Source organism: Crocosphaera chwakensis CCY0110 (genome assembly GCF_000169335.1).
Taxonomy (GTDB): domain Bacteria; phylum Cyanobacteriota; class Cyanobacteriia; order Cyanobacteriales; family Microcystaceae; genus Crocosphaera; species Crocosphaera chwakensis.
Genome location: NZ_AAXW01000034.1, coordinates 1 through 55,005 on the forward strand (window position 1 = coordinate 1; position 55,005 = coordinate 55,005).

The 55,005-nt window shown below is 35.3% G+C and carries 47 protein-coding genes and 1 tRNA gene; 21 read left to right on the forward strand and 27 right to left on the reverse strand.

Annotated features, from left to right (window positions below; translation table 11 throughout):
* Positions 1-936: glycosyltransferase (locus CY0110_RS18100; RefSeq protein ID WP_008276965.1), on the forward strand; the 936-nt coding region annotated here is incomplete at its 5' end.
* An 8-nt stretch (positions 937-944) separates the two neighbouring features.
* On the opposite strand, the gene CY0110_RS18105 is transcribed toward CY0110_RS18100, so the two are convergent.
* From CY0110_RS18105 to CY0110_RS30020, 3 genes are all read right to left on the reverse strand, one after another.
* Entirely contained in the window at positions 945-1,547 is a 603-nt protein-coding gene (locus CY0110_RS18105; protein ID WP_008276966.1) for a hypothetical protein, read from the reverse strand.
* Between the two features lie 89 nt (positions 1,548-1,636).
* Positions 1,637-2,623 carry a ribonuclease III domain-containing protein gene (locus tag CY0110_RS18110; RefSeq protein WP_008276967.1) on the reverse strand — a complete coding sequence of 329 codons (987 nt, stop codon included), beginning with the start codon at positions 2,621-2,623 and terminating at the stop codon, positions 1,637-1,639.
* A gap of 29 nt (positions 2,624-2,652) precedes the next feature.
* Positions 2,653-2,823 carry a hypothetical protein gene (locus CY0110_RS30020; RefSeq protein ID WP_157464612.1) on the reverse strand — a complete coding sequence of 57 codons (171 nt, stop codon included), beginning with the start codon at positions 2,821-2,823 and terminating at the stop codon, positions 2,653-2,655.
* A 195-nt stretch (positions 2,824-3,018) separates the two neighbouring features.
* On the opposite strand from CY0110_RS30020, the gene CY0110_RS18115 reads away from it, so the two are divergent.
* A complete protein-coding gene (locus tag CY0110_RS18115) occupies positions 3,019-3,552 on the forward strand; it encodes an NYN domain-containing protein (protein ID WP_008276968.1) in 534 nt (177 codons plus the stop codon).
* A 54-nt stretch (positions 3,553-3,606) separates the two neighbouring features.
* Here the strand turns inward: CY0110_RS18115 and CY0110_RS18120 are convergent, their stop codons facing one another.
* The 4 genes from CY0110_RS18120 to CY0110_RS18135 form a co-directional block, all read right to left on the reverse strand.
* Complete coding sequence (locus CY0110_RS18120) at positions 3,607-4,620, reverse strand: 2-hydroxyacid dehydrogenase (RefSeq protein ID WP_008276969.1); 1,014 nt, start codon at positions 4,618-4,620, stop codon at positions 3,607-3,609.
* Between the two features lie 138 nt (positions 4,621-4,758).
* The gene (locus CY0110_RS18125) at positions 4,759-5,331 is read right to left on the reverse strand and encodes a sugar O-acetyltransferase (RefSeq protein ID WP_008276970.1); all 573 of its coding nucleotides are present in this window, start codon (positions 5,329-5,331) and stop codon (positions 4,759-4,761) included.
* Between the two features lie 83 nt (positions 5,332-5,414).
* The gene (locus tag CY0110_RS18130; protein ID WP_008276971.1) at positions 5,415-7,823 is read right to left on the reverse strand and encodes a phosphoketolase family protein; all 2,409 of its coding nucleotides are present in this window, start codon (positions 7,821-7,823) and stop codon (positions 5,415-5,417) included.
* 258 nt (positions 7,824-8,081) lie between these two features.
* The gene (locus tag CY0110_RS18135) at positions 8,082-8,696 is read right to left on the reverse strand and encodes a Uma2 family endonuclease (protein ID WP_035799921.1); all 615 of its coding nucleotides are present in this window, start codon (positions 8,694-8,696) and stop codon (positions 8,082-8,084) included.
* 448 nt (positions 8,697-9,144) lie between these two features.
* Here CY0110_RS18135 and gap point away from each other — a divergent pair, with 448 nt between their 5' ends.
* Positions 9,145-10,182, forward strand: coding sequence for a type I glyceraldehyde-3-phosphate dehydrogenase (gene gap, locus CY0110_RS18140; RefSeq protein ID WP_008276973.1), 1,038 nt, complete (start codon positions 9,145-9,147; stop codon positions 10,180-10,182).
* A 110-nt stretch (positions 10,183-10,292) separates the two neighbouring features.
* Here the strand turns inward: gap and CY0110_RS18145 are convergent, their stop codons facing one another.
* Positions 10,293-11,576: a serine/threonine protein kinase gene (locus CY0110_RS18145; RefSeq protein WP_008276974.1), complete on the reverse strand. Its 1,284-nt coding sequence runs from the start codon at positions 11,574-11,576 to the stop codon at positions 10,293-10,295.
* 21 nt (positions 11,577-11,597) lie between these two features.
* Positions 11,598-13,100 (reverse strand): serine/threonine protein kinase, encoded by a 1,503-nt coding sequence (locus CY0110_RS18150; RefSeq protein ID WP_008276975.1) that lies wholly within the window; start codon positions 13,098-13,100, stop codon positions 11,598-11,600.
* A 147-nt stretch (positions 13,101-13,247) separates the two neighbouring features.
* Between CY0110_RS18150 and bioU the strand changes: the two genes are divergently transcribed.
* From bioU to CY0110_RS18165, 3 genes are all read left to right on the forward strand, one after another.
* Positions 13,248-14,240 carry a (S)-8-amino-7-oxononanoate synthase BioU gene (bioU, locus tag CY0110_RS18155; protein WP_008276976.1) on the forward strand — a complete coding sequence of 331 codons (993 nt, stop codon included), beginning with the start codon at positions 13,248-13,250 and terminating at the stop codon, positions 14,238-14,240.
* A gap of 121 nt (positions 14,241-14,361) precedes the next feature.
* A complete protein-coding gene (locus CY0110_RS18160; RefSeq protein ID WP_008276977.1) occupies positions 14,362-14,736 on the forward strand; it encodes a type II toxin-antitoxin system RelE/ParE family toxin in 375 nt (124 codons plus the stop codon).
* Positions 14,733-15,038: a hypothetical protein gene (locus tag CY0110_RS18165; RefSeq protein WP_008276978.1), complete on the forward strand. Its 306-nt coding sequence runs from the start codon at positions 14,733-14,735 to the stop codon at positions 15,036-15,038. Before CY0110_RS18160 ends, CY0110_RS18165 begins: the two co-directional genes overlap by 4 nt.
* Positions 15,039-15,241: 203 nt before the next feature.
* Here CY0110_RS18165 and CY0110_RS18170 read toward each other — a convergent pair.
* Positions 15,242-15,314 (reverse strand) — tRNA-Glu (locus CY0110_RS18170).
* A 254-nt stretch (positions 15,315-15,568) separates the two neighbouring features.
* Here CY0110_RS18170 and CY0110_RS18175 point away from each other — a divergent pair.
* Positions 15,569-16,915 (forward strand): hypothetical protein, encoded by a 1,347-nt coding sequence (locus CY0110_RS18175; protein ID WP_008276979.1) that lies wholly within the window; start codon positions 15,569-15,571, stop codon positions 16,913-16,915.
* 39 nt (positions 16,916-16,954) lie between these two features.
* Here CY0110_RS18175 and CY0110_RS18180 read toward each other — a convergent pair whose 3' ends face one another.
* The 3 genes from CY0110_RS18180 to CY0110_RS18190 all read right to left on the reverse strand — a co-directional run bounded on the left by CY0110_RS18180 (position 16,955) and on the right by CY0110_RS18190 (position 20,358).
* Positions 16,955-18,622, reverse strand: a complete 1,668-nt coding sequence (locus CY0110_RS18180) for a mechanosensitive ion channel family protein (RefSeq protein WP_008276980.1) — start codon at positions 18,620-18,622, stop codon at positions 16,955-16,957.
* Positions 18,623-18,785: 163 nt separating this feature from the next.
* Positions 18,786-19,712, reverse strand: coding sequence for a DUF4351 domain-containing protein (locus CY0110_RS18185; RefSeq protein WP_008276981.1), 927 nt, complete (start codon positions 19,710-19,712; stop codon positions 18,786-18,788).
* 7 nt (positions 19,713-19,719) lie between these two features.
* Positions 19,720-20,358, reverse strand: coding sequence for a histidine phosphatase family protein (locus CY0110_RS18190; RefSeq protein WP_008276982.1), 639 nt, complete (start codon positions 20,356-20,358; stop codon positions 19,720-19,722).
* Between the two features lie 171 nt (positions 20,359-20,529).
* On the opposite strand from CY0110_RS18190, the gene CY0110_RS18195 reads away from it, so the two are divergent.
* The 5 genes from CY0110_RS18195 to CY0110_RS18215 all read left to right on the forward strand — a co-directional run bounded on the left by CY0110_RS18195 (position 20,530) and on the right by CY0110_RS18215 (position 26,266).
* A complete protein-coding gene (locus CY0110_RS18195) occupies positions 20,530-22,032 on the forward strand; it encodes an AAA family ATPase (protein ID WP_008276983.1) in 1,503 nt (500 codons plus the stop codon).
* A gap of 86 nt (positions 22,033-22,118) precedes the next feature.
* Positions 22,119-22,607 carry an SH3 domain-containing protein gene (locus CY0110_RS18200; RefSeq protein WP_008276984.1) on the forward strand — a complete coding sequence of 163 codons (489 nt, stop codon included), beginning with the start codon at positions 22,119-22,121 and terminating at the stop codon, positions 22,605-22,607.
* 460 nt (positions 22,608-23,067) lie between these two features.
* Positions 23,068-25,074 carry a hypothetical protein gene (locus tag CY0110_RS18205; protein ID WP_008276986.1) on the forward strand — a complete coding sequence of 669 codons (2,007 nt, stop codon included), beginning with the start codon at positions 23,068-23,070 and terminating at the stop codon, positions 25,072-25,074.
* A gap of 34 nt (positions 25,075-25,108) precedes the next feature.
* Positions 25,109-25,567 carry a DUF29 domain-containing protein gene (locus CY0110_RS18210; RefSeq protein WP_008276987.1) on the forward strand — a complete coding sequence of 153 codons (459 nt, stop codon included), beginning with the start codon at positions 25,109-25,111 and terminating at the stop codon, positions 25,565-25,567.
* A gap of 150 nt (positions 25,568-25,717) precedes the next feature.
* The gene (locus CY0110_RS18215) at positions 25,718-26,266 is read left to right on the forward strand and encodes a Uma2 family endonuclease (RefSeq protein WP_035799927.1); all 549 of its coding nucleotides are present in this window, start codon (positions 25,718-25,720) and stop codon (positions 26,264-26,266) included.
* 57 nt (positions 26,267-26,323) lie between these two features.
* On the opposite strand, the gene CY0110_RS18220 is transcribed toward CY0110_RS18215, so the two are convergent.
* From CY0110_RS18220 to infC, 3 genes are all read right to left on the reverse strand, one after another.
* The gene (locus CY0110_RS18220) at positions 26,324-28,045 is read right to left on the reverse strand and encodes a diflavin flavoprotein (protein ID WP_035799914.1); all 1,722 of its coding nucleotides are present in this window, start codon (positions 28,043-28,045) and stop codon (positions 26,324-26,326) included.
* Positions 28,046-28,063: 18 nt separating this feature from the next.
* A complete protein-coding gene (locus tag CY0110_RS18225; RefSeq protein ID WP_008276990.1) occupies positions 28,064-28,540 on the reverse strand; it encodes a DUF6174 domain-containing protein in 477 nt (158 codons plus the stop codon).
* 180 nt (positions 28,541-28,720) lie between these two features.
* Positions 28,721-29,260 carry a translation initiation factor IF-3 gene (infC, locus tag CY0110_RS18230; RefSeq protein WP_035799916.1) on the reverse strand — a complete coding sequence of 180 codons (540 nt, stop codon included), beginning with the start codon at positions 29,258-29,260 and terminating at the stop codon, positions 28,721-28,723.
* Between the two features lie 242 nt (positions 29,261-29,502).
* On the opposite strand from infC, the gene CY0110_RS18235 reads away from it, so the two are divergent.
* Entirely contained in the window at positions 29,503-30,450 is a 948-nt protein-coding gene (locus tag CY0110_RS18235; protein ID WP_008276992.1) for an alpha/beta fold hydrolase, read from the forward strand.
* Between the two features lie 289 nt (positions 30,451-30,739).
* Here CY0110_RS18235 and CY0110_RS18240 read toward each other — a convergent pair whose 3' ends face one another.
* From CY0110_RS18240 to psbO, 3 genes are all read right to left on the reverse strand, one after another.
* A complete protein-coding gene (locus CY0110_RS18240) occupies positions 30,740-31,297 on the reverse strand; it encodes a hypothetical protein (protein WP_008276993.1) in 558 nt (185 codons plus the stop codon).
* A gap of 512 nt (positions 31,298-31,809) precedes the next feature.
* Positions 31,810-32,529 (reverse strand): biliverdin-producing heme oxygenase, encoded by a 720-nt coding sequence (locus CY0110_RS18245; RefSeq protein WP_008276995.1) that lies wholly within the window; start codon positions 32,527-32,529, stop codon positions 31,810-31,812.
* Positions 32,530-32,889: 360 nt separating this feature from the next.
* A complete protein-coding gene (gene psbO, locus CY0110_RS18250) occupies positions 32,890-33,717 on the reverse strand; it encodes a photosystem II manganese-stabilizing polypeptide (RefSeq protein WP_035799930.1) in 828 nt (275 codons plus the stop codon).
* A gap of 217 nt (positions 33,718-33,934) precedes the next feature.
* On the opposite strand from psbO, the gene CY0110_RS18255 reads away from it, so the two are divergent.
* The 5 genes from CY0110_RS18255 to ltrA all read left to right on the forward strand — a co-directional run bounded on the left by CY0110_RS18255 (position 33,935) and on the right by ltrA (position 41,178).
* Positions 33,935-34,282 (forward strand): hypothetical protein, encoded by a 348-nt coding sequence (locus tag CY0110_RS18255; protein ID WP_008276997.1) that lies wholly within the window; start codon positions 33,935-33,937, stop codon positions 34,280-34,282.
* 498 nt (positions 34,283-34,780) lie between these two features.
* Positions 34,781-35,512: a bifunctional demethylmenaquinone methyltransferase/2-methoxy-6-polyprenyl-1,4-benzoquinol methylase UbiE gene (ubiE, locus tag CY0110_RS18265; protein ID WP_008276999.1), complete on the forward strand. Its 732-nt coding sequence runs from the start codon at positions 34,781-34,783 to the stop codon at positions 35,510-35,512.
* 80 nt (positions 35,513-35,592) lie between these two features.
* Positions 35,593-36,846, forward strand: coding sequence for a DUF445 domain-containing protein (locus CY0110_RS18270; RefSeq protein ID WP_008277000.1), 1,254 nt, complete (start codon positions 35,593-35,595; stop codon positions 36,844-36,846).
* 400 nt (positions 36,847-37,246) lie between these two features.
* Positions 37,247-38,410 carry a ferrochelatase gene (gene hemH / locus CY0110_RS18275; protein WP_008277001.1) on the forward strand — a complete coding sequence of 388 codons (1,164 nt, stop codon included), beginning with the start codon at positions 37,247-37,249 and terminating at the stop codon, positions 38,408-38,410.
* 857 nt (positions 38,411-39,267) lie between these two features.
* The gene (ltrA, locus tag CY0110_RS18280) at positions 39,268-41,178 is read left to right on the forward strand and encodes a group II intron reverse transcriptase/maturase (RefSeq protein ID WP_008277002.1); all 1,911 of its coding nucleotides are present in this window, start codon (positions 39,268-39,270) and stop codon (positions 41,176-41,178) included.
* Here the strand turns inward: ltrA and CY0110_RS18285 are convergent.
* From CY0110_RS18285 to phnC, 8 genes are all read right to left on the reverse strand, one after another.
* Positions 41,131-44,769: a HEAT repeat domain-containing protein gene (locus tag CY0110_RS18285; protein ID WP_008277003.1), complete on the reverse strand. Its 3,639-nt coding sequence runs from the start codon at positions 44,767-44,769 to the stop codon at positions 41,131-41,133. The genes ltrA and CY0110_RS18285 overlap by 48 nt on opposite strands.
* Before the next feature lie 842 nt (positions 44,770-45,611).
* A complete protein-coding gene (locus tag CY0110_RS18290; RefSeq protein WP_008277004.1) occupies positions 45,612-46,388 on the reverse strand; it encodes an RNA polymerase sigma factor SigF in 777 nt (258 codons plus the stop codon).
* Positions 46,389-46,655: 267 nt separating this feature from the next.
* Complete coding sequence (locus CY0110_RS18295) at positions 46,656-47,408, reverse strand: DUF364 domain-containing protein (RefSeq protein ID WP_008277005.1); 753 nt, start codon at positions 47,406-47,408, stop codon at positions 46,656-46,658.
* Entirely contained in the window at positions 47,405-48,292 is an 888-nt protein-coding gene (locus tag CY0110_RS18300) for a 4-hydroxybenzoate solanesyltransferase (protein ID WP_008277006.1), read from the reverse strand. The genes CY0110_RS18295 and CY0110_RS18300 overlap by 4 nt, the downstream gene beginning before the upstream one ends.
* Before the next feature lie 86 nt (positions 48,293-48,378).
* A complete protein-coding gene (locus CY0110_RS18305) occupies positions 48,379-49,377 on the reverse strand; it encodes a phosphonate dehydrogenase (protein ID WP_008277007.1) in 999 nt (332 codons plus the stop codon).
* 11 nt (positions 49,378-49,388) lie between these two features.
* Positions 49,389-50,195: a phosphonate ABC transporter, permease protein PhnE gene (gene phnE, locus CY0110_RS18310; RefSeq protein WP_008277008.1), complete on the reverse strand. Its 807-nt coding sequence runs from the start codon at positions 50,193-50,195 to the stop codon at positions 49,389-49,391.
* 160 nt (positions 50,196-50,355) lie between these two features.
* Positions 50,356-51,276 (reverse strand): phosphate/phosphite/phosphonate ABC transporter substrate-binding protein, encoded by a 921-nt coding sequence (gene phnD / locus CY0110_RS18315; RefSeq protein WP_035799935.1) that lies wholly within the window; start codon positions 51,274-51,276, stop codon positions 50,356-50,358.
* A gap of 97 nt (positions 51,277-51,373) precedes the next feature.
* Positions 51,374-52,123, reverse strand: a complete 750-nt coding sequence (gene phnC / locus CY0110_RS18320) for a phosphonate ABC transporter ATP-binding protein (RefSeq protein WP_008277010.1) — start codon at positions 52,121-52,123, stop codon at positions 51,374-51,376.
* 319 nt (positions 52,124-52,442) lie between these two features.
* On the opposite strand from phnC, the gene CY0110_RS18325 reads away from it, so the two are divergent.
* From CY0110_RS18325 to CY0110_RS18335, 3 genes are all read left to right on the forward strand, one after another.
* Positions 52,443-52,610, forward strand: a complete 168-nt coding sequence (locus CY0110_RS18325; RefSeq protein WP_035799919.1) for a hypothetical protein — start codon at positions 52,443-52,445, stop codon at positions 52,608-52,610.
* Between the two features lie 132 nt (positions 52,611-52,742).
* Positions 52,743-54,716 carry a bifunctional aldolase/short-chain dehydrogenase gene (locus CY0110_RS18330; protein WP_008277012.1) on the forward strand — a complete coding sequence of 658 codons (1,974 nt, stop codon included), beginning with the start codon at positions 52,743-52,745 and terminating at the stop codon, positions 54,714-54,716.
* Between the two features lie 33 nt (positions 54,717-54,749).
* The coding region (locus tag CY0110_RS18335) for a DUF29 family protein (RefSeq protein WP_008277013.1) at positions 54,750-55,005 on the forward strand (256 nt) is incomplete at its 3' end.

Here is a 55,005-nt window from a genome sequence, read left to right on the forward strand (position 1 = left end):
TTTTCTTTTCCTTTGCTGCAATGGTTAAATCAACACGCAAAAGATTATGATATTGCTCATTGTCATGCTTTATTTTCACCTGTAATAACAGCAGCAGCAACGATTCTTAGGGATCAGAAACTACCGTACATTCTACGACCATTAGGAACCCTTGATCCGGCTGATCTCAAGAAAAAACGACGTTTAAAGCAAATTTATGGAAACCTGTTAGAACGCCCTAATATTGCTGGTTCTGCTGCTCTACATTTTACAACGGAAGAAGAAGCAAATATTTCCTATCGTTATGGGATAAAAACCCAAGATTTAATTATTCCTTTGGGGGTTAATATCCCTGATAGTTTACTGAAAAAAGGGGAAACAAGAAACAGTTTAGGTATTGCTGATGATGTCCCTTTACTCTTATTTATGTCTCGTATTGATCCAAAAAAGGGCTTAAATTTTTTAATTGAAGCAACAGAAAAGTTAATAAAAAAAGGTATTAAATTTCACTTAGTGTTAGCGGGTTCTAACCCTCAAGATCCTGTTTATGAAAAGAAGATAACAAAACAAATTAATGATTCTATTTTAGCGAACTGTACAACTATTACAGGGTTTGTCAAAGGAGAGTTAAAACTAGGTTTACTACAAGATGCTGATCTGTTTATTTTACCGTCTTACTACGAAAACTTTGGTATTGCTGTTGCTGAAGCAATGGCTATCAAAACCCCTGTGATTATTTCTCAAGGGGTTTATATTTGGCCCGATGTTGAAACTTATCAAGCAGGTTGGGTCACAACTTTAGACGTTAATGCTTTAACCAATGCTTTAGAAACGGCTATTTTATCCCCTCAAACCAGAGAAGAAAGAGGAGACAATGCTTATCAATTAGTCAAAGATAAATATAGTTGGTCGGCGATCGCAAAACAAGTAATTGACGCTTATCAACGTTTGAAATAGATGGATAGTTACAATTCTATCTGTATACTAGGATCTTCGTCACTATTGTTAAAATCTGGTTCGATAATATTTTGTTCTCTATCTCTAATAAAAATGTCTCCTGGTTTCTTTTCTGTTTCTAAGGTCAAGGGAATTAATGTTTCTGAACCAAGATCAAAATGATACTTTAATTTTTTCTTTCGCTCAGGAGAATTAGCCATAAATTCTACGGTTAAAACTTGATCCGTCCAACTCAGATTTTCGATATCTATTTCATTATCAATAAAGAGAGTATCCACATTGTCAAGTTGTTGATCATTATTACCTAATAAAACAGCAATATAATTATTAAGCTGAATTCCTTGTGTGAGTTCGGTTACAATAACAAAGAAATCAGCTAATTGATCATTATTAATATCTGCGATCGCTACTTTTTCGCTTAAAACAAAAACTTTATTTTCAGTTTTATAACGACCCCCTGATAAAGTGATTGCTTTTCCATCAGGTAGATAATAAATTGTATCTTTTAGTAGATTGTTAATCTCATTGTCTTGTGCTAATACTATTGTCTGGAAGAGAGGAAAATTAATAAAACCGAAACCGATGATTAAACTTAAAAGCAAATTTTTCATATTCTTAATGATATAAGTGATACTAATACTAGGTTATCAAATTAATCCATAAGAATTCAACAAGGAGTTAAACACGAAGCTAGATTTTGTTATTCTTCCTCACCACTAATATGTTTGGTATCACTTTGATCCATGATTTCATAAAACCTCTCTCTCCCTTGATCATAATTTTTACTTTTGTAGCCTAAAATTTCACGAATAATCCATTTTTGCGGAATACCTTCTTTTAGTAATAAACTAATCGCCTCATATAAAACTTCGTCTTCGTTAATACAATTTTCTCTAAACCATTTTCGACTATTTCGGTAGCGAGTTTTAGGATTTTCATTATCAAAATAAATAAACATAGCACCTATAAAAGAGGGAAAAGATTTTTTAGAAATTTTATCTTGTTCAAATGTTATCTTTTTCCAATCTTCTTTGGTTAATTTCTTGAGATATTCTATTTGTTGTTTTTTAGAAATTAATCTTTTGGATAATTTGTTTAATATGCCTGGACTAACATAAGGTAAAAGACGGTACAAATAATCAAAAGCAATTGTTCTCAAGCAAGTAGTTCCTAAAAGGTTTACCTGTTTCTCAGGATTAACTCGCTCTTTATCATCTTTTTGATGCCGTTCTAATAAAGGAGCTATTAATTGCTTATTAACCCAATTATAGGATTGAGAAAATCCCCGATCAATATGAATAGCTCCCACTAATGCTTTTAGAGATTTTTCAAAAGGATTACTACTTTTAACCCGTAAACGATGTCTTTCTTCATTGACATCTAGAAAGGGATAACTTTCCCCTAATCCTAAACCAAACCAGAGATTAGTTAGTCTTTCCTTTTCTGACAACTTATCTCGTAATGCTGTCATTTTACTAATAGTTAAATAAGGAAAATGATGATATAAATAATCAATAATAATCAGATCTAGTACCGTTTCTCCTAAAGATTCTAACCGTTCATTATCACTTCCAGGCTGGTTAATTTGTTTTCCATAAGAAGGATCACTTAAAGAAAGAAAAAGCAGCTCGGGGTTTTTAAAGTTGAAGCTAATTTTTTCTTGAACCAGAGATGAATTCCACTGCATAGACAATTTTTATGATGAGTTTTCTTTAATTATATTTTGCTACAGTAGTATAAGCTATGGATATCGTTGGTTTCGTTATAAAAAGTAGCGATCGCATGGCTTGTTTTGAAGATCAATTCATCCGTTGACGAGATGGCGATCGCTTCTGGTACGATAATATGCCTGATCTCAAAGCATTGAAGTCTCAGTCTAACTAACATGATCGAGGTAAAAGCTTCGATAAACCTTGCTGTGGATATGGTTGCGATCAAGGAAATAATCTAGTTTTCTTCTTGTATAAAGTATAACTTAGAGTGATTATCATTTTTGACATTCCCATAACGTTAAATTTTTTGTTAATATTATGAAATGTTTGCCTTAAAAATGTTAACAATCTATGATCACTCTTAAGAAAAATGTCTTCTTCTATTACACCCTTATTACTCGTCGACGGCTATAATATTATTGGTTCTTGGTCTCCATTAAAAAGCACCCGCGATCGCCACGGTTTAGAACAAGCGCGGTACGAATTAGTAGAGACATTAATCAATTACACTGTTCACAAAGGCTACAAGACGCAGGTTGTCTTTGACTCTCAATACCAAAAGACTCCTTCTTCTGTCGAACATCATTCAACTCATCTTTCTATTTGTTTTACTGCTTGGACACAGACGGCCGATACCTACATAGAAAGGGTTTGCGCTACTTTTTTTCGCCGTCAACAAATTAATCATAATCGTATTATTGTGGCTACATCAGACCGAGATCAATATTTAACCGCCATGGGTTATGGTGCAGAATGGATGTCAGTGGAAGTATTAGCCAAAGATATCGAATCTTCTCGCTCTCAAGTTAGACATAAGCAACGTAGTAATAAACGAAGTCGAGGCCGTTTATTATTCAATTGTCTTGATGCTCAATCTCAAGAAAAATTAGCCCGTTGGTTATGATTGTTAGCATTAACCCATAGGATAAATTGCTTATGGGTTATTAATAAATAATATCTATTGTGCTACAGGAACTTTCACTTCATGACTTAACTCATTCCCTTGTTCCCAACTGCTGATATTAGCGATGGTGGTTTGAGAAATAGCTGTCAAAGCATCCTGGGTAAAAAATGCTTGATGAGCGGTAATTACCACGTTTTGAAAAGATTGCAGAAGTTGAAAAGTATCGTCTTGAATAATGTTGTTAGAATAGTCTTCAAAAAACAGATCATCTTCTTCTTCGTACACATCTAAACCGACATAACCAATCTTACCAGTTTTGATACCATCAATAACAGCACGAGTGTCGACTAATTGCCCTCGACTCGTATTAATTAACATAACACCGGGTTTCATTTGTTCAATGGTGTCTCGATTAATTAAATGATACGTGGATGATACCAAGGGACAGTGAAGAGAAATAATGTCAGATTTAGCTAATAATTCTGGTAAATCGACGTATTTAGCTCCTGATATCCCTGAAAATTCATCATTAGGATGAACATCATATCCTAATAAATGACAACCAAACCCGTTCATAATTTGAGCAAAAATGGTGCCAATTTTTCCCGTACCAATGACACCTATAGTACGTTCATGTAAGTCAAATCCTAATAAACCATCAAGGGTAAAATTATCGTCTCTAACCCGATTGTAAGCTTTATTTAATCTACGATTTAGCATTAAGATTAAACCCACTGCGTGTTCTGCCACTGCGTAGGGAGAATAAGCAGGAACTCTGACAATTTTTAAACCTAATTCTTCGGCTGCTTCGAGATCAACCATATTATATCCAGCACAACGTAGGGCAATTAATTTAGTTCCCTGTTCAGCTAAACTCTTTAAAGTGGCTGCATCGGCTGTATCATTAACAAAGATACAAACACAAGGAAAACCATTAGCTAAAGGGGCTGTTTTTTCGTTTAATTTTGTTTCAAAGTATTCTAAATCATGGGGAGAGTTAGCAGCTATATTGGCACGATCTAGGAATTTACGATCATAGGAACGGGTACTAAAGACAGCAACTTTCATAATAGATAAAATTAAGATTCAACTAATAGATATGTTGTTTATAATAATAGTAACAAAATTATTGTCAAGTTCAAGTTTATCATATTTTTATATTCACTAATTTAAGATTAAATTAAGTTAAATAATAGTTGTAACTAATTAAATTTGTTTAATAACACGACAAGGGTTTCCTACTGCCACAACATTATTCGGAACATTTTTGGTAACAACACTTCCTGCACCAATAACACTATTATCACCAATGGTTATCCCAGGAAGAATAATACAACTTCCCCCAATCCAAACATTATCACTAATTGTAATAGGATAAGCCATTTCTTTTTGAGCAATTCTTTCTTTTATATTAATCGGATGAGTAGCTGTATAAATTTGTACATTTGGACCTAGCTGAACATTATTACCAATTTTTACAAAATTACAATCGAGAATAACACAGCCAAAGTTAGCATAAAAACCATCACCAATGATAATGTTATAGCCATAATCACATCTAAAAGGGGATTCTATCCAAACATCTTTAGTTGTTTGTAATAATTTTTTGAGAATTTTTAATCTTTTTTTGTAACTCCCATCAGACATATTATTTAATCTCTTACAGAGTTTTTGAGCTTTTTTTCTATCTTTAAGTAAGTTTTTTTCAAAAGCATTATAATATTCTCCTCGAAGCATTTTTTCTTTTTCGGTGGTGACATTTGGATTAATATGATTCATAGAAAATAAAAAGAAATTGATATAAAAGATAGGGGCATAATTTAGTTAGACCCCTACCTATTTTGGTTTTCAGTTAAGATAGCCTAAAGTGGCCATTTCCAATTAGAAATTTCTGGTTTGTCAAGACCATGTTCATAAGCATAGGCTTTATGTTCGATAATGGCATTTTTCATCCGTTGCTGAACATAAGCTGCTGCTGATCCTAACTTATCAACTCGTTCAATCACATCTATCACTAAGTTAAAACGATCAATTTGGTTATTAATCGCTAACTCTAAAGGCGTGTTTATATTGCCTTTTTCTTTGTAGCCACGAACATGAAGATTATGATGATTGGTACGACGATAAGTTAATTTATGAATTAACCAGGGATAGCCATGAAAATTGAACATGATAGGCTTATTTGTGGTAAATAAAGTATCAAAATCTTTATCGGATAAACCGTGAGGGTGTTCTGATTCTGGTTGTAATTTAAACAAGTCCACTACATTAATAAAGCGGACTTTTAAGTGAGGGAATTCTTCCCGTAAAATAGCTGTTGCTGCTAAAGATTCTCTGGTAGGAATATCTCCACAAGAAGCCATAATTACATCAGGTTCATCGGGTTCTTTTCCACAGTCATCATTACTGGCCCATTCCCAAATACCGATGCCTTTAGTGCAGTGTTTAACTGCTTCTTCCATGCTTAAATATTGCAGATGTTTCTGTTTATCAGCAACAATAACATTAACGTAGTTTTTGCTCTTCAAACAGTGATCGGTAACAGACAATAAACAGTTAGCATCCGGCGGAAAATAGACCCGAACCACATCAGGACTCTTATTGGTTACTACGTCTACATAGCCTGGATCTTGGTGAGAAAATCCGTTATGATCTTGTCGCCAAACTGTCGAAGAAAGAAGAATATTTAAAGAAGGAATGGGGACACGCCAAGGGACTTCATGCTTGCAAATATCGAGCCATTTTGCGTGTTGATTAAACATTGAATCAACTACATGGGCAAAGGCTTCGTAGGTGTGGAAAAAGCCGTGACGACCGGTTAATAAATACCCTTCTAACCACCCTTGTAGGGTATGTTCGCTTAACATTTCCATCACTCGGCCATCGGGGGTAATTTCTGTACCGTCTGCATCAGCATCGATGATCTCACCCATCCAGACTTTTTTACTGGCTTCGTAGATCGGCGTTAAGCGGTTAGAAGCGGTTTCATCAGGACCGAAAACACGAAAGATGTTCATGTTATTGGCCATGACATCCCGTAAAAAGACTCCTAAGCGATGGGTGTTTCCTGCTTCCACTGCGCCAGGTTGATCGACTTCTACGGCATAGTCCCGAAAATTGGGTAATCGGAGGTCTTTTCGCAATAACCCACCGTTAGAATTAGGGTTAGCACTCATGCGACGTTTGCCAGTGGGGGCTAAGTCTTTTAACTCAGGGATGAGTTTTCCTGTGTCGTCAAAGAGTTCTTCGGGTTTGTAACTTTTTAACCACTCTTCTAAGAGTTTCAGGTGTTCAGTGTTGTTGTGCATTCCCGATAAAGGGACTTGATGCGATCGCCAGAAGTCTTCGGTCTTTTTACCATCCACTTCTGTCGGCCCTGTCCATCCTTTCGGAGAGTGTAACACAATCATGGGCCACATAGGACGTTTAGCTACGCCTGTGTCACGGGCTTCTTTTTGAATGGCTTTGATCTCTGAAATCACAGTTTCGAGGGTTGCAGCCATTTTTTGGTGCATCTGTTCAGGATCAGAACCTTCGACAAAATAGGGTTTATAACCGTATCCTTTGAAGAGACATTCTAACTCTTCGTGAGAAACACGGGCTAAAATAGTAGGATTAGCGATCTTATAACCGTTAAGGTGCAAAATAGGTAAAACAGCACCATCTCGGATGGGATTAAGAAATTTGTTGGAATGCCAAGCTGTGGCCAATGGACCGGTTTCAGATTCTCCGTCTCCCACTACAGCAACGCTAATAAGATCCGGGTTATCGAAAACAGAACCGTAGGCATGGGATAAACTATAGCCTAATTCTCCCCCTTCGTGGATCGATCCGGGGGTTTCTGGGGTGCAATGACTACCGATACCGCCAGGGAAAGAAAATTGTTTGAAAAAGGCTTTCATTCCTTCTTCATCTTCGCTTTTATCTGGGTAAATTTCTGAGTAAGTTCCTTCTAAATAAACAGGTCCTAATACTCCTGGCGCACCATGACCGGGACCGGCAATATAGATAGTGTTTAAATCGTATTTTTTGATGAGGCGGTTGATATGAATGTAGATGAAACTTAATCCAGGACTTGATCCCCAGTGACCTAATAAACGGTTTTTAATATGTTCTTCTTTTAGGGGTTCTTTGAGTAAGGGATTATCTTGTAGGTATATCATGCCAACGGCTAGATAATTACAAGCAGACCAATAAGCATGGATTTTTCTCAATTCTTCGGGAGATAAGGGGGTTTTTTCGACTTGTGGTTTATTTGGAGTAGCAACCATTAATTATATCTCCAATTTTGTCTTATTTTTACTTAGTAACAGGGCTAACTATGATGTTTTTTCCTGTTTTTTAAAGTTCCATTTTGGACTTTGATTATCAGTATAATAGTTAAAATTAGTAACTGCAAATTGATGTTTATATTTTCCTAATATTTTTATAGTCCTTACTCAAATAATTATCACCTCTTTACTAGAATTTAAACTTTTAACTATGAAAAATTATCTTAATAGTCTAATCTATTTACAAATCATAGATTATTAACTATTTATCACCAATTCTCTAAATTCTTTCATAGCTAGACGAGGGTTAGGATGATTAATAAATTGGGAGAGTAAATTGAGATCGAGATTCGGTAAAAGTTGGCTGTTTTCTTGGCGAGAATATTGGTCATTTTCTAAATAATAAATTTCAAGTTGATCATTTTGCCATAACCAAACTTCTTTAACCCCTAAACGACGATAAACTTCTAAGATTTTAATATTTCCACTGGTAACAATAACTTCGATAGCGAGATCAGGTAATTCTTTATCTGTTTCCAAACAATAACATTCATCCGGTTCTTTCCCTGCTTTTCCTTTTTCGCCTCGTAATGTTGTCGAACCCAGTCCCCAAAAATCAATTTCTGCTGCTTCTAAGTAAACTTCTAATAATCGACCAATACTTTTTTTACTAACTTCATGACGACGACTCGGTGACATGATTTCTAGTACTCCTTCTAAATAAATCGTTCGATAGGTTGCACTATCTCCCAATGAGTCTAAAAATTGTTGGTATTCTCCCCAAGAAATGCCAGTTAGAATTAAACGTTGTTCACTGTCATTATGGGATACTGGAAAATTAGCGAGTTGAGGTAAGGAAATTAAAGACATAATGATCACCAATTAATTTAATTAATAGGATACCTGATTAAGCATTTTTCTCTCTATTGATAGATGACATAATCTCTCGGAGGAATATATCCTACGATCTTCTTAATAAACACTTATCTTTGATAATAAATCTAACAAAAATAAGAGACTTTTTATTAAAAAAAGAAAAACTGCCGAGAAGAGAAAGATTAATTCCTGAAAATTAAGATTTTTTTAATTGTGATTTTTTTGTTTTAAGTTAAAATTGCCGATATAGTTATCAGTCAAACAACGTTGAACAATCTAAAAACTTTGTTGATATTGAGAGAATTAGCAGAAAAAATCATAGCATATGAGTAATTAATCTTTCCTGAAGGGGATGGATGATCGAGGGATATCGCAGAGAATAAAAAAAAGTTATTTTTTCTTTCCCTTCTAGTTAAGCATTGTTGATTTTTAAGGAGTTTCTCTCATGGCAAAAATAAAAGTAGGTATTAACGGGTTTGGCCGGATTGGTAGATTAGTGTTCAGAGCAGGTATTCATAACCCTGATTTTGAATTTGTCGGCATAAATGACCTTGTTCCTGCTAAGAATATCGCCTATTTACTCAAATATGATTCGACTCACGGACGTTTTGACGGAACAGTAGAAGAACGAGAAGATGGGATTGTCGTCAATGGTAAATTCATCCCCTGTTTTGCCATTCGTAACCCCGAAGAATTACCCTGGGGACAAATTGGAGTCGACTATGTGGTAGAGTCCACCGGTCTATTTACCACCCATGAAACCGCCAGTAAACACCTCAAAGCAGGAGCAAAACGGGTGGTTATTTCTGCTCCGACTAAAGATCCTGAACGGGTAAATACCTTTGTTGTCGGTGTTAACGATGACCAATACGATCCTAGTAAAGATTATATTGTCTCTAATGCCAGTTGTACCACTAACTGTTTAGCCCCTATTGCTAAAGTTATTAATGATAACTTTGGTTTAGCAGAAGGGTTAATGACAACAGTTCATGCCATGACAGCCACTCAACCCACCGTAGATGGGCCTAGCAAGAAAGATTTGCGGGCCGGACGAGGTGCAGCTCAAAATATCATTCCTGCTTCCACAGGGGCAGCTAAAGCGGTAACTCTAGTGATTCCTGCATTAGATGGTAAGTTAACAGGAATGGCTTTACGGGTTCCCACTCCCGATGTTTCTGTGGTTGATTTAACCTTTAAAACCGAAAAAGCTACCAGTTATGAAGCCATTTGTGAAGCGATGAAAGCAGCAGCTTCTGGTGACTTAAAAGGGGTGTTAGGCTACACTGACGAAGATGTGGTATCTATGGATTTTGAAGGAGATTATCATTCTAGTATTTTTGATGCTAAAGCAGGTATGGAATTAAATTCTAACTTCTTTAAAGTAATTTCTTGGTACGACAACGAATGGGGTTATTCTTCTCGAATGTTAGATTTAATGAAAGTGATGCAAGCTAAAGAAGCAGATGTTATGACCACTGTTTAATTTGTTGCTTAAAAATTGAAAAGTTTAATGATCTAGGGGTTAATATTGGTTAATCCCTACTTTTTTTTAAAGCAGTTATTAGTTACTGATAATTACTAACTGATAACTGTTTACTGATGATCATATAACCAATCTTGAATTTCTTTCGCTAACCAAGCGCATTCTTCTTCTTTAAGATTTTCTCCTATAATATAACTTCTATTTTTAGTTCTAATTTTCACTTGATGATTATTAGAACTGCCATATAAGAAAACTCCAACAATTTCATTATTTGGAGCATTAATAGATTGATAGGTTAATCCCAAAATAGTACGTTGAATTTTAAAAGACTGTTCTAAAAAAACAACCCTCATATCTTTACAATATTGATAAACAAATAATAACACTAAAAGAGAGAAAGGGAAAAAAGTTAAAGTAACAGCAGCCAGAATACCTATTGTGATAAATAAGCTAGTGTTTCCCATCTTATAAGTCACTTTAGGGGGTAAATATAAAGACAGTTTATTGTCTGTTTGAGTCACCAGAAAACGACTATAATGAGGTTGCAGTAGTTTATTACGCGAATTCTCTGAATGAATAATTGTTTGTTTTTTTTGTAACCTTTCTAAAGCTTCTTTAGCTGTTGAAAAGCGTTTTTCTAAAGAAATATTAGTAACTTTTTCTAACCAATCAATAAAGTAGTTGGCAATATTGACTTTATCAGAAAATTGAATTTGAGAGTCTTTATGGGGTAAGTTTACTGGAGAGGTTCCTGTTAATAAATGAATCAAAGTTGCCCCTAATGCGTAAATATCTGAGGCAGGAACAGCCCTACCCCAAAATTGTTCTAAGGGAGCATAACCGCTACTACCCACAACTGTAAATGTTACACCAGTGGCCGCCCCTTGTGCTTGTACTGCACCAAAATCAATTAAATAAATATGATTATCTTCTCCTAAAATTAAGTTACTGGGTTTAATATCTCGATGAATAACTAAAGGATTTAATTCATGTAAATAAATCAAAATTTCTAAAATTTCTACAGCAATATTATAGGTTTCTTTTTCAGTAAAAATTTTGCCTCTATCTACTAATTCTTGTAAGGATGAGCCAGGGATATAATCTTGGACTAAACCAAACCAAGCTATGCCACCGCCTAAGTCTTTATCTAAGTCAAAATAGTCTCTATATTTAGGAATTCTCTCATGTTGAAGAGACTGTAATACTTCTGCCTCTCTTTCAAATAATTTTAACTCTTCCCATTGCATTTGAGGACTAAAAGCTAAGAATTTTATGGTAACATTTTCTTGTGTAACTTGATCAATCGCTAACCAAGTTTGGTGGCCGGTTGCTGTGTTTCCTAATCTTTGTTTTAGTTGGTATTTATCGACAATAATTTCGCCAGTCTTAAACATAATTATACTAATTTAATTAATTTAATTTAACCAATCTTCAATTTCTTGTGTTAACCAAAGTGCTTCTTCCTCTGTTAATTTACTAGCTAAATTATAAATCACCTTTCTTGTGTTAATAGTTACATTATATCGGTGGCATAATTCATGAATAAAAATTCCTAGAATATTATTTTTTGATTCTTGTTCTTGATAATACTCGAATCCTAATATTTTTTCTTGTATTTTTAAGGTTTCTTTATCAAAAATTAAACAGGTTTTTGAACTCATACTACTAATTATATAAAGAAATAATAATATTAAAACAAGGGTAAAGCTCATACCTCCCATTATTTCTAGAGATGCCATAATAAATGAAGGATTTTTGACGATTATACCAGTAAGAATTAAAGAAAAAGGAACTAAAAAGAGTCCAGAGACAGTCATTAAAGGAATTATTTTGTTAAAATCCAACTTATTATTCACTAAATTTGTTTCAATTTTCAATAATTTACCAATTAACTTTAATTGAGAGGATGGAATAACAATTTGTAGTGATTGCTCTGTTTTATTTAATTTCACTTTTGTTTTTAATTCATGTTTTCTATATGATTGAATTAAACTATTTTTTGATTTTGCTTTCTGTGCTATTTTTCCTGTTTGTAAATCTTGTAATGCTTCCCTTGCGGTTTGGTAACGTTTAGAGAGTTTAATTTCAGTTAATGTTGTTAGCCAAGCCTTAAAATCAGGGTTAATCTTTCCTTCGTCTTTAAACTCAATTTGATAATCTTGGTTATGTAAATCCGTTGGAGAAATACCGGTTAGAAGATGAATTAAGGTTGCTCCCAATGCGTACAAATCAGAGGAAAAAACAGCTTTACCCCAAAATTGTTCTAAGGGAGTATAACCACTGGTTCCCACGACAGTAAAACTAATATTAGTGACTGAATTTTGATCTTGAACCGCACCAAAATCAATCAAATAAATATTGTTATCTTCCCCTAAAATTAAATTACTAGGCTTAATATCTCGATGTAATACAGGAGGATTTAATTCATGTAAATAAATTAAAATTTTGAGTATTTTTATGGCAATTTTACGAATTTTAGCTTCAGAAAATCTTTCCCCTTGTTCTAATAAATCTTGTAATGATTTTCCTGCAATATAATCTTCAACTAACCCAAACCAAGGAACCCCATTACCTGCTTCTTTAGGCACTTCAAAATAGTTTCGGTAACGAGGAATAAAAGGATGGTCTAACCCTTGTAAAATTCTCGCTTCTCTTTCAAAGAGTTTAAATTGTTCCCAAGACAGTTGGGGATTAAATGCCAATAATTTAACCGTTACTTTCTCATAAATTTTAGAACGAAAAACCTGATTTAAGTTATAAAACCATTTTAACCAGGGTAGTTGCTTTTTTTGCTCAGCATAGAAATCAATGGGAGAAAATAAATCATCGGCTAACCAAGTTTGATGACCAACTGCTGTTTTTCCTAAAGGTTCTAGGAGTCGATAACGTTGATAGAGAATATCCCCAACCTGAAACATAATATTGACAATTATTTGAGAATTTATTATCTATTTATATATTAATTGATCTCAAGAAAAGAAAATTAATTGATGAAAGTTCATATTTCTTGTTACCAGAACCTCTCATAATAGAAAAAGAGAACCAGTTACAAGAGATATTTACGAATGAGTAGTCATCAGACCATGAAAGTCGGTATATTAGGCTTCGGGGGACTCGGACAAGCAGCCACCAAAGTTCTCGCCCCAAAACAAGAAATGACCTGGGTTGCAGCAGCCGATCTCAACGGTTATGCTTATTGTGAACAAGGATTAAACCCTCAAACGGCGATCGCTACTTATGGCCAACAGGGATCAATCGGATATTTAGACCCCTACGGAACCCTTAGCAACCATAGTATCAAAGACCTACTAGAAACGGCTAAGGTAGATGGTTATTTTTTAGCCCTTCCTAACCTTCCTAACACCTTTATGGCCGATGTTGCTAGAGAATTTATTGCCTCTGGGTGGAAAGGAGTGTTAGTGGATGCCCTCAAGCGCACCAGTGCCGTTGAACAACTGCTACAATTACAGGGAGACTTACAAGCAGCCGGTATCACCTACATGACCGGTTGTGGTGCAACCCCTGGCTTATTAACCGCAGCTGCCGCAGTGGCCGCCCAAAGTTATCATGACATCCACAGTGTTAAAATTACCTTTGGAGTGGGTATTGCCAACTGGGAAGCTTACCGCGCTACCATCAGAGAAGATATTGCCCATTTACCAGGGTTTACCGTCGATAAAGCTAAAGGAATGAGTGACGCTGAGGTTGAAGCTTTTCTCGATAAAACTGACGGCATTCTCACCCTAGAAAATATGGAACACGCGGACGATATTATGTTAGAGTTGGCTGGCATTTGTTCCCGCGATCGCGTTACGGTTGGGGGTGTGGTAGATACTCGCAACCCGAAAAAACCGTTAAGTACAAATGTTCAAATTACAGGACGAACTTTTGAAGGGAAAATTTCTACCCATACCTTTACCTTAGGGGATGAAACCAGTATGGCAGCCAATGTCTGCGGGCCAGCGTTTGGTTATCTTAAAGCTGGGTTATCGTTGCATCGCCGTGGTATTCATGGTTTATTTACTGCAGCAGAAGTAATGCCTTTATTTGTTAGATAAAGAGGTAAGGGGAAGAGAGGAAATTAAGAATTTAGAATTAAGAAAAGTTAAATTCTATCTTCTAGATTTTCATTCATCTTCCCACACTTCTCCAACGGAAATGACCTGAAAAAGATAAAAGATGCCTAAAACAAAACTAATTTTTTATCAAGATGAAAAAGGAAGAGTTCCTATTCTAAAATGGCTTGATAGTCTTCCTAATAAAGTTCAAACTAAATGCTTTGTTAAATTAGAAAGATTAGCACAGCTTGGATATGAAATACGAAGGCCAGAAGCAGATTTATTAAGAGAGAAAATTTATGAATTAAGAATTAATTTGCAAGGGATAAATTATCGGATACTGTATTTTTTCTATCAAAATCAAGCCATTGTTATTTCTCATGGTCTTATCAAAGATAAGAAAGTACCACCATTAGAAATTGAGCAAGCTATAAAAAATAAAACAAAATTTCAACAAAATCCCGAAATACATACCTATTCTCAGGAGTTAATATGAGTACCAAAAAAACAACATCGGATGGTTTAGAAATCCTCTATAACCGCTATTATAAAGATAATCCTACTCGTCAACTAGAATTAGAAAAAGCTCGTCTTGATGATGAAATAGCGAGAAAATTAATTAAAATAAAAGAAAAGTATAATCTTTCTAACCAAGATGTAGCTAAATTAATTAATAGAGAAGAATCAGCCATTGAAGCATTAGAAAATGCTGACTATGAAGGCGATTCTTTTTTACTTTTGAATCTTATTGCTACGGCTTTGAAAATGAAAATTAAGTTTGAATTAATTTCAGTTTAAGATAATCTAAAGCTCAAGCAGAGAAAAGGAATCATGACGCTTCTTGTTGACATAGTGAGCAAGGTTTGTGCTGAGCTCACGTCGAAGTATGCTCACACTACTGTGTCTCAAACTTATTTGAAATGACTATGTAACTTCGTTTATAATTTTCGAGAAAATTTCTTAATAACAAAGAAGCAAGCTTTTACACTTGCTCCTTTTAGTACCCCCAAGGGAATTTGAATCCCTGTCGCCTCCGTGAAAGGGAGGTGTCCTAGGCCACTAGACGATGGGGGCTTGTATTTTCTAGACCTTTATTAATATAACAAGGCTTTTTCTCTGTGTCAACCGTTTTCAGAAAATTTTTTTTAAAACCAGTGAAACGCCATCCATACCTGAGTTCGGGGTTCGGAGTTAGAGAATTTGCAACATAATAAATAATGAGGTGTACAGACTTCACTTACTTATAAGTCAACTTTAGCAACCATAGCGGGTAAACTCAGTTAAGCTAGAACCTAATTAGCTATTCTGTGAGAGGTCTTGAAGGGAGTATGATTAAGCATTATCAGAAAATCGCTATTCTCGTTTTATCTTTAAGTTTAACGGGATTATTAGAAAAATCCTCTTCTACTGAATCCTATGTTAATCAATCTTTTCAAGGGTGGTTTCTCAACTTGATACAAGATGAAGGAAGACAACCGCTTCAGCAAGAGATTGAAACCGCTAACATTTACAATTTTTTTACTCAAAATACAAATAATTCTCTAGAACCCTGTGAACCTAAAACCTCAGAACCTAACTTTTTGGTTATTGGGGGTGGTGCAACTCCTGAATCTAACGAAATTGCTTTAGAAAAAAACATTCTTTATTTTCAAAGAACGCTTAAAAATATGGGATTTAACTCTCCATCAACTAATATATTTTTTGCCAACGGCAATAATGGAGAAGCAAGCATTCGTTATATTAATTCTCAAGGACAACAACAGTTTAAAGTTCCTAAGATTCCTGGTTTAAATGGATCAGCAAATTTGGAAAATATTAATCAGTGGATTGATAATATTAATCAAAATAAAACCACTAAAAAACCGATATTTTTATATTTTACAGGTCATGGCATTCTCAATAAAAGAAACAGCGATAATAATGCTTTGATGCTGTGGAATAATACCCCTGTAACTGTAGAAAAACTATCCAATACCTTAGATAGATTGCCTCAAGATAGTCATATTGTGACCATGATGGCGCAATGTTTTTCAGGATCATTTGCTAATTATATTTATCAAAATGGGAATCCCAATCAACCCTTAACCCAACAAACAAGATGTGGCTTTTTTGCTACTATCAAAACCTTACCCTCTGTGGGTTGTACTCCTGAAGTTAATGAAGCTGATTATAAAGATTATAGCTCTAGTTTTTTTGCTGGATTAAGTGGGGTTAATCGTATTGGTCAAACTGTTGCTTCTGCAGACTATGATAAGGATGGTAGAATTAGTTATTCTGAGGCTCATGCTTTTGCTAAAATAGATGAGAAAACTTCTGATTTACCAGTGTCTACTTCTGAAGTTTGGTTACAACAACGAGCAAGTAAAAGCGATATTGAACAGTTATTTGATATACCAATTATGGAATTAGAAAAAAATGCTCGTCCTCAACAAAAATATGTCATTAATTCTTTAGTCAATATGTTTCAATTGGATCTCAATAAGTCTTATGGAGAAAATTTGGAAACGCTGCAATCTGATCAAGTCGCTACCGATGCACAAAAAGCTTATAAAATTAGACTACTAATGGAACTATTAAACATACAAATGGAGCAGAAAGTTCGTAAAGAAAATAATCAAACAGATATTACTATTTTAGAGCGTTTAATTGAATGTGAATCAAGTTCTTGGAAATAGCTGATTATTCATTATTGAATAACTTACTTACGAGAGTAATTAATGCTTGTTAAAATTATTACCTAAATTTTCAATTCTAAACCCTGGTACTTGATAATCTTTTGGTAAATAGTTAGCAGGAATTGTATTTTGATTACCATCCCTAATAGCAGAGTAATGAGGGGACAAAATTTCAATATCTGATTCATTGCATTTATCTTGAATATTCTGATGAAGATCAGAATAAATATAAAATAATTTACGAGTTTTATCTGTATAAACATTTAATTCATAGCTTACATAAAAGTCATCTAAACTGGTTTGTAAAACGAAAGGTTTAGGATCTTTTAATAATGAATCTGTAAGATCAGCAGCAGCTAATAAAACTTGATGAACTTTGCGCCAAGGAACATCATAACCTAATGTGACAGTTGTAGAAATAATTAAAGGAATTCCTGTTTCTCTAGCAGAAGCACTAAAGTTAACCACATTACTATTTAATACGGTAGCATTCGGTAAAGTCACAATAACATTTTTCGGGGTACGAATGCGAGTCACTAGCAATGTTTTGTCTTCTATATCACCAATAATATCACCAATTTGGACGCGATCGCCTAACTGAAATGCGCGGGTATAAATTAAGATAACACCTCCTACAGTATTTGCTACAGCAGAGGTTGAACCCAGGGAGAAAAGAATCCCCAAAAATACAGAAATACCTCGAAAAGCAGGAGAGTCAAACCCTGGTAAATAAGGAAAAGCAACCACAGCAGCTAAAGCAATGATGAGAAATTGCAAAATATTATAAGTTGGGGTTGCCCAATCTTGATAAAATCCAGGTATGGTAATATTTCCTCGTTCTAATTCCTTGAAAACAAATTTACAAAAACGGATAATATAATAAGTTGAAACAGCAATTAACCCAATCATGAAAATATTGGGAATATAGTTAAGAACAGATTCAGAAATATATAAAATCGCCTTAAAAATATAATCAAAAATTTGACTTGATATTTTGCGAGTTAAGGGAAAAAAGCTAAGAATAAAAGGAATATAGAGAAAGAGTATTAAAAGAACCAGGATTACTCTAATAATTTTAATAACTGCGATTAAACTATTAGTAACTTGCGCCGAACTAATGAGATTTACACTTTGAATTCTCAAACTAGGAATAACTGTATCTTTCCATCTATCTAAAAGATTAAATAGTTTCGGAAAAACGAGATCCATTAGTTTAAAAATTAACAAAAGCGATAAAGTAGCAAGAACTGTCCAAACTAAACTAAAAATTCTCGCAATTAAAGTTCTTTCTTCTCTAAATTGATTAATAGAAGTTTTAATAATTTCTAAGTATTCTTCTGCCAATTCTTGACGAGATTTTCTAGCTGCATTAGCGTCTTCTTCTGTTAAGGTTGCTAAGATTTTATCTCCTGCGATAATACTTGTAATATTGTCTTGAGTTTCTAATTCAATTGATTCAATAGGTAAAGCATTATCTTCGGAAAACTTTTCTAGTCTATCAGTAATCGTATTTGCTCTTTCTTCAGGAGAAAATGATCCTGTTGGTGCTTGTATTTTAAATAAGGTATGATCATTTAAAATAACAGGATAACCATCAATTTTATTGCCATTACTGCTTTGATCCTGTCCATAAACCACAAAAGAAATCAAAACAAGAGAAAGTGCAATCAAGACAAGATTAATAAATGACTTAATTTTTTTATTCATTTTGTCAGAAAGCTAATAAAGATGAAAAACATATCAATGTTTGGACTAGGAAGAAACAGAAGTTATACTCTTGAAGAATCCGAGTAATAGACTAGAGAGAATAAAGTACAACAAATTAAATTATAAGTTTGTATTTTCTACAACAATTTTATAAAAAAACTAATTACTTATTTAACCAGCTTCTTAAATCTTCTACATCAGAAAACTCAAAAATAGCTTCTCCTAATGCTTCAATTTTCTCAATTTCTAGTTCTTGAATTTGAGTTTTCACTTCAGGTTCAATGATGCCTAGTTTCCGTTCAATTAAACGAATGACTAAGTTTTTTTCTCTCATTATTCCCTGTTCAATTCCCTGTTCAATTCCTTGTTCAATTCCTTGTTTCATCCAACTGGTAACAATTTCCATAACATCCTCCTGTTCTTGGGGTAAAAAACTGTCTAATTCAGATCGAAAAATGTTTTCTTCTAGTGGATTTAAAGTAAGATAAGTGTCAATAAATCCTGAAATTAATTGCATTCTGGCTGGATTTAATTTTAAGGTTACTAATAATCTTAAACATTGTGCTTTTACTTTAGCACGATCTTGATCCGCTATTTTCATTTTAGCCATTAATGCTGATGCAACGGGATTCGGTTGATTTATGAAATCTCGCCAATTTAACTGGTTAAGCTGCACCACACGGTAGTTAAAGTCTAACACTTTAAAATCAGAAAATTCAACTTTGTATTTATTTTCTGCTGCTTTTTGAGGATAATCATAGGAAAAGATAACAATGGGATAAATGGGTAACGCAAACTTTTCATGAAGACGAGCAAAATAAGAAAACATTCGTCTATTAAAGTTTGTTTGAGAACTCGATTGTGCTTCAATATGAATTAAGAAAAAAGAAGGCTGATTTTTAAACTTAACTTGAGCAATTAAATCCGTTTCATATTTGTCTCCTTCCGTAACATCTGTAAAAATTTCTTTATCCAAAAACTTGATGTAATTTTCATCAAGATAGGTTATCACTTGAGGAAAAAATAGATCAATAAATTCAATAAAAAAGGTTGAAAGGAGTTCTTTAAATAAGCGATCATGATCAACCATTTTTTTGTCAACTTCCTGCACGATCTTGTAATTCTTGACTCATATAAGAGCGATCACCTAATTTTTTCAACAGAGGGCCATGTAACCCAAATTCAACCACACTCACCGATGCTGCTAACATATCAATACGGTCACGATAACGACCTAAATCAATACCTAATAAATGACACAAAATAATTCTAATGGTCGTTTTATGAGCAACAACTAACACCTTTCCATCAGGGTATTTTGCCTCAATTTCTGATATAATTAACATAGCTCTACTACCCACTTCGACTGCCGTTTCTCCATCAGGAGGAGGGTTCCAAGCAGGTTCGGTCATCCAATCAATATATTCCTCTAAATAATTATCTTTAACCCAGTCACGGGTTTTGTTTTCCCACTTACCAAAATTCATTTCTTTGAGTCCATCTTTGATCTGCATTTCCATTCCTGTTGCGTCACAAAGGGGTTTTGCTGTGGCAATCGTTCGCTTCATGGGACTAACATAAATAGCAGACCAATCAAACTTTTTATAAGCATCAGCAAACGCTTTTGCCATTTCTTTTCCTTGAGGGGTTAAATCAGGATCAAGGGTGCCACAAAAACTATCTTTGAGACTACTTTCTGTTTCTCCGTGACGCAAAAAATATAGCGTTAAACTCATAATTATTATTCCTAATTAAAGTTAATCAAATAAAATTTTCTCTCATGAGAAATAGTAATCAAACTTGAGATAAAATTACTGTATGCTAGATTACTAAAAGTAAGGGTTAATTGTTAAGCTAGGCAATGTCCACCTTACCAAAAAAATATAATAAACAATTGTAATTTAATGATGACCTTTCGAGAAGAATTTGAACTGCTTTTACGAGCCTGTTACCCTTTAATATATATTTCCACCGCCGAAGAAGAAAGATTGGAAACTGCGATCGCTCAATCTGGGCAAACTATGCAAAACCGCACGGTTTATACTTGGGACTTCGTAGACGGTTATCAAGATAACCCTAATAACCAAGGAGTCGGTAGACGCAACCCTCTCCAAGCCTTAGAATTTGTGGAAAATTTGCCCAATAATATTGGCGGAATCTTTATTTTACGAGACTTTCAACGATTCTTAGAAGATGTTTCTATCTCCCGAAAACTCCGAAACCTCGCCCGTAGTTTAAAATCTCAACCCAAAAATATCATTATTATTGCTCCACAAGTTCAAATTCCCGATGAATTAACCGAAGTTATAACAATTCTTGATTTTCCCCTTCCCACCGCCACAGAAATAAAAAACGAAATACAACGCCTTTTAGGAGCCACAGGACAACCTTTATCTGATACATTAGTCGATGAATTAGTTAGAGCGGCACAAGGACTGTCTTTGGAGAGAATACGCCGTGTTTTGACCCTTTGTATTGCCAGTCATGGACGCATTGAACCCGAAGACGTAGAACTGATTTTGGAAGAAAAACGTCAATCTATCCGTCAAACCCAAATCCTTGACTTTTACCCTGCTACTGAACAAATCTCCGATATTGGCGGTTTAGACAACCTCAAAGACTGGTTACTGCGTCGGGGTGGGGCATTTAGCGAAAAAGCAAGGGCTTATGGTTTACCTCACCCTAGAGGACTGTTATTGGTTGGTATTCAAGGCACGGGAAAGTCTCTCACTGCTAAGGCGATCTCTCACCATTGGCATTTACCCTTATTACGCTTAGACGTGGGACGACTGTTTGGGGGGTTAGTCGGAGAGTCCGAGTCTCGCACCCGTCAGATGGTCAGTTTAGCAGAAGCATTAGCCCCTTGTGTGTTATGGATTGATGAAATTGATAAAGCCTTTGCAGGGGTAGAAGGAAAAGGAGACGGAGGCACCACTAGCCGTGTATTTGGGACGTTTATCACCTGGTTAGCCGAAAAAAAATCCCCCGTGTTTGTCGTCGCCACCGCCAACAATATTAAAGCCTTACCCCCAGAAATGCTACGCAAAGGCCGCTTTGACGAAATTTTCTTTGTCGGTTTGCCCACTCAGAGGGAACGAGAAGCCATTTTTAACGTCCATCTATCTAGACTGCGACCCCATAATCTGAAAACTTACGACATCAAGCGACTCGCTTATGAAACCCCAGATTTTTCGGGGGCAGAAATTGAACAAACCTTAATTGAAGCTATGCACATTGGGTTTAGTCAAAACCGTGACTTTACCACCGATGATATCCTACAAGCAGCGAGTCAAATTATCCCCTTAGCCCGAACTGCTCAAGAAGAAATTGAATTTTTGCAGCAGTGGGCTGCTGCCGGAAAAGCCCGGTTAGCCTCTCGTCAAAGTAGTTTAAATTCTTTAACCCCTTAAGAAATAAATTAGTTTGTAACAGTGGCTAAATTGGGGGAATCAACGTTAAGATTCAACCTTAAGTTATATCCTATCCTGTTATCATTATGAATCGTTTATCTGGTGTTTTTCAATTTTTATTAGGATTTTTCCTCGGTATCTTTCTGTTAGTGGGGGGAACCGCTTCCTTAGCTTATGTGGTTTTTGCTCGCATGAATGCTAACCCTGAAAAACCTACTTTTGCTGAAGAGAAACCCCCAGAAACTACAGCAAAAGCTGAAACTAAACCGGTTGTTAATAATAAGGAAACCCAAACCCAACCTGTCGAGGAAGTCGTGGCTAAAGAATCTGTGATTGAAGAAGAAACAGAAGACTTACCTGACGGAGCTTATAAGGCAAAAGTTACCTGGTCAACCGGTTTAAGTGTGCGATCGCAACCTGACTTAAATGCCGAAAGAATTGGCGGTGTTGAATACGATTCTGAGGTGATCATACTACAAACCACTGCCGATGGAGATTGGCAGCAAGTCCGTCTCCCTGACTCTCAACAAGAAGGTTGGGTTAAAGCCGGCAATGTGGAAAAAGTAGAACAATAATTAAGTAGGGTGGGCATTGCCCACCTTTTTTTTTGCTGATAACGTAGTTGGTAATTTAATGTTATAAGCAAACTAACAAAGTAAATTTCTGTTTTACGGGTTATAGTACATACATTTAAGATGTTGGATGAATCATTATCTGAAATTCGTCTGATTTCAGCGCGTAAAGCAAACAGTGAAGAAGCAGAAATTTATTATCAGAGACAACTATGAAAGCAAATTATGATTTTTCTCAAGGGGAATAGGGAAAGTTTTATAACCCTGATGCAGTATTTGCATTTCCGATTTATCTTGAAGCAGATGTTAATGAATTTATAGTAGAATTGGCGAAAAAAAAAGGAGTTAAAGTGGAAATTTTAGTTAATGAATTATTAAGAAATCAGATTGAAATTCTCGATACTGCAAAATAGCCATTCAAATATTAATAAGTTACATTATATTGTAAAATTTTATCCGTAAGATGCAATTAGCAAGTATTGATATTCAATCTCGTCCTCTCCGTTTAGTTTATTTAGTAAAAAATCAAGCAGATATTCTTGATGCAGTTAAACTTTATACTCATGTTTGGGGCGGTTTTGCTAATGCTATTTTTCCTATTCCTAGCAATGATGAAGAACTTGAAAAACTTAAGTTTGCTTTAAGTTCAATTAATCCAGATTTTATTTATTCGTCTACACAACTCAATGAGAATCTTATCGAAGAAATTAAACCATTTAGTAGAGTATTTGGTTATCTTACTAATGATAGAATTTCAGAATTTGCACAAGGATTAAATTACGGATTACTTATTAATAATTTTCCCAATATAATTAACCTGCTTCTTGATAAATATTCTGCACCCTTACCAGAAAGTAATATCATTTTTGGTGAACTTGACGGAAAATATAGTTTTAATATTGCCTTACAAGGAGGTATTTTAAATGAAAACTATAATAGATTTTTAAAAGAACATTTTAACTCTAAAGTTCTGACTCATCCTAACAATATTGAGCAATTAATTAAAATAAGTTTTTTACTAGCTAATACCAATCAGCCACTTAATTTAACTAGGTTTGGCATTTCTAATAGTGAGGGAACTGGATACTGGTACACTTACTATAGATGGATAAAAAATAGGTTTGCATTGTACATTTTTTGTGAAGATGATACTAATATAAAAGTCGCTTGTGATTACTGGAATTCTTCTATCATTGGTCAATCTAATAAACTTTTTCTACCTAAACAAGATTTTCTAGATCATCTTAATGATGTAATCGATACTTCTTTTGAAGTTATGCCTTTTCTTGATACAATATTTGTTACTATTTCTCTAGAAAAACAAGAAGCTATTAATTTAGCTCATAATCTTCAAGACATTTTAGAAAAAAAATGTTTATGTAAAGCTTTTTATATAAGAATCAATTACTATGATAAAATAAAGAAGTTTCTACAAAAGAAATATAACTGGCAATTAAATACAGAAACAAAAAACAAAGAATTATCAAATATTCTATCTAACTTTGCCAAGGCTCTTAGTGATTTAACAGATAAATATCAAGAAGTAGTCACCTACGATACAATAAAGAAGTTTCTACAAAAGGAATGTAACTGGCAATTAAATACAAAAAAAAGAAATAAAGAATTATCAAATATCCTATCCAATTTTGTAGAAAAAGGATTAATCAATCGTGGTTATTCTGCTAATTGTCCGACTTGCAATTTGATCAATTTTTATTCATTGGAAAAGGTCAAAGAATTCAATGAATGTCAAGGATGCGGTGAATCTTTTCTATTACCTTTTGATACCCATGAAACCATTACTTATCAACTGAATGAATTAGCACTGAAATTATTTGAAACAGGTGGATTACCTATTCTAATGTCTATCAATATTCTCTCTCAAATTGAATGGTCAAATTATTTTCAATTAGGAGGAGAATTAACAAATGAAGGTGAAAAACATAACTTTGCTGAAGTTGATTTATTTTGGTTAACAGAACACTGTTTAACGATTGTCGAATGTAAATCTATTTATGAAAATGGAGATCCTGAAAATATTAGTGATAAGACAAGACAAAGAATTAATGAAGCTTGTAATCAGTTTGAAAAGTTAATTAAAGAAGTTGCACCCTTAGTTGATGCTAAAGTTGTTGTTTTAAGTATCGTTACTAACCTTTCTTATTCTAGGATAATTGAAATTATAAAAATAAATGACTTAGTAAACCTGGGTCAAGAAAATAATATTAAAGTACATTTAATTGTGAACTGGGAACTTTATATAAACGGACAAAATAAAGTAGATTTAAGAACTCAACGTCCTCATATCATTGATCAATTTTTTCCTGATTATTATACAATGGGAGAATTAGATACAGTTAAACTAGAGAAACATTCAAAAGAAAATTATAAATCACCCATTGTAAAAAGGAATCGTATTATAGATGAAGAGGTTCTAAGGAAATGGAGAGAAGAAATTATCAAAAAATAGCATTATAATATTTGTAATCAGGAAGTCGTTAACCATGACTAATAAATTAACGTTAAATACCAAAACCCTTTATGACCAAGATTTTAATCTCTGGTTAGAAACAACAATTAATTCTCTCAAAGAAGGAAAATTATTAGAAATTGATTACGATAACTTAATAGAAGAATTAGAAGATATGGGGAAAAGCGAAAAAAATGCCTTGAAAAGTAATTTAAAAATTTTACTAATGCACCTCCTCAAGTATAAATATCAAGCCAACAAAATAACTAATAGTTGGCGTTATACTATCACAGAACACCGACAAAGAATAAGAGATAGTCTAGAAAACAGTCCTAGTTTAAACCCTTTCTTAAGAGAAATTTTTGATAAATCCTATGAAGATGCTAGACGGTTAGCAGCAGATGAAACTGGTTTACCTATTAATCAATTCCCTCAAGATTGTCCTTTTGTATTAGATGATATTTTAAATTTGGATTATTTACCTAACTTATAGTAGTCACAAAAAAATCGCATAAATCACCCAATGATTCCCACATTCCATGCGATCGCTTATAAGTTAGATTAAGTAACAAAACTCAATACTAACTCTATCAGTAACCCATCGGTTAAAATTAGTCTATAGTTAATAATGAAGTTAAATAATATGGTTTTAGTAACTTACAAATGGTCTATAGATAAATGGCATGAACTGGTAAACTCTGGAGTGCTAGAAGACCAAAAAGTAGAGTTATTAGAAGGAAATATAGTCGAGATGAGTCCAGAGGGAGTTGAGCATAGCTTTACTAACGAAAACATTGTTATTTATCTGCGAGATAAGCTATCTGGATTAGCTCATGTTAGAGAATCCCATCCCATTACTTTAAACGATTCTGAACCCGAACCCGATATTGCTATTGTTAAATTGCCTTTAACTATTTATCGTACTCATCATCCTTATGCAGAAGATATTTATTGGTTAATTGAAGTGTCTCAGCGAACCCTTAAGAAAGATTTAGAACAGAAAGTTATTACTTATGCTCGTAATAAAATTTCTGAATATTGGGTAATCGATCTAAAAAATAAAAAGTTAATTCTTCATACTCAACCTAACAAAGATAAATACTTACAAATCGTTGAATATCAATCAGGAATAGTAACGCCTCAAGCTTTCCCAAATATTGAGATCGCAATCGACAATTTATTATTATATTAATTATAAAAGTAGGGTGGGCAATGCCCACCTTTTTGATGTTAATTCATCACTATCTCATTAATAATGACTACCGGACTTGCGATGATGAATAGCTGTGACCCCATCTTGTAGGACTTCCCCTTTAGTAACGATCGCATAAATTACCCAATGATCCCCACATTCCATGCGATCGCCCACTTTACACTCTAAATAAGCTAACGCATCTTGCAAAATGGGAGAACCATTATCCGCTACTTCCGTTTTAACTCCCTCAAAGCGATCTTCTCCAGGAGAAAAAGGCTTAAGAAAATGCTTCATCAAACCAATATGATCCCCTTCTCTAAGAATATTCAAGACAAAGGAATTCCCCTTATGTAACAAAGATTCGATCGCCCGTTCTTTGGCCACTGCTACGGTAAACCCAGGAGGGTTAAACGTTGCCTGAGAGATCCAAGACGCTAACATTGCCCCACTTAACTCTTCTTCTTGACAAGTGACAATGGATAATGATCCCACAATACGTCCTAAAGCCTGTTGTAGTCTATCTGTCTGGGACTGACTAACAGAATTCTTAGGTTGACGGCGTTTTTGAGCTTTTTTCACCGCTTGGGCGAAGTCCGTCCCAGCTTCCTCACAGGTTTTTAACGTTGCCTGAGTGGGGCTAAATTTCACCCTGATGGGGTCAAAACCAAATTGATAACCCCCGTCCCGAAATTTGCTTTCTAAGAGGTCTATGGCTTCTCCACTCCAGCCATAGGAGCCAAATACGCCAGCCAGTTTCGATTTATCCGCATTGGCTAAGGTGATCCCTAACGCGGTCTGGATCTGAGTCGGAGCGTGTCCCCCCAAGGTAGGGGACCCAAAAATAAACCCAGAACAGCCATTAATAGCTTCTTTGATGTCGTCGGGTTCGGCCACTTCTGCGTTGATTGATTCTACCCTCACCCCAGCTTTGGTGATACCACTGGCGATCGCCTGGGACAAAGTAGCCGTATTGCCGTAAGCAGAAGCGTAAATGAGGGCAACGCTCAAGGTGTTGGCTTTTTGAGCTTCTAACCACTGTTGATAGGAGTCGGTTAACTCCCTTAACCCGTAACGAACTAATGGCCCGTGACCAGTTCCGTAAATCTGAGCCGGTTTACGGCTTAATTTTTCTAAAGCGGTATTAATTTGTTTAGCGTAGGGAGCAATTAAACAATCAAAATAATAGCGTCGATCTTCTGCGTAAACGCTCCACCCTTCATCAAAAATTTGATCCCCACACACATGGGCCCCAAATAGTTTATCGGTGTAAAGAACCCCTGTTTTTGGGTCATAGGTACACAGTTGTGCCGGGTAACGGGGGTTCGGAGTGGTAATAAATTCCAGTTGATGGCCTTTACCTAAATCTAAGATATCTTCCCCTTTTACAACTTGTAATTCAGGGGAAAATTCAGAGGATAAAATATTAGGTAACAGTACCGCCCCTGGATTAGAACAAACGATGGTAATCTGGGGAGCAATTTTTAGTAATGCTTTGATTGTTTCCCCTCGGTTGGGGTTAACATGACCCAAAATTAAATAATCAATAGTAGTCGGATCAATGCGTTCTTGAAGGGCTTTTAAAAAGATGTCAGTAAAGGATTCTCCTGGGGGATCAATTAAGGCAATTTTATCCCCTTGAATGAGGTAAGAATTAGCGGTAGTTCCTCTTTTTAAACCGTATTCAATTTCAAATTTTAATCGGTCCCATGTCCGCGATCGCATGACAATAGTATCGGAACCAATGGGACAAACTTGTACGTCTCTGGGTTTCATCATAAACTTTTTTGGGATAAATTAATTGAGTTTGCTTAAGTTTTTAACCGTATAGGTTATTTCATCATCTGCTAATATTTTTTGATAGTCGATGGCCACACGGGTTGGATAACCTAATGTCGGATCATAAGTAATTAAAATTTCATCGGCATTACGTTGAATGGCATCTTTGATAATTTTAAAGAGTTCCTCAATGGTTTTCGGTAATGTTAAATCGGTAATGACTTGATTATTATTTAGATTAACAACTTGAGTAATTTTATCATTTTTAACGGAAACTTTGAGAGGCACATTGCTTGGTAGAGGACAAAAACATTGTTGTTGATAGATATATTGATAATTTTTTAGTTGTTGCGATCGCCATAATTGACGATTTTCTTTTAATTCTTCTATTAATAGGGAATTACTTTCATTATTAGCAGACATAGGCATAATATTCACCAACATTACCATTAATAATCCTATTACTAATAAAGTAAAGAATTGCAAAATTTTCATCGCTTCTTGCCTCTATTTTTTGTTTTTTAAACAAAGACAGGCGTACTATAGCACGCCTGTCTACTTTTTAAAATTTTTTCAGTAAAGGTTAAAATAATTTTAGGAATAAGAAGATTTGTCTTATCAGGGACTTAGATAGTTATTCTATTTTTTATCTCCTTATCCCTTGATCTTCTTAAATCATTTTGACTCTTTTTTGGGACTCATCAACATCATCATGTTACGGCCTTCTCGTTTTGGAGCTTGTTGAATTTCTGCTAATTCTTGTAGGTCAGTGGCCATGCGACTGAGTAAGTCTTGTGCTAGGTTAGAGTGTTGTATTTCTCTCCCTCGAAAGGTGATGGTTGCTTTTACTTTATCTCCTGACTTAAGAAAGCGTTTAGCCTGATTGACTCGCACTTGATAATCATGCTCTGATATTTTATAGCGCATTTTTACTTCCTTAACATCAGCCGTATGTTGTTTTTTCTTAGCTTCTCTGGCTTTTTTCTCCTGTTCAAATTTATATTTACCGTAGTCCATAATACGGCAAACAGGAGGTTTAGCACTTTCACTAACTAATACCAGGTCTAAATCTCGTTCTTGAGCAACATTTAAGGCTTCTTCAGGGGTAATAATCCCCAATTGCGAACCATCACTATCGATGACTCGAATTTCAGGGAAGCGGATTCTTTCGTTAATTTTGGGGAGATCGCGTTGTGTGCGTCTTTTATCTATCACAGGCGTTTGTAATGTCTCTTGATATGATTGATGAACGTTAGTAGTCAATTAAGGCTGTAATAGTAGCCTATTTTATTGTAATCATTTTCTACTAAGTTCTGGTAGTATTTATTGAGTGATATTGTTAATTTTGGGGAATTTATCCTTGAGGATAATTTCACCCCTATATTACTCCCTAGTTTAATCCTTCTATGAGCCATCGTAAAATAAAAAGGTGTAAAGATTTATAACAGGATAATTGCGTGAGTCATCAACAAGCTTGGGAGAAGCGCATCGGACGACAAAGACAATGGATTTGGCGAGGTTGGCCAATTCGTTACACTTTTTTACCTGCTGAAACTGACCAAGAAACTAAAAGAAAACCGCCTTTAATCTTATTACATGGATTTGGGGCAGCCGTAGAGCATTGGCGACAGAATATACCCACATTAAGACAACAACATCGAGTCTATGCTTTAGATTTATTGGGGTTTGGGCGATCGCGAAAAGCAGCCACAGAATATACTGCTTATTTATGGGCCGAACAAATTTATGATTTTTGGCAAACCTTTATCGGTGAACCTGTTATTTTGGTAGGTAATTCTATTGGTTCTTTAGTATGTTTAACCGTCGCGTTTAAATATCCTGAAATGGTTGCAGGATTAGCTATGATAAGTTTACCTGACGTTTCTTTGAGACAAGAAACCATTCCCAAAGGATTACGACCTATTGTTAATACTATTGAAGGGTTATTTGCACCACCTTTGTTATTAAAAACTCTATTTAATATTATCCGCCGTCCTGGGGTTATTCGTCCTTGGGTTGGTGTCGCTTATTATGATAAATCAGTCATTACTGATGAATTAGTCGATATGATTACCGTTCCACCTCAAGATCAGGGATCTGCTAGGGCATTTTGTTTGCTGTTTGAAGGACTCAGAAAACCTAACTATGCCCCTCCTGTTAAAACTGTTTTACCCCATTTAACCATTCCTATGTTATTAATCTGGGGTCGTCAAGATAGAATGGTTCCTGTTAGTTTAGCATCTCAATTTGTTAAATTAAATCCTAAAATTACATTAAAAGAATTAGATAATGCTGGTCATTGTCCTCATGATGAATGTCCTGTTCGCTTTAATGAAATTTTATTAGAATGGACGGAAACAGTAAGTAATTTACATTTTAATGGTGATAAAGGATTCAGTTCCTAGCTGTTCAATAATACTAACTAATTTACCTTACATGCGACTATGTTTTCCTTCAGGTATAGGTTTTTGTATCATTTGGCGATTAACGTATTCTTGTGCTGCTTTGGTTTCAAGCAATTGTAAAAATTTATCTAAAGTTGACGATTTTTTTTGAGTTTACACCATCATCTTGAGTTATTTAATATTCATTTACAATAATTTTCATATATTAAACGATAAAGCCCGAATTAACAGGCTTTACATTCAATCTTTATAAATTAAAGATGATCAAAAAATTGCTATTTTAAGGATACTATTCGCTCAGATTATAATATCTTAATTCTAGAACACCTTGACCATTTAAAACATATTGACTAGAAACATTTCGTAAGCTTTCTGGTCTTGTTGTGGTAAAGGGTAATGAGTTATAAGAAGAAATAGGATCATTGCCGAAATTAATGATTCCAGAGTCAACACCGGCAGGACTAATTTCTTGTCCGAAGGTTGTTTGTCCTGGTGTACTATTTGGCAAGTCTAAGAGTTGATTATTATCTGGGAAATTGTTCCCATAATAGGTTTGATTCCCTGCACTGTTACCATATCGAGAAACACCATTATAGTTTCTATTAGCTTGTGGAACCATTTGATTATTAACAGGAACCCTACCATTAAAACTGCTTTGTTGTTCTTGTGTTTCTTGGGGTTGATTTGTCACCCTGTTTGGATTACAAATAGAAGATAAATCAATGGTTTGACCGGCTTGATTTACCATATAACAGGGAGGAATTGCTCGAACCATTCCTGCACTAATTAATACAGTTATAAATGTGGATAATCCAGTAATTGAAAAAAGTTTTTGTGTTAATCTCATTATATATTTGACCTCCCTAACCTTTGGAGGTTATCTACAATAGTGTCTTCTTTATTTTGATCGTAACTAAAACAATTAGGCTTTTACTTCAACCAAAGGAAGATATTTATCTAATCTAATGCCTTCTTTAAGATAGACAATAGACAATATCATCCAAGTTTCACAATATCGTCATGAGAATGTCATATCAGTTTGTAATGATGATTCATAGCTAGAACAGCTTAATCATTAATTATCTTAAGTACTATGAATTCTCTAAAAGTTACGCTGACTATATTAGTGTTAGTAATTATGATTTATCCGCTATATAAAATAAAATCTGCGTTAGGGATTAATTTAGTAGCTAACTATCATGCTCCCGATACTCTTATTTATGCTAAAAAAGCTCTCAAGAAACTCAAATAATAACTAATTCCAAAAGCTAACAATCCTGATAACTTGATAACGATTCGTATAACCAGAACCAAGCTGTCAGGATTGTTATATAAATTGTAATTATTTAAGGTTTAACCTTATTGTTCGGCTGCTGCTAACTCAGTGCTTCCTTTACTACGACGACGAGTTAAGGTGTTAAAGACCATAATACCAATGGCTTTAATTAAGTTACCTTCTAATTCCATAAACATTTTCATGTTCATGCCAAAAGCAGCATTAGCTTCATCAACAATCTTTTCGGCTGTTGCTTGGTCAATGGGTAATTCATTTAATGCTTGACGATACTCATTTTTAAAGGCTTTTTCGTCGGAAATAGTTTCAAATTCGTAAAAAGCTGTTCCACCATTTTCCCCTAAATTCATCGCCCGTTGTGCAATTTTCTTGAGAATTTGTCCCCCAGATAAATCCCCTAAATAACGGGTATAAGAATGGGCTGCTAATAACTCAGGTTGGTTTTGAGCAACCTCGTGAATACGTGCTACGTAAGCTTGTGCTGCTTGTGAAGGAGCGACTTCATTGCGCCAATTCGCTCCATAATAAAATGATAAATCTTTCTCTAAAGATTGCTTACGATGTAACTGGGGAAAGTAAATTTTAGAAACTAATTCGTGATGGCGTAGTTTCTCCATTTCTTCTTCCATGGCACTATAGACAAAATAGAGATTAGCCACCAATGTTCGATAGGAATTCTTTTCTACAACTCCTTTCAAAAAACACTTGACAAAACCAACATTTTCTGCCATTGTATGGGACTTTTTTGTGCCTTCCCGTAACATGGTTGCTAAATTAACGCTCATGCTATCTCTTCCTGTTATTTAAGTGAACATTAGATCGGTGACTTAATGACAAAAGCTTAAAAAACCGCCTAGTTGTGTAGCGTATCTTGATTTGGTGCAAATTTTTATTAAGAATTCTTACGACAACAAGAGGAAGATAGCCCAAAAAGTCAGAGTCAATGAAAACAAACACTAGAAGAAAAAAGGCGGAATCTCAGAAGTTTTAAGATTTTTCATCTATAGAAAAATAAAATTAATTATCATTCAGACAATAATAAAGTTTTGTAAAGAAAATTCAATTCAAAATAAGGTTAAAAAAAGGGGCTTATTGCCCCTTAGCTTTATAAAGATAATGTGACAAAATTTACATTCCTTTGACCCTTATCCTTCAGGGGTGACGCGAGCATAGAAAATACCCCGAATTTTCACCTCAACGGGTTCTTTAGCCCCTAAATCGGTATCAGAAGGCTGCTCACTTTCAAATACGCCAGCAATTTCTCCTGTTTCTTGATCTACCTTAGTTACTTGAAGAGAAATCGATCCTTTACCAATGGGAGTTTGTTTCACATTAGCATAGTCTTCCTTATCCGCCGTGGCAGGTAAAGCAACTGCATTATCATAACCCGTGGCTAAACCACGACCTTTGGGATCAAGGAAAGTTGCACCACGGTAAGAGGGAACCCTAAAATCACCTTCAAAATCAATGGAACTATTGATAGAACTAAACCCAGGTTCTGTTGTACCAACTAAGTTTTTGATGGTGAAGAAGAAAGGAACTTGTTCCCCTCCAGGAAGTTGAACGGTAACAGGTTGGAAATCAATTCCACCTTGTTCTTGGAAGGTAACGACTCCATCTTCATCAACGCTAATTTTGCCACTAATTTGCTCTAAACTGGTGGTATAACGAGTTAATAACTTACCAGGTACATATTCTGCTTCTTGGCGTTTATTAACTGGTTCTTCTTTTACAAAATATTCTTGAGGTTCTAAACAGAGGTCATCAACAAAATAAGTTTGACCTGGTTCAATGGGAATAGAACCCCGTGTAAATTCAGAAATTTGGGGACATTTGTTAGCTAGTCCAGTGTTTAAAATTTCATCGTAGGTTAAGTCCTGGGGATTAACCGCATTCGCTGGGCCTTCGCTACAAGCGGTAATAAAACCCAAACATAAGGCAAGAAAAGCAATCAGTAATGCGCGAAACCTCATAATCATCCTCGCTTTGTCAATCTCAAATTAAAATGTCTTGTCCCTATGGCCATCACTCATAAAGGAGATAATCTTATAGTCTTTTGGACAAGTTAGGCAATTGCATCGGGATCTACTCTACCAAAATTCGTCCCCAACATCCCTTTTAAGTTAGGAATTGTTTTGCGCCGAAAATCTTTTATCATGGTTATGGCTAGGGAAAAGAGCAAGGATTTAGATGGAACCAACAAACACACCAGCAACGACAGATCAGTCCCTTAACCCCTCTAACGGTTCTTTTCCAGCGTCTCTAGAAGAGATTGTTATTAGGGTCAATATAGCATCCCGACAATGTAAAGATAATCCTCACCAGATACTTGAGTTACTGCGAACCCTTGAACAGTTGCATCAAGAAATTCGGGTTAATTTATTTGAACCGTCTTTACCGAATACTCGCAACGATTTATATGATTTATTACTCGATATTGAGGAGACAGGAGGATGGCCTTATATTGGACGAATGAAACTGCGGATGTTTTTAGAACATTTTTCCTCAGACATAGAACAGTCTTCTGATTCTGAATAACTATCAAGGTAGGGTGGGTTAAATAGACATAAATTTATCTAAAAATTGGTAGTAACCCACCATTTTAGTTATGTTCATCTCCTGAACTTTGATGTTTTTTGCTTGATTTATTGAAATACAAATAGTCCAGTTCCCACTGGTACTCAATTTTACTTGATTATCTTGTTGCTTCTCATTTTCTTTGAAGCCTTTTATGTTATTTTTTATGTCTGGAATCACTGCATTAATGATCTTAAGTAATCTGTGATCCTGTTGACAAACAGTAACTATATATTTTTCGATTAAATCATTAAAATTTTAACCCAAACTCTAATGATCTCTGTCCCATCTTTTTAAAGTCGAGAATTCTTACATTTTTTATGTTTGAGAATTAAGTATAGACTATTAATATAACTGAAAAAATTTATCTAATTTATATTTTTTTAGACTTCCTTAATCTTTAAAATAGTCACAGAATGTTAGATAATAGTCGACACTCGATTGTATCAACAATTAATAATGAGTGATAATACTTGGCATTCTGCCACAGATATTCAAAAAATTTTTGATCGCATTGCTCCAGTTTATGATGAATTTAATAACTGGTTAAGTTTTGGTCAACATCGTATTTGGAAGCAAATGACCGTAAACTGGACTGAAGCCAAACACAGTGATGTAGGCTTAGATATCTGTTGTGGTAGTGGCGATCTAAGCCAATTATTAGCCCGTAAAGTAGGAAAAACAGGGAAAGTTATCGGCTTAGATTTTTCTCAAGAATTATTAGCGATCGCAGCCCAACGAGCTTCTAAGAAGTATCCTATGTTACGGTTAGAATGGGTTCAAGGAGATGCCTTAAACTTACCCTTTGAAGATAACACCTTTGATTGTGCCACAATGGGCTATGGATTGCGAAATGTCACGGATATACCCCGTTGTTTGCAAGAAATACACCGTGTCCTCAAACCAAAGGCTAAAGTTGCTATTCTAGATTTTCATCGTCCTTATCAACCTTGGCAACAAATCTTCCAAAAATGGTATCTTGATCATCTAGTGGTTCCTCTCGCACAACAATATGGATTAAAGGACGAATATGCTTACATTATGCCTAGTTTAGAAAGATTTCCGTCAGGAACAGATCAAGTTAAATTAGCTCAGAAAGTAGGGTTTGATTCTGTCATTCATTATCCTATCGTTGGGGGAATGATGGGGGTTTTAGTGGCAACAAAAACAGTTCGTACTGAGCATAATTAAGAATGAAGAATGTAGAATGCAGAATGGATAATTAGTTCTAACTTCTAACTTCTAAATTTTTAACTAATTGATTATTTATCATGACTGTATTAGAAATTTCTTCTATTAACTTCTCTCTAATTTCAACAATTATTATTCCACCTATAGCAGGATCAATTATTGGTTATTTTACCAATGATATTGCTATTAATATGTTATTTCGTCCTTACAAAGCGATTTACATTGGTAAACGACGTTTACCGTTCACTCCAGGGTTAATTCCTCGTAACCAAGGAAGATTAGCTCAAAAAGTTTCTGATACCATTATGGGGTCATTATTAACCCCAGAAGAATTACAAAAATTAGCGAAACGTCTCTTAAAAACGGAGCGGGTACAAGCAGCTATTTTATGGTTATTAAATTTAGCACTCAAACAACTCAAATCTGATAGACAACAAAAAACTGCTAAGATTTTATCGGGTATTTTAGAAGATTTATTTAGTGAATCTTTACCTCGACTTTTAAAAGCTTTAGCCCGTCGTCAAAATTTTTTAGAAGATCAAATTAATCAAATTTTTGATCAAATTCTTTTAGACTTTAAACTAACAGATGCTCAAGCAAGGCAGTTTGCAGATTGGTTATTAGAAGGAGTTCTTCCTCCCGATATTTTACGACAAGCATTAGTGGATTTTTTAACAGAAAGAAATATCCAAGTTATTGATGAAGGAGTTAGAGAAAAAACCAGTGGTACATATTGGGTTGTGGCTAATTTGTTCGGAGTTCGTAATACGTTATTACGACTAAGAAGTTTTTGTTTAGAAGAAAAAGAAGTTGCTAATACTCGGTTGAAAGAAATTTTATTATCTTTAGAAGTACGTAGTCGTTTAAGAGAATGGTTACAAAGTCTTTCTTTACAAAATTTACCCGTGTCTACGGTTCGGCAACTTCGTAAAACAACCCGTGAAACGGTACAAATTTATATTCAACAAAGTGGTGGAAAATTTATTCAAGATTTTGGTAAAACTGTTGATTGGGAACAATTATCTATTTTGATTATTAATCGAGTACAAAATTCAGCAGCCTTAACCACATCTCTAGAAACAATTAGTGAAGAATTAGCCTTGATTTTAGAAAAATATTTAGAAGAAGATTTAGAAAGAATTGTAGCTCAAGCCATTCCTATTTTATCTATTGATAAAGTTATCATTGATCGCGTTAATGCTACCTCTCCCGAAAACTTAGAAATGGCAGTTCAAGGTATTGTTAAAAGTGAATTACAAGCAATTGTCAATCTAGGAGGAATTTTAGGCTTTTTAGTAGGAGTCTTTCAAACTTTCTTATTCTTACTGAGATAATCAAATGAGTCTGATTATTCTAACCTTGATAGCTGACTAGGTAAATACTCATGTTAGATAAGTATTCGAGTCATAAAAAGTCAAATTAGACCGATATATTGAATGATGTTCTTATTTTTAACCAAACAAGTGTATAGTTTTTTGTCAATCTTAATAAGAAAGATGATTGGCTATGGACTATCAATAATCTAAATTCGACTCAAGGTAATTGATGGACAACTAAAAATCCGAAAGAAGACTCAGACCCTTATTATATCTTGAATCAATCATCACTCCGAACGCTAAACTCCAAACTTGCCAATGGATATATTGATCAACCCAATTGAAAACTTTTATTAGCGGTTCAAATATTGTTACACTTAGTAAAGAATCAAAAAATGTTAACTATCTATATAAAATTATGGATCGCGTTGGGGTCTTATTACTAAATTTAGGGGGTCCAGAACAATTACAAGATGTTCGCCCTTTTCTGTTTAATCTATTTTCTGATCCAGAAATTATCCGATTGCCTTTTCCTTGGCTACAAAAACCGTTAGCTTGGTTTATCTCTACAGCCAGAACCAATACATCCCAAGACAATTATCGCCAGATTGGGGGAGGGTCACCCCTCAGAAAGATTACAGAAGCCCAGGGAGAAGCCCTGGAACAGAAATTAGCCCAAATTGGTCAGAAAGCCGATATCTATATCGGGATGCGCTATTGGTATCCTTTTACAGAAGAAGCCATTACCCGTATCAAACGTGATCGCCTCCGTAAATTAGTCATCCTTCCCCTTTATCCGCAATTTTCTATTAGTACCAGTGGTTCGAGTTTTCGGGTACTCGAAGAAATGTGGGAAGCTGATCCGATGTTGAGACAAATCGAATATACCTTAATCCCTTCTTGGTACGATCATCCTTTGTATTTGAAAGCAATGGCTGATCTCATTGCCCAAGAATTAGATAAGTGTCCTAACCCAGATCAAATTCATATCTTTTTTAGTGCGCACGGGGTTCCTCAAAGCTACGTTGAAGAAGCGGGCGATCCCTATCAAGCAGAAATTGAAGCTTGTACCCGTTTAATCATGAAAACCCTTAATCGTCCCAATGCTTACACCCTAGCCTATCAAAGTCGAGTGGGTCCCGTGGAATGGTTAAAACCCTACACCGAAGAAGCATTACAAGAACTCGGAGAACAAGGGGTTAAAGATTTATTGGTGGTTCCCATTAGTTTCGTCTCGGAACATATAGAAACCTTGCAAGAAATTGATATCGAATACCGTGAAGTAGCAGAAGAAGCAGGAATTACTAATTTTCTAAGGGTTCCGGCTTTAAATACCCATCCCCTGTTTATTGACGCTTTAGCAGATTTAGTTACTCATTCTCTGCAAGAAACCCCTGTTACCTTTGATTCTGTCACTCATCCTAAGAAAAACATGAAAATGTATCCTCAAGAACGTTGGCAGTGGGGAATGACCACGGCTGCTGAGGTTTGGAATGGAAGACTCGCTATGGTAGGGTTTATCGGGTTACTGATTGAGTTAATTACTGGTCATGGACCCCTACATTATGTCGGTTTATTATAAGTGCGACTCGTTTAGTTCAAAACAAGGTTAAATCCTTGGTAGAACTAGCTTGGAACTGATTTATCAGAACCATGATAACTGAATATCCGTGTAGGTGAGGATGCCTATCAAGTGACAATATCACAAAAGAAAATAGGTGGCAAATAATAACAAATCCTTAAAATCTCAAGCCCTACTCTCTCGGTGTTGGGAGTAAAAGCATAACCCTTACGGTAGCGAGTGGTCTTCAATCCGTAAAGCAGGGTTAAACGGGGTATTAACTGATAGTCTAAATTCGGTTAATCTTCTAGCAAGAATCTATGGATAGAGCTTTAGCTCAAAGTACCATAACTGTCGAAAAACCGAAGTAGCTAAATAGACTGATAAGCTACACCAAAAGGATAAAAGTGCAAATATTGTCACTTAATTTATAAGTAAGTGATACAACATCAATGGCACTCGGCAGAGAGGTTAAAAGTCACAATCATCGTTATCGCTAAATAGCCAAATAGACTGAACAAAGGCTATAGACAAAAAGTCAACAGAGAAAATGATTATTACCTAATCAGGTTGTAGGTAATACAACACCAATCTCTCTCGGTGAAGAGACACATCCTAAAGGTTCATATCAACGGATATTCGGAACGAGGAAACCCCTCTATAACTCTCAGAAATGGTCGAATCTCTGAGTAGTCAACCAAGATGTAAAATCTCCAATTTGGAGGTTATAGGGGGAGTAGGATTCAGTAAAAAGCAAATGCCTTAACTCGAAATGACGAGGATAGCTTTACTGAAACAAAAGTAAAGAAGGGTAATGCCGAGGATAAGCTGACGTACTGACTGTATATAGGAAGATAGTTGAGTAAGTAGAGGCAAATATGTCTAAAACTGATTTGAAACCAAATACAGTGGAATGGAACCAAATTAATTGGCACAAAGCCGAAAAATCTGTGTTCAAGCTTCAGAAGCGAATCTATCAAGCCAGTGTCAATGGCGATATTAAGAAGGTTAGAAAACTTCAAAAAACACTCCTTAATTCTTATTACGCCAAATTATTAGCGGTCAGAAAAGTAACCCAAGAAAATAAAGGGAAAAAGACAGCCGGAGTCGATGGAGTCAAATCACTGACACCTAAACAACGATTAATCTTAGCCCAAAACCTAAAGCTCAAGGATAAAGCCAAACCTGTACGTAGAGTCTGGATACCTAAAGCCAATGGAAAAGAAAGACCCTTGGGAATACCGGTCATGCAAGATAGAGCAAAACAAGCCTTAGTCAAATCAGCATTAGAACCCGAATGGGAAGCAAGGTTTGAAGAAAATTCTTATGGATTCAGACCTGGAAGATGCTGTCAAGACGCAATTGAGGCGATTTTCAATCAAATCAGATATAAGGCTAAATATGTTCTAGATGCAGACATAAGTAAATGCTTTGACCGTATAAACCACTCAAAACTCCTTGAGAAAATAAATACATTTCCGACATTAAGGAGACAAATAAGAGCATGGCTGAAAGCAGGGATTTTCGACCAAGGAAATACAATATTTCCAGAAAAAGGAACCCCTCAAGGTGGAATTTGCTCACCTTTATTAGCCAATATTGCACTACACGGAATGGAAAACAGGATTAAAGAATATGCTGCTACATGGGAAGGAAGAAAGGACTTAAACTTAAGCTCCCTCTCCTTAATCAGATATGCAGATGACTTCGTAATAATCCATGAAAAACTGAACGTAATAGAATCCTGTCAGGAAATAATTCAAGATTGGTTGAAACCAACAGGTCTAGAATTAAGCCAAGAAAAAACCAAAATACTAAACACCTTGAATGAACATCAAGGAAACAAACCAGGGTTCAATTTCTTAGGTTTTTATATTAGACAATATAAAGTAGGAAAAAACCAATCTGGTAAAAATACCAAAGGAGAAAGGTTAGGATTCAAAACAATCATCAAACCAGAAAAAGAGAAGGTAAATGAACACTATAGAAAACTAGCTCAAATAGTAGATAAACATAAAGCATCACCTCAATGGAAGTTAATAAATAAATTAACACCAGTTATCAGAGGATGGTCAAACTACTACCGAGCAGTATGCAGTTCAGAAACCTACAAAAAACTTGACCATTTACTATGGTTAAAGTTATACAGATGGGCGTTGCGAAGACACACCAAAAAATCAAAAAAATGGGTGGTCAAGAAATATTGGCATACCATAGGAACAAACAACTGGGTTTTCGGATGTAAATTCAAAAACAAAGAATACACCCTATTTAGACATAGCCAAACAGAAGTAGTTAGATACACCAAAGTAAAAGGTAATTCAAGCCCATACGATGGAAACACGAACTACTGGGCTTCTAGAATGGGAAAACATCCTGAAATGAAAAAATCAGTTGCCACACTGCTCAAAAAGCAAAAGGGTAAGTGTAATCATTGTGGATTAACCTTCATGCCTGGAGATAAAATCGAAACCGACCATATAACACCTCTAAAAGCAGGGGGTAATAACCTAAAAGATAATCTCCAAGCACTACATTTACATTGCCATGATACAAAAACCAAAAGGGATTTAAAGGATATCAAGTCCTATAAAAGTCAAAAAATATGGGATAAAACCCTAAAAGAAATCAACTTTCATTTTGAAATTATCAAATGGGAGTGGAAAGACGACTTACCCACATTGGTCAATGGTACTCATAACAGGAGCCTATTTACAGAGGAGCCGGATGAAGGGAAACTTTCACGTCCGGTTCTGAAGACGAGTCGGGCTGGTGACAGCCTGGCTTAGTTTAACCTTCTGAGTGATCCAGTGTAAGAGGGTTTCCCCTAATTGAGGATCATCAGGAGAAAAAAGAAATAATCCTGATGATTCCTGTCTGGTGATCACGCCAATAATACCCTTAAACTTCTCTAAACTCTTTAGAAGATGGGTAGATAAGCTAGAATCAGCACTATCCTTAGCTTCCTCATAAAATAGTAAAATTAATGGGCTTTTAGGAGATTTTCTTTGTAATAGATGCCAATAAAGACGGAGTTTAGAAAGGGTTTCTGGTAAACCATGCTCAAATGCTAAACAATCTTGTTCTAACATTTGATCGTAAATATCAATAGAAGGATTGTCTGGATCAATAAAACGACGACTCTCTATCCAAATGATTTGAGTAGATTCTAACTGAGAATTATTATTTATTTGTTGTCGTAACTTCTCAAACACAGTTATGGTTTCTGCTGGTTTGGGTTCAGCAATTTGAGAAGATGATGGAAGTTGCTCAGGTAAATTACGTTGATGCCAAGCTTCAGTAAAGGTCTGATAAGATAAATGTTGGGCGCAGTGCCACATTACTTGATAGCAAGGAGAATATTTTTCCAAGTTAGTTTTAAGGAGATAATCCCGTAATTGAGTCACCACTTGGGGCATTTGTTTTTGTGGCAAAATAGTGATTAAGCCTTCAGCAACTTGTTTTCCTAAGTCTTGATCCTTAATAGTTGGCAGAATTTTGAGAAAGGCAGCGATCGCCCCTTTATTTCCTACAGCAATTTTAGTTAAACTTTTAGCTGCACAACGACGACTTTCTAGATGAGAACTGGTTTCTAACAGTCTAATTAGTGTGGCGATCGCTGCGGGATTACCTTGACTAATGTCTCCTAAACTTTCTGCTGCTAGACTACGAATATCTGGATCACGAGTCGATTGAATGAGATTCACTAAAACCATCAACGCTTCTAAATTGCCTGGATCAATTTTGCCTAAACTGACAGCAACTTGACGTAAAATAAACTGATCTCTTGATATTTGTAATAGTTTAGTTAAAGCATTAATAGAAGTGGGATTACCTGGATCAATTTTCCCTAAATTTTCTGCAATTTCTCGATAACTTTCTTCATTATCCACTTGTTCCATTAATTGTATCGATGCTTTCACAATTGTAGGATTATTGGGATCAATTTTTCCTAAACTATCTAAGGCTTCTTTGCGAATTAATAAAGGTTCATCAGGGTGGATTAATTTTTCTAAAGTCGTGATAGCTTTTTGATTTCCTAATCCAATTTTTCCTAAACTACTAATAGCAATCCAACGAAGATAAGTATCTTCATTCTCGTCAAGGAGATGAATTAAAGCAGTAATTGCTTGACTATTTCCTGGACAAACTTCCCCTAAACTATAAACTACTTCTTGACGAATACTGGGAGTAGTGGTTGTCTCCATTAATTTAATTAAACCCGCAATAGCCGTGGGATTTCCGGGATCAATTTTTTCTAGGCTTTCTGCTGCTTGTCGTCTAATCGTTTCATCTTTGGTTGTCCGAATTAATTGCACTAAAATAGCGATCGCCGTTGCATTTCCTTGACCAACAATTTCTAAACACTGAAAGATTCGTCGCCTTAAATTAGGGCTAGGTTGATGATGTAATAAACGAACTAAGGCTTTAACGCCTTGTCCCTCTCCTTGTGCAATTTTTTCTAACCCTAAAAAGGCTTTTTGATAGTCTGATTCACTGTTAGCGGTTTCTAATGCTTTAACGATGACATTGATGGCAGTCGGATTACCTTGATCTATGTTTCCTAAGGTTTCAGCTAGTTGCCAACGGAGGATTTCGTCATCGGTGGTTTGTAAACATTGAGTTAAAGTAGCGATTACTTCAGTATTTCCTCTACCCAATCTTTCTAAATAGTATAATGCTCGTTGTTGATTTGATGCTTGTGGATTGTTAGTGATCAAATCGATAAGATGAGTAATGACTAAAGGACGATAAAGATCACCCATTACCTGTCTAGTTGCTAATGCAGATAAGTTTTGGGAATCGGTGTCAGCTAATACCCATGTAAACACTTGTTCTATGATATTTTCCCTTAAAGAACAAGTAGGAAATTCTGATAAGGCTATAGCGGACATTAAATAAGCCCTAAATCCATAAAAATTCTCTTGACCACATTCATCTTCAAAGCTAATTAAAGCCTTGATTAGGGCTTCTTTTTCTTCTAAGACAATATCCTCTCTTCCTAACCAAAATAGCAATACTTGTTGCCATTGGTCACTGAAAATTTCTAAAGTGACTGTCTCTTTATTAAGAAAATATTGCCAATTATCAATAGCTAAAGCAGCGAAATAGTCTTCAAATGTTTGATCTTCAAATCGGTACTGATTATCTTTCTCTTGTTTACTTATTATCCCTATTGGTCTCAACCAATGGAGTTGTAAACTTAAAGATAGTAAAGATCGATTATCTTCAATCATCTTTTGGACAATCGGGGCAGAAGTATTTTCCCTGTGTTGATGATTAAATGCTAACTGAGTTAAGAATTGATTTAACTGTTGTTGTACTTCTGGAGTAACGTGGGTCGTTTCTGCTTGCCATTGATAAAATTCATCAACTAAAACTTGATAGAGAGTTGCTGCAGTTTGGGGTAAGGTTTGAGGATTTTTCTGCAAAAAACGACAGAATAAAGATAGTCTCAGGGGATTTGTTAGCCATTTGTGAAGATGTTGCTTATCCGGTTGGCTTAATAAATGAGATATTTTTTCTCCTAAGTTTTCCTTACTTTCTGGATTTTCTTGTTGAGATGAATAGGGAACAAACCATTGCTTAACAAATTGTTGGATTTCACTTTCATTATCTAGAGACTTTGTTTGATAAATGTCAAATTTGGCTAAAGCTTGCGGTTGCATTTTCCAAGTAACGGTTTGACAGGTTAGCATTAAATGACAATTGCCAATTAGATCATGTCGTTCTTTTCTCAAAACATTCAGGGGAGACTGATGCCTATCATTGATAGATTTAGCTAATAAATAATCAATCCCATCGGCTAATAACCAAACTCGTCCACTTTCTAATAATACTTGAAAAGACTCTTGCCACACTTGCTGTGAAAGTTTGTTTTGTGTTCGATAATGTTTTGAGCATTGAATTAACCATTTATCGGTTAAATAAGTCTCTAAGCTAAGATTTGTTAGCTGCTCGACTGACAGCCAAATGGGTATAAAATCTGTCTTATCTAACATCCAATGGGCAATTTTTTGTAAATAAAGACTTTTACCCGTTCCTGATTCCCCGACAATGGCAATGTTCCCTATTTTTCTTTGCTTTTTATCTAAATCACAAATATATTCAAATAATGATTCAGTTTGATTCTGATTCCCATTTACTCTTTCAGATGATTTTAGCTTAAGGTGTTTTGAATCAGCGTGGCTACCATTATGATTCTGGATACAGTCTAAATAAATAGATAAGTTATTCCTCTGGTTTCCTTTATTATTCGGTTGGGTACTCATGGGGTTGATGGGTAAAGAGTACTTCAGCATAAGACGACCGACTTTGTTCCAGTCAATGCTGTGATTAGAGGGGGTTTTTTCAGTAGCGGATAAGTGAACTTGGGACATTATTGTCGCCTACTTTTATTACAATTTTACTGTCTGACGGGGGTTTTTGATAAGCTTAAAACAATAATTTTTTGTGATTTCTTCTCACCTTGAGATTCATCGTATTTTATGAAGAACTGTGAACCAAGTTGATAATCTTTACGCTGTGACTATTTTCTGCTTTGACAGTTCAGTTACCATCAATGGAATGACTGAATTAAGCAGCCCATACTTGGAGTAAATATTGCCAAATTATTTTTAATATTTCTTTTTTATTTAATGGTTTCCTTCTTAAAATAGAATACCCTAAAATTTTATTTTGTAAACGTTCAACGATACTTTCTTTTTCAACTAACCCAATAATAGTAAATGTTGCTAAACTTAAGTGTTTATCTAGTTGATGACAAATTTTCTAACCCTCTGTATCAAGGATTTCTAAATCGACAAAAATCAAACTAGGTTTATAAATAAGACATAAGGTAATTACTTTGCTCTTATCATTATCGGATTATCTGAACTTCTCCTCACATAATAAATATACTACTTTCTGTAAACCCTATCTATAAAGGCTTTTAGCGATCGCTGTACTATTGAACTATATAAGTGCAGTTTGCTTAAACCCACTTCATATAACCTTGAGAGAGATTGTGTACAGTTACGGGTATTACGAAAATCGCTACAACTACCTTCAGAGAAAGCTTTTGTCATTTTTCGTGGGTAGAAGTTCAGAATTATCATCAACTACTAACGAAGATAGACAATAAACAAAAAATAGATTATGTTAGTCTAGTTTTAAAAGTGAATTTCGTATGATCAGTTAACATCCTTGTTATTCAAATGATAGGGTGTAGTTTATATATTAATTAACATATCTCTTTGTGCATATTTTGTTTGAGTATTTCTAATCCTTTTTTGACTCGGCGAGAAACGGTAACTACGCTAATACCTAACTGTTCGGCTGTTTCTCTTTGAGTTAAGTCTTTAAGGAAAACAAATTCGAGAATATTTCTAGTTCTTTCTTCTAATTGTTCTAATGCTTGTTGGAGACGAATTTGATCTTCTTGTGCTAGTTGAAAACTACGATAGTTAGCATCAGGAACTAAGTCTCCTAAACTGGTTTGTCCTTCTCCCTCACTACTAACTTTCACATCTAAACTAACAGGTTCTCTGTTTTGAAAAGCGAGTTTAATTTCTTGCCATTCTTTTAAGGAAATTTCTAAGACTTGAGCAATTTCTGAATCTGTTGGTTGCCGGTTAAATTTTTCTCTAAATTCTCGGCGCACATTCATAGACTGTCTTCCCAATTCTAGCCAACGTCTGGGAATACGAACAGTATATTTTTTATCCCGCAAATAATGCTGAATTTCGCCTCGAATATAGGGAATAGCAAAAGAACTGAAAGCATGACCTTTTTCAATACTAAACCGTTCAATGGCACGAATTAAGCCTAAACTACCCACTTGAACTAAATCTTCGTAACTCTCTGGACATTGATGAACCCAATGATGTGCTTCTTTACGAACCAAACCAAAATTTAATTCTAAAATTTTATTTCTTAGTGTAGGCTTGGGTGTTTTTTGATACGCTTGAAACAAATTAAGGGTTTCGAGTTTAACGTTTTCTTTGGTAGGGCTATACATAGCAAATATGCACCGTTGTACTGTTGTTGGCAACCAATTGACTATACTTAGCCTAAAATGAAGGGGATGTTACTTACAACGGGATTTATACTATTCTTCAAAAGTCGGTTTAACGGAAGTTTACTTAATTCTACGGAGAACAACAGGAAACTACTTAAAGATATATGAAGTGATAAATTTTTCAGTGGAGTGATTAAAACGTTATATCACTTGCCATCTAGTATTTATGTAACTTTTTAGATCATTAAGTTATTTTATCAAAATACCTTAATTTAATGATAACAAATGATATTGTACGCCTGTTTCAAAGATTCTTACGCCTCCGCCTTCGGCAACCGTTTGTCTTAAGGCGGTAGAATTGCTAACGGTAACACCAGCTAAATAGTTAATACCAAAATCAGCAAATTCCTTTAACCAGGGAAGGGTTGGCCCCATCAAAACGACAGTGGCATTCTGAGATAATTCTACAAGACGGGGAAAAGTTTTGTTAGGAATAGATGTGGCGGTTAAAAATACCCAGTCAGATGAGGGAAGTAAATATTCTGAGGCAGTGGCAGGAAAGTCTCCAGGGGTAGGGTTGAGTTCAATGACATTGATATTCATGGTTTTTTCATACTGTTTTAACCCTGGATAGCGGCCAATGACCGAAACTTGTTTACCTTGGAGTTGAGGAAGAAAATACTCAAATACGGACAAATTAGCCGATGTTGCCACAGGAAGGGCGATCGCTTTTTGAAGTAAGGGAGAATGGTGGTTAATAATAGCATTGATGGCAGCCATCGCTACAGTTGCTTGATAAGCATCCCACGATCGCAACCATGATGATAATTCTTGGATGGGTTGATTCACTAAGGTTCCTGACCAAGATAGGGTACGGGTAGGAATAGCCGGACTCATACATAATCCGATCCCTTCGGCTTTACACAGTGTCCAGGTTAAGCCGATAATAATTTCTTCAACGGGGGTATTGGTTTGGCCATAATCGATTAATAAGTCGTAAATTTCTTTGGAGTTAATCATTTTAGAGTAATACTAACTATAATTCCTCCTAATACAATAAAGCCGATCACAACATTTTGCCTGAATACTTGACCATAGGTTTGTTGAGGAATTTCAGGAGAACTTAAACGGATATATTGTATCATCCAACCCACTAAAGCAATAACCCATGTTATCCAAAACCCTAAATTTAGGTGCATTGTAACTCCTAAATAAGCCCATAATCCGGCTGTAATCGCAAAGAATATTCCGACTGCTTCCCCTGCATATTTACCAAAGAATAAAGCACTAGAATTAACGCCTATTTTTTTATCGTCCTCTCGATCAGACATCGCATAAACGGTATCAAAACCTAATGTCCAAAAGACGGTAATTCCCCACAATACCCAAGTATGATTTTCTAATTGTCCTGTTACAGCCGTCCAACTAATTAATACGGCAAAACCCCAAGCTAAAGATAACACTAATTGAGGAATGGGAAAGACTCGTTTAGCTAAAGGATAACAGACAATCAAAGGAACAGCAGCAACGCATAATATAAAGCTTAATGTGTTGAGATAAAAGGCTAAGATTGCAGCACAAATAAGGGCAATAAAAGCGATCAGAATACCAACTTTGATAGATAGCGATCGCTCAGCCAAAGGTCGTGTTTGGGTTCTTTCTACTTGAGAATCAATATCTCTATCCCAGAGATCATTGATCACACATCCGGCTGCACTGGTGGCTAAGGTTCCTAATATAATAACTCCAACTAAGGGTAAGGGGGGAATCCCTCTTGCTGCTAGAAAAATAGCCCATAGTGCAGGAATCATTAAAATTAGTCTACCTGCTGGTTTATCCCATCTTAACAAGCGAATAATGGTTAACCAAGTGGCTTCTTGTTGAGGTTGAGATTGGGTAATCATTGTTTTATATATTACTATTTTATTGGTATAGTTATATTTTATTTTAAAGATTATAATCTAAAAAATTCTTAAAAATCAAGTTTTTTCTATATAATATTATTTATGGCACTTTTTGGTCTGTTGTCTGAGAAAACTTCAATAATATTTTTAGCTGCTTCTATAGCTATTTCACGACGAACATCATTAATTGCTGAGCCTAAATGAGGTGTAAAAAAGGTATGTTTTATATCAGTTAATAAGGTTTGATTGATACTTTTTGGACGGTTTGCGATCGCCCAATCTTCCATTTCAAAAACATCAGCAGCATACCCGGCTAAATGTCCTGATTTAATGGCATCCGCTATTGCATTTTCATCTACTACTGAACCCCGACAAGGATTAATTAAGAAACTCTTGGGTTTCATTAGTTTCAAGGTGTTTTCATTAATTAGATGATAGGTATCAGGAACTAAGGAAACCATTAGAACAACATAGTCACTTTTACTTAATAATTCTTCTAAGGAAGTTTTACTGATTTTCCAATCTTTTTCTTGCTGATTTGTTAAGGAAATAGGATCGGTATATAACAAGTTCATATCAAAGCCGACTAATCGTTTAGCCAAGGCTTTTCCTAATTTTCCCATACCAATAATTCCTAGGCTTTTATTTAATAATCCTGTACCGTATAGTTGAGGTTTCCAACCTTGAAAATTATCAGAACGAATTAAGCGATCGCCTTCTAACATTCTACGAGCTAATATTATTAATAATCCTATCGTTAATTCTGCTGTGGGAGCAGCTAATAAATCAGGAACAATAGTAAACCAAATATTGTGTTTAGTACAAGCTTCTACATCAAAATTATCATAACCTCTTAATGCGCCCGAAATTACTTTTAAGTTAGGGCAGGCTTCTAAAAATTTTACATCAATATGATCGGGCATAAAAACCATTAATCCTTGAGCATTTCTACTTCTATTAATAACTTCTTCTCGGCTTAAGGTTTCTTTGGTTTGATTGAGAATAAGCTCACAATATGGGTTTAAATAGTCAATGACTTCGGGATGAATCCAATGGGTAATAACAACTTTAGGTTTTTGACTCATATTATATTTGTTTAAATGAATTTTTTTCTTAAAAAGTTACCTAAACTATCGACTAATGTTACCATAACTAATACTACTAATAATAAGGCAGATACCTCTTGGTATTTGAGTAAACGTAATGCCCCGATAATTTCAAATCCGATACCACCAGCACCCACTGCACCTAATACTAAAGAAGCTCTAAAATTATACTCCCAGCGATAAAAAGTAACATCAGCTATCTGGGGTAAAACCTGGGGTAAGATGCAATTAAAAATGATTTGTAACTGGTTTGCACCAACAGATTTTGCTGCTTCAATAGGAGCTTTATCTGTATGTTCTATGGACTCAGCAAAGAATTTTCCTACCATACCAATAGAATGAAATCCTAATGCTAATACCCCAGGAAGTGCGCCAAAACCAACAGCAGCAACGAAGATAATTCCTAAAAGTAATTCAGGAATTGCTCTTGCTATATTCAAAATGATTCTTGATATAAAATAAATCAAAGGATGGGGACTGGTATTTTGTGCCGCTCCTAAAGCAATAGGTAAAGAAAAAATGATAGCCATTCCTGTTCCTGCAATACTCATGGCTAGGGTATCGATTAAGGGTTCAATCCAGTCATGAACGCGAGTAAAATCTGGAGGTAACATTTGCGCTACCATTTGTAGAAGGTCAGGAATTCCCTCAGACAAACGATTTATATCTAATAAACCAACAATAGCAAAACTAATAATAATAATTAAAATTAGAATTATTGTATTTACTAATGTTCGATACCAGAGATTTTTTTGCTGACGTAGCAAGTTATCGTATTTATGTTGATTACTTGTCATTCTTACCCTGTTTAATTAATAAAAAATAGAGATAAATTTATCAGATTTTACCTAATATAATTTTACTTTTCATTTAATAAAAGCAAGTAATCTTATTCGATAGTCTAACATTTTTATCCCTAAACAAATAAGGTATTTTTGCACTTACTCAAGGTGTACATTAATTAAGTTTGGAAAAATCAAGATTGAGGATTTTTCCTAAGTCTCGGACAACATTATAATCTTTGTCTTCTACTGATTGAAACCCCTCTGCTTTAAATGGTTCTAAAACTGCCTCATCTTTGAGTTCTAGAAAAGCTTGTTTAATTTGCTGTTTTAGTTGAGGTTCTAAGTCAGATCGCATAGTCCAAGGATATTGGGGGAATGGTTTAGATTCTTCGATTAAAATGACTTTATTTTTGTCAATAGTTCCCTTTTCTATTAAAGCAGTATAAATGGGCTTACTTAGTCCTCCAGCTTGGGCTTTTCCATTAGCAACAGCGACAGCCACAGCATCATGAGAACCCACAAACACCTCTTTATAGTTTTCTTCTGCTTTTAACTCTTTTTCCATTAACATTGACTTAGGAATTAAATGACTAGAAGTAGAAGCTTGATCTCCATAAGCCATTGTTTTTCCCTCTATTTTGTCATAAGAATCAATACCAGCTTCTGCATTACCAATAAGCACAGATTTGTAGGTAGCTTCTCCATCTTTCTCTAATGCTGCAAAGGCTTCTATATTACTTTTAGTTCTTGCTAGGACATAGGACAAGGGTCCAAAATAGGCTAAGTCTAATCTACCGTTACTCGCTGCTTCGATCATAGAAGAATAATCGGTACTAACGAATAATTCAATATCTTTATTTAGTTGTTTTTCTAAGTAGACTTCTAACCCCTTATTATTTTGAATCACTGTAGAAGCTGACTCATCGGGTAACAAAGCAACCACTAATTTTTCTGGGTTTGCTTTTGTATCCACTTTGGTATTTTCAGGATTATTATTTGAGATTTCGGTATTTGGTGTACCGCAACCGATTACAGTTAATAAAGAAAGAGAAACAACAGTGGTTAAGGATTTTTTAAAAATGAAAGTGAGCATACTTCTTTTAATCTGAATATGTTTACCGTTGATTATAAACATTTTTACTAAAAAATCAAGATCGTTAAAGTTTCTTATAATGTAATTTAGATAACAATTAAACTGTTTTCATCAAGGAAGAAGTTTGATAAATTTTTTCTAACTGTTGCGATTTAATTTCTGAGGGATGACTATCAAACAGGATATTTCCCCCTGCAAGACCAATAATGCGATCGCCGTATTCTAAAGCTAAATCAATTTGATGTAAACTAACTACGGCACCAATGCCATCTTCTTGACAAATTTTTTTGAGATTAGCTAATATCTTATGTGAACTTCCAGGATCTAAACTAGCAACGGGTTCATCTGCTAAAAGAAATCGAGGTTGTTGAGCTAAAGCTCTGGCTATTCCTACCCGTTGTTGTTGTCCTCCACTTAGTTGTTTAACGGGAGTTAAAGCTTTATTTAATAAGCCAACTCTGTCTAAACAATCTAAGGCAATTATTTGATCAATTTTGGGTAAAGGAAAAAAACTTCTGAAAGTAGAATGATAGGCTAAACGACCAATCAAAACATTTTTAAGGGCAGTTTGTCGAGGAAGTAATTGATGTTGCTGAAAAATCATACCCGTTTTTTGTCGGTGTTTTCTTAAAGCTTTAGGGTTATTTAAAGTTCCTAAACCGTCAACAATGACTTGACCCCTAGTAGGAATTGTAAGAAGATTAATACAACGTAAAAGAGTTGATTTTCCTGCACCAGAAGCCCCTAAAAGTACCGTAAATTCTCCTGGAGTAAATTCAAGAGAAATATTCTCTAAACCGACTGTTTCATCTTCATAAATGACACTGAGATTATTAAGAACAATCATAATCTTTTCTTAATTAAAGTTTAAACAATCACTTTTGTTAAATTAGTGAATAATATACCACTAAATAATTAATAATTAATAGATTTTCCGTAAAATTCCTTTATCAAAATCATGATCAGTATTTTTTCTGTTATAAATATACGGATAAAAATGGGTGAGTTTTCGCGTTTACATCTCTGAGAATAAAGATTAAGCTTGAAACTAAGCTGTTGTTTTGACTTATCCTATTTAACTCAGTTTGTATTGAAATGAATTAAGCAGTTAACATTGAAATAATTTCTCTGCTTACTAATTAGTCTAAAAAGTATAAGAGGTAAAAATGTATAGAAGCGAAACTCCATCTATGTTTAATACTTTAGAAGGTTATGAAAACTTTGTTAGTCAATTATTAGAAAAAGATCAAAATGTCAAAGTTGATCCCATGTTGGAATGGGAAGATGCAATGAAAGACGAGCATCTTTTAGGGGAACAATTAACAAAAATTTAATCTCAATTATTTGCAAAAGTTTAAACATTACATCAACTCAGGATAATTAATAAATGTTGTGATCCTGAGTTTTTTTTCGTATCAGATTGTTATACAGTTAAGATAGATGTTTGATACTCAACCTATCTGCTGATGAAAAGTTTGTGGAATGACCAAGACGCAGCTAAATATAAAACAGATTTAGCCCTGAGAGTTTATACTTCGAGATTATTAGGACAAAACCCGTCTTTAGTATTGCATGGTGGTGGCAATACATCGGTCAAAATACGTCAAGATAATATTGTTGGTGAAACCGAAGAGATACTTTATGTTAAAGGCAGTGGTTGGGACTTAGCTACCATCGAAGAAGGGGGTTTTTCTGGAGTAAGAATGCCTCATTTGCTCAAATTAGCCCAACTAAGTAGCTTATCAGACTCACAGATGGTTAATGAGTTGAAAACTCAGATGCTCCGCGCTAATGCTCCTTCACCTTCCGTTGAAACCATCCTCCATGCTATTTTACCGTACAAATATGTGGATCACACCCACGCTGATGCAGTGGTTACCGTTACTAACACAGCAGAAGGAAGACGACGCATCAAAGAAATATACGGCGATCGCATTGTGATCATTCCCTACATTATGCCAGGTTTTGATCTAGCTCGTTTGTGCGCCGAAGAATTTCAAAAGCAAAAAGGAGATAATACCATTGGTATGGTGTTGATGAATCATGGTATTTTTTCCTTTGGGGACACGGCCAAAGAATCTTATGAACGGATGATTGAATTAGTCACCGAAGCAGAAGACTATCTCAAACAGCATCAAGCTTGGGATATTCCTCAAAAGGCGGTGAATGTACCTGAAACATCTTTAAGTGAAACATTAGCTCAACTGCGTCATCAAATCTCTGTTGCTGCTGGTTTTCCCGTCATTCTCTCCCTACAACAAACTGAAAAAACCCTTAGTTTTGCTCAACGAGAAGATATTAATACCATTTCTCAACAAGGTCCAGCGACTCCCGATCACGTGATTAGAACGAAAAGAACTCCCCTAGTAGGAAAGGATGTACAGGGGTACGTAACCCAGTATGAAAACTACTTTAAGACTCATTTAGCCCAGGCGAAGGACAGCAAAACAATGGTTGATCCGGCACCTAGAGTGATTTTAGATCCAGAATTAGGAATGTGTGCGATCGGAAAAAATGCCAAAGCTGCCAACATTGTTGCTGACATTTATGACCATACCATTGATATCATCCAACGGGCGACCTTATTAGGCGGTTATCAAGCGTTACCGTCTCAAGACATTTTTGATGTGGAATACTGGGAACTCGAACAAGCTAAACTGGCCAAGGGGGGCCAAACACCGCCATTTATGGGAGAAGTTGCGATCGTTACCGGCGCAGCTTCGGGCATTGGTAAAGCTTGCGTTGAGTCTTTGTTAAAGCGCGGGGCCGCAGTGGTCGGGTTAGATATTAATGAAGGTGTTACTGACCTACACAAAGGATCGGACTTTTGTGGTGTTGTTTGTGATCTGACTAATGAAACAGCTATTAAGCAAGCCTTAGAGACGACGATAAGACGCTTCGGGGGGGTTGATATGGTGATCCTCAATGCTGGTATTTTCCCTGCGAGTAGCCCCATTTCTCACCTATCTACGGAACAATGGCGACGCATTATGAGTATTAACCTCGATGCTAATCTGGTGTTAATGCGAGAAGTTCATCCCTTCTTAAAAATGGCTCCTAACGGGGGTAGAATGGTGGTTATCGGCTCTAAAAATGTTCCAGCACCGGGACCAGGGGCTGCTGCTTATTCTGCGTCTAAGGCTGCGTTAAATCAATTAACCCGTGTGGCTGCGTTGGAATGGGGTAAGGATAAGATTCGCATTAATTCTATTCATCCTAATGGAGTATTTGATACGGGTATTTGGACAGAAGAAGTGTTAGAAACTAGGGCAAAAAATTATGGTTTAACGATAGAAGAATATAAGACTAATAATGTTTTAAAAGTGGAAGTAACCAGTCATGATGTGGCCGAGTTGGCTGCTAATATGTGCGATCGCTTATTTGAGAAAACAACAGCAGCACAAGTTCCTTTAGATGGGGGAAATGAACGGGTTATCTAACAGTTACAATATTATTATTGAGGAGTTTCACTCATGAACAAGGCAGCTATTGATCTCACATACGACAGAGATTATCATCAATGGAGTATAGAACAAGCTCAAGCCTTACGAGAGCTTGTTAACACACATCATGAGTTAAAGCATTTAGAAATATTAGATTGGGACAATATTATCGAGGAGATCGAAGCATTGGGACGCAGAGAATATAATGCAGTCATCAAGTTGCTGATGAGACAAATTGAACATCGTTTAAAAATTGATTATGTCCCTTTAGAAGAATGCTATAAAA

What these genes read in the sequence shown, in the direction of transcription:
- CY0110_RS18145 (WP_008276974.1), bottom strand. Translation starts at nt 11,576, where the DNA reads ATGTTTAAGACTGGCGAAATTATTGTCGATAAATACCAACTAAAACAA.
- CY0110_RS18305 (WP_008277007.1), bottom strand. Translation starts at nt 49,377, where the DNA reads ATGAGTCAAAAACCTAAAGTTGTTATTACCCATTGGATTCATCCCGAA.
- CY0110_RS18255 (WP_008276997.1), top strand. Translation starts at nt 33,935, where the DNA reads ATGGAACCAACAAACACACCAGCAACGACAGATCAGTCCCTTAACCCC.
- CY0110_RS18215 (WP_035799927.1), top strand. Translation starts at nt 25,718, where the DNA reads ATGGTTTTAGTAACTTACAAATGGTCTATAGATAAATGGCATGAACTG.
- phnD (WP_035799935.1), bottom strand. Translation starts at nt 51,276, where the DNA reads ATGCTCACTTTCATTTTTAAAAAATCCTTAACCACTGTTGTTTCTCTT.
- CY0110_RS18290 (WP_008277004.1), bottom strand. Translation starts at nt 46,388, where the DNA reads ATGTATAGCCCTACCAAAGAAAACGTTAAACTCGAAACCCTTAATTTG.
- CY0110_RS18185 (WP_008276981.1), bottom strand. Translation starts at nt 19,712, where the DNA reads ATGGTTGATCATGATCGCTTATTTAAAGAACTCCTTTCAACCTTTTTT.
- CY0110_RS18325 (WP_035799919.1), top strand. Translation starts at nt 52,443, where the DNA reads ATGTATAGAAGCGAAACTCCATCTATGTTTAATACTTTAGAAGGTTAT.
- hemH (WP_008277001.1), top strand. Translation starts at nt 37,247, where the DNA reads ATGGATCGCGTTGGGGTCTTATTACTAAATTTAGGGGGTCCAGAACAA.
- CY0110_RS18205 (WP_008276986.1), top strand. Translation starts at nt 23,068, where the DNA reads ATGCAATTAGCAAGTATTGATATTCAATCTCGTCCTCTCCGTTTAGTT.
- CY0110_RS18180 (WP_008276980.1), bottom strand. Translation starts at nt 18,622, where the DNA reads ATGAATAAAAAAATTAAGTCATTTATTAATCTTGTCTTGATTGCACTT.
- CY0110_RS18125 (WP_008276970.1), bottom strand. Translation starts at nt 5,331, where the DNA reads ATGAATCATATTAATCCAAATGTCACCACCGAAAAAGAAAAAATGCTT.
- ubiE (WP_008276999.1), top strand. Translation starts at nt 34,781, where the DNA reads ATGAGTGATAATACTTGGCATTCTGCCACAGATATTCAAAAAATTTTT.
- CY0110_RS18240 (WP_008276993.1), bottom strand. Translation starts at nt 31,297, where the DNA reads ATGAGATTAACACAAAAACTTTTTTCAATTACTGGATTATCCACATTT.
- CY0110_RS18300 (WP_008277006.1), bottom strand. Translation starts at nt 48,292, where the DNA reads ATGATTACCCAATCTCAACCTCAACAAGAAGCCACTTGGTTAACCATT.
- CY0110_RS18330 (WP_008277012.1), top strand. Translation starts at nt 52,743, where the DNA reads ATGAAAAGTTTGTGGAATGACCAAGACGCAGCTAAATATAAAACAGAT.
- CY0110_RS30020 (WP_157464612.1), bottom strand. Translation starts at nt 2,823, where the DNA reads ATGTTAGTTAGACTGAGACTTCAATGCTTTGAGATCAGGCATATTATC.
- CY0110_RS18120 (WP_008276969.1), bottom strand. Translation starts at nt 4,620, where the DNA reads ATGAAAGTTGCTGTCTTTAGTACCCGTTCCTATGATCGTAAATTCCTA.
- CY0110_RS18200 (WP_008276984.1), top strand. Translation starts at nt 22,119, where the DNA reads ATGAATCGTTTATCTGGTGTTTTTCAATTTTTATTAGGATTTTTCCTC.
- CY0110_RS18295 (WP_008277005.1), bottom strand. Translation starts at nt 47,408, where the DNA reads ATGATTAACTCCAAAGAAATTTACGACTTATTAATCGATTATGGCCAA.
- CY0110_RS18110 (WP_008276967.1), bottom strand. Translation starts at nt 2,623, where the DNA reads ATGCAGTGGAATTCATCTCTGGTTCAAGAAAAAATTAGCTTCAACTTT.
- bioU (WP_008276976.1), top strand. Translation starts at nt 13,248, where the DNA reads ATGAGTAGTCATCAGACCATGAAAGTCGGTATATTAGGCTTCGGGGGA.
- CY0110_RS18245 (WP_008276995.1), bottom strand. Translation starts at nt 32,529, where the DNA reads ATGAGCGTTAATTTAGCAACCATGTTACGGGAAGGCACAAAAAAGTCC.
- phnC (WP_008277010.1), bottom strand. Translation starts at nt 52,123, where the DNA reads ATGATTGTTCTTAATAATCTCAGTGTCATTTATGAAGATGAAACAGTC.
- CY0110_RS18195 (WP_008276983.1), top strand. Translation starts at nt 20,530, where the DNA reads ATGACCTTTCGAGAAGAATTTGAACTGCTTTTACGAGCCTGTTACCCT.
- CY0110_RS18210 (WP_008276987.1), top strand. Translation starts at nt 25,109, where the DNA reads ATGACTAATAAATTAACGTTAAATACCAAAACCCTTTATGACCAAGAT.
- psbO (WP_035799930.1), bottom strand. Translation starts at nt 33,717, where the DNA reads ATGAGGTTTCGCGCATTACTGATTGCTTTTCTTGCCTTATGTTTGGGT.
- CY0110_RS18220 (WP_035799914.1), bottom strand. Translation starts at nt 28,045, where the DNA reads ATGATGAAACCCAGAGACGTACAAGTTTGTCCCATTGGTTCCGATACT.
- CY0110_RS18105 (WP_008276966.1), bottom strand. Translation starts at nt 1,547, where the DNA reads ATGAAAAATTTGCTTTTAAGTTTAATCATCGGTTTCGGTTTTATTAAT.
- phnE (WP_008277008.1), bottom strand. Translation starts at nt 50,195, where the DNA reads ATGACAAGTAATCAACATAAATACGATAACTTGCTACGTCAGCAAAAA.
- CY0110_RS18270 (WP_008277000.1), top strand. Translation starts at nt 35,593, where the DNA reads ATGACTGTATTAGAAATTTCTTCTATTAACTTCTCTCTAATTTCAACA.
- CY0110_RS18225 (WP_008276990.1), bottom strand. Translation starts at nt 28,540, where the DNA reads ATGAAAATTTTGCAATTCTTTACTTTATTAGTAATAGGATTATTAATG.
- CY0110_RS18175 (WP_008276979.1), top strand. Translation starts at nt 15,569, where the DNA reads ATGATTAAGCATTATCAGAAAATCGCTATTCTCGTTTTATCTTTAAGT.
- CY0110_RS18150 (WP_008276975.1), bottom strand. Translation starts at nt 13,100, where the DNA reads ATGTTTCAGGTTGGGGATATTCTCTATCAACGTTATCGACTCCTAGAA.
- CY0110_RS18160 (WP_008276977.1), top strand. Translation starts at nt 14,362, where the DNA reads ATGCCTAAAACAAAACTAATTTTTTATCAAGATGAAAAAGGAAGAGTT.
- ltrA (WP_008277002.1), top strand. Translation starts at nt 39,268, where the DNA reads ATGTCTAAAACTGATTTGAAACCAAATACAGTGGAATGGAACCAAATT.
- CY0110_RS18115 (WP_008276968.1), top strand. Translation starts at nt 3,019, where the DNA reads ATGTCTTCTTCTATTACACCCTTATTACTCGTCGACGGCTATAATATT.
- CY0110_RS18130 (WP_008276971.1), bottom strand. Translation starts at nt 7,823, where the DNA reads ATGGTTGCTACTCCAAATAAACCACAAGTCGAAAAAACCCCCTTATCT.
- CY0110_RS18190 (WP_008276982.1), bottom strand. Translation starts at nt 20,358, where the DNA reads ATGAGTTTAACGCTATATTTTTTGCGTCACGGAGAAACAGAAAGTAGT.
- CY0110_RS18165 (WP_008276978.1), top strand. Translation starts at nt 14,733, where the DNA reads ATGAGTACCAAAAAAACAACATCGGATGGTTTAGAAATCCTCTATAAC.
- gap (WP_008276973.1), top strand. Translation starts at nt 9,145, where the DNA reads ATGGCAAAAATAAAAGTAGGTATTAACGGGTTTGGCCGGATTGGTAGA.
- CY0110_RS18285 (WP_008277003.1), bottom strand. Translation starts at nt 44,769, where the DNA reads ATGTCCCAAGTTCACTTATCCGCTACTGAAAAAACCCCCTCTAATCAC.